At 32.0% G+C, this 57671-nt stretch carries 49 protein-coding genes and 1 riboswitch (1 of these 50 running past the window's edge); of the genes, 41 read left to right on the forward strand and 8 right to left on the reverse strand.

Annotated elements, in window-relative coordinates:
• The first annotated feature begins 675 nt into the window (after positions 1 to 675).
• The 6 genes from EP747_RS20910 to EP747_RS20935 all read left to right on the forward strand — a co-directional run bounded on the left by EP747_RS20910 (position 676) and on the right by EP747_RS20935 (position 6459).
• Positions 676 to 1854, forward strand: coding sequence for a GTP-binding protein (locus EP747_RS20910; RefSeq protein WP_129691998.1), 1179 nt, complete (start codon positions 676 to 678; stop codon positions 1852 to 1854).
• A 133-nt stretch (positions 1855 to 1987) separates the two neighbouring features.
• On the forward strand, positions 1988 to 2992 hold the full coding sequence (locus EP747_RS20915; RefSeq protein WP_129691999.1) for a permease: 1005 nt from the start codon (positions 1988 to 1990) through the stop codon (positions 2990 to 2992).
• 9 nt (positions 2993 to 3001) lie between these two features.
• Positions 3002 to 3751, forward strand: coding sequence for a TIGR03943 family putative permease subunit (locus tag EP747_RS20920; protein ID WP_129692000.1), 750 nt, complete (start codon positions 3002 to 3004; stop codon positions 3749 to 3751).
• Positions 3752 to 3962: 211 nt separating this feature from the next.
• Positions 3963 to 4919, forward strand: coding sequence for a metal ABC transporter substrate-binding protein (locus tag EP747_RS20925; RefSeq protein WP_129692001.1), 957 nt, complete (start codon positions 3963 to 3965; stop codon positions 4917 to 4919).
• Positions 4920 to 4987: 68 nt separating this feature from the next.
• Positions 4988 to 5692, forward strand: coding sequence for a metal ABC transporter ATP-binding protein (locus EP747_RS20930; RefSeq protein WP_129692002.1), 705 nt, complete (start codon positions 4988 to 4990; stop codon positions 5690 to 5692).
• Positions 5638 to 6459: a metal ABC transporter permease gene (locus tag EP747_RS20935; RefSeq protein ID WP_129692003.1), complete on the forward strand. Its 822-nt coding sequence runs from the start codon at positions 5638 to 5640 to the stop codon at positions 6457 to 6459. Before EP747_RS20930 ends, EP747_RS20935 begins: the two co-directional genes overlap by 55 nt.
• A 238-nt stretch (positions 6460 to 6697) precedes the next feature.
• Here the strand turns inward: EP747_RS20935 and EP747_RS20940 are convergent, their stop codons facing one another.
• Positions 6698 to 8440: an ABC transporter ATP-binding protein gene (locus tag EP747_RS20940; RefSeq protein WP_129692004.1), complete on the reverse strand. Its 1743-nt coding sequence runs from the start codon at positions 8438 to 8440 to the stop codon at positions 6698 to 6700.
• A gap of 343 nt (positions 8441 to 8783) precedes the next feature.
• Positions 8784 to 9155, reverse strand: a complete 372-nt coding sequence (locus tag EP747_RS20945) for a hypothetical protein (RefSeq protein WP_129692005.1) — start codon at positions 9153 to 9155, stop codon at positions 8784 to 8786.
• Between the two features lie 265 nt (positions 9156 to 9420).
• Between EP747_RS20945 and EP747_RS20950 the strand changes: the two genes are divergently transcribed.
• The 6 genes from EP747_RS20950 to EP747_RS20975 all read left to right on the forward strand — a co-directional run bounded on the left by EP747_RS20950 (position 9421) and on the right by EP747_RS20975 (position 14596).
• Complete coding sequence (locus EP747_RS20950; RefSeq protein ID WP_165347193.1) at positions 9421 to 10398, forward strand: phosphotransferase enzyme family protein; 978 nt, start codon at positions 9421 to 9423, stop codon at positions 10396 to 10398.
• Between the two features lie 181 nt (positions 10399 to 10579).
• Positions 10580 to 10921: a hypothetical protein gene (locus EP747_RS20955; RefSeq protein ID WP_129692007.1), complete on the forward strand. Its 342-nt coding sequence runs from the start codon at positions 10580 to 10582 to the stop codon at positions 10919 to 10921.
• 97 nt (positions 10922 to 11018) lie between these two features.
• Complete coding sequence (locus EP747_RS20960) at positions 11019 to 11477, forward strand: hypothetical protein (RefSeq protein ID WP_129692008.1); 459 nt, start codon at positions 11019 to 11021, stop codon at positions 11475 to 11477.
• A 397-nt stretch (positions 11478 to 11874) separates the two neighbouring features.
• A complete protein-coding gene (locus EP747_RS20965) occupies positions 11875 to 12579 on the forward strand; it encodes an HAD family hydrolase (RefSeq protein WP_129692009.1) in 705 nt (234 codons plus the stop codon).
• Between the two features lie 422 nt (positions 12580 to 13001).
• Positions 13002 to 13904 (forward strand): LysR family transcriptional regulator, encoded by a 903-nt coding sequence (locus EP747_RS20970; protein ID WP_129692010.1) that lies wholly within the window; start codon positions 13002 to 13004, stop codon positions 13902 to 13904.
• A 443-nt stretch (positions 13905 to 14347) separates the two neighbouring features.
• Entirely contained in the window at positions 14348 to 14596 is a 249-nt protein-coding gene (locus EP747_RS20975; protein ID WP_419179333.1) for a DUF3892 domain-containing protein, read from the forward strand.
• Positions 14597 to 14794: 198 nt separating this feature from the next.
• Here EP747_RS20975 and EP747_RS24990 read toward each other — a convergent pair whose 3' ends face one another.
• A complete protein-coding gene (locus tag EP747_RS24990; protein WP_235832960.1) occupies positions 14795 to 15250 on the reverse strand; it encodes a hypothetical protein in 456 nt (151 codons plus the stop codon).
• Positions 15251 to 15541: 291 nt separating this feature from the next.
• Between EP747_RS24990 and EP747_RS20985 the strand changes: the two genes are divergently transcribed.
• The 8 genes from EP747_RS20985 (at position 15542) to thrB (ending at position 27643) form a co-directional block, all read left to right on the forward strand.
• The gene (locus EP747_RS20985) at positions 15542 to 15829 is read left to right on the forward strand and encodes a hypothetical protein (protein WP_129692012.1); all 288 of its coding nucleotides are present in this window, start codon (positions 15542 to 15544) and stop codon (positions 15827 to 15829) included.
• Positions 15830 to 15852: 23 nt separating this feature from the next.
• A complete protein-coding gene (gene shc / locus EP747_RS20990; RefSeq protein ID WP_129692013.1) occupies positions 15853 to 17718 on the forward strand; it encodes a squalene--hopene cyclase in 1866 nt (621 codons plus the stop codon).
• A gap of 112 nt (positions 17719 to 17830) precedes the next feature.
• A riboswitch (SAM riboswitch) is annotated at positions 17831 to 17934 on the forward strand.
• Between the two features lie 80 nt (positions 17935 to 18014).
• Positions 18015 to 19841 carry a bifunctional homocysteine S-methyltransferase/methylenetetrahydrofolate reductase gene (locus tag EP747_RS20995; RefSeq protein WP_129692014.1) on the forward strand — a complete coding sequence of 609 codons (1827 nt, stop codon included), beginning with the start codon at positions 18015 to 18017 and terminating at the stop codon, positions 19839 to 19841.
• The gene (metH, locus tag EP747_RS21000) at positions 19838 to 23215 is read left to right on the forward strand and encodes a methionine synthase (protein ID WP_129692015.1); all 3378 of its coding nucleotides are present in this window, start codon (positions 19838 to 19840) and stop codon (positions 23213 to 23215) included. Before EP747_RS20995 ends, metH begins: the two co-directional genes overlap by 4 nt.
• A 129-nt stretch (positions 23216 to 23344) precedes the next feature.
• On the forward strand, positions 23345 to 24250 hold the full coding sequence (metA, locus tag EP747_RS21005; protein ID WP_129692016.1) for a homoserine O-acetyltransferase MetA: 906 nt from the start codon (positions 23345 to 23347) through the stop codon (positions 24248 to 24250).
• 132 nt (positions 24251 to 24382) lie between these two features.
• Positions 24383 to 25687 carry a homoserine dehydrogenase gene (locus EP747_RS21010; protein ID WP_129692017.1) on the forward strand — a complete coding sequence of 435 codons (1305 nt, stop codon included), beginning with the start codon at positions 24383 to 24385 and terminating at the stop codon, positions 25685 to 25687.
• Positions 25680 to 26738, forward strand: coding sequence for a threonine synthase (gene thrC, locus EP747_RS21015; RefSeq protein WP_205753860.1), 1059 nt, complete (start codon positions 25680 to 25682; stop codon positions 26736 to 26738). The genes EP747_RS21010 and thrC overlap by 8 nt, the downstream gene beginning before the upstream one ends.
• Entirely contained in the window at positions 26735 to 27643 is a 909-nt protein-coding gene (gene thrB / locus EP747_RS21020) for a homoserine kinase (protein ID WP_129692018.1), read from the forward strand. Before thrC ends, thrB begins: the two co-directional genes overlap by 4 nt.
• A gap of 291 nt (positions 27644 to 27934) precedes the next feature.
• Here the strand turns inward: thrB and EP747_RS25145 are convergent, their stop codons facing one another.
• A complete protein-coding gene (locus EP747_RS25145; protein ID WP_268895679.1) occupies positions 27935 to 28069 on the reverse strand; it encodes a hypothetical protein in 135 nt (44 codons plus the stop codon).
• A 147-nt stretch (positions 28070 to 28216) separates the two neighbouring features.
• Here EP747_RS25145 and EP747_RS21025 point away from each other — a divergent pair, with 147 nt between their 5' ends.
• Positions 28217 to 28591: a hypothetical protein gene (locus EP747_RS21025; protein WP_129692019.1), complete on the forward strand. Its 375-nt coding sequence runs from the start codon at positions 28217 to 28219 to the stop codon at positions 28589 to 28591.
• Positions 28592 to 28603: 12 nt separating this feature from the next.
• On the opposite strand, the gene EP747_RS21030 is transcribed toward EP747_RS21025, so the two are convergent.
• Positions 28604 to 29158 (reverse strand): 3D domain-containing protein, encoded by a 555-nt coding sequence (locus EP747_RS21030; protein WP_129692020.1) that lies wholly within the window; start codon positions 29156 to 29158, stop codon positions 28604 to 28606.
• A gap of 608 nt (positions 29159 to 29766) precedes the next feature.
• Between EP747_RS21030 and EP747_RS21035 the strand changes: the two genes are divergently transcribed.
• The 5 genes from EP747_RS21035 to EP747_RS21055 all read left to right on the forward strand — a co-directional run bounded on the left by EP747_RS21035 (position 29767) and on the right by EP747_RS21055 (position 37554).
• Complete coding sequence (locus tag EP747_RS21035; RefSeq protein ID WP_129692021.1) at positions 29767 to 31548, forward strand: M3 family oligoendopeptidase; 1782 nt, start codon at positions 29767 to 29769, stop codon at positions 31546 to 31548.
• 148 nt (positions 31549 to 31696) lie between these two features.
• Positions 31697 to 33436, forward strand: coding sequence for an ABC transporter ATP-binding protein (locus EP747_RS21040; protein ID WP_235832961.1), 1740 nt, complete (start codon positions 31697 to 31699; stop codon positions 33434 to 33436).
• The gene (locus tag EP747_RS21045) at positions 33417 to 35252 is read left to right on the forward strand and encodes an ABC transporter ATP-binding protein (RefSeq protein WP_129692023.1); all 1836 of its coding nucleotides are present in this window, start codon (positions 33417 to 33419) and stop codon (positions 35250 to 35252) included. The genes EP747_RS21040 and EP747_RS21045 overlap by 20 nt, the downstream gene beginning before the upstream one ends.
• An 11-nt stretch (positions 35253 to 35263) precedes the next feature.
• Positions 35264 to 35911: a nitroreductase family protein gene (locus EP747_RS21050; RefSeq protein ID WP_069032559.1), complete on the forward strand. Its 648-nt coding sequence runs from the start codon at positions 35264 to 35266 to the stop codon at positions 35909 to 35911.
• Between the two features lie 266 nt (positions 35912 to 36177).
• Complete coding sequence (locus tag EP747_RS21055; protein ID WP_129692024.1) at positions 36178 to 37554, forward strand: APC family permease; 1377 nt, start codon at positions 36178 to 36180, stop codon at positions 37552 to 37554.
• Positions 37555 to 37619: 65 nt separating this feature from the next.
• Here EP747_RS21055 and pepF read toward each other — a convergent pair whose 3' ends face one another.
• Positions 37620 to 39431, reverse strand: a complete 1812-nt coding sequence (pepF, locus tag EP747_RS21060; RefSeq protein ID WP_129692025.1) for an oligoendopeptidase F — start codon at positions 39429 to 39431, stop codon at positions 37620 to 37622.
• Between the two features lie 219 nt (positions 39432 to 39650).
• Here pepF and EP747_RS21065 point away from each other — a divergent pair, with 219 nt between their 5' ends.
• Genes EP747_RS21065 through EP747_RS21075 form a run of 3 tightly spaced genes read left to right on the forward strand, consistent with a single transcriptional unit; the run spans position 39651 to position 42137 of the window.
• Positions 39651 to 40172: a hypothetical protein gene (locus EP747_RS21065; protein WP_129692026.1), complete on the forward strand. Its 522-nt coding sequence runs from the start codon at positions 39651 to 39653 to the stop codon at positions 40170 to 40172.
• Between the two features lie 34 nt (positions 40173 to 40206).
• On the forward strand, positions 40207 to 41085 hold the full coding sequence (locus EP747_RS21070) for an ABC transporter permease subunit (RefSeq protein ID WP_129692027.1): 879 nt from the start codon (positions 40207 to 40209) through the stop codon (positions 41083 to 41085).
• Positions 41082 to 42137, forward strand: a complete 1056-nt coding sequence (locus EP747_RS21075; RefSeq protein WP_129692028.1) for a peptide ABC transporter permease — start codon at positions 41082 to 41084, stop codon at positions 42135 to 42137. Before EP747_RS21070 ends, EP747_RS21075 begins: the two co-directional genes overlap by 4 nt.
• Before the next feature lie 307 nt (positions 42138 to 42444).
• Here EP747_RS21075 and EP747_RS21080 read toward each other — a convergent pair whose 3' ends face one another.
• Positions 42445 to 42909 (reverse strand): NUDIX hydrolase, encoded by a 465-nt coding sequence (locus EP747_RS21080; RefSeq protein WP_129692029.1) that lies wholly within the window; start codon positions 42907 to 42909, stop codon positions 42445 to 42447.
• A 576-nt stretch (positions 42910 to 43485) separates the two neighbouring features.
• Here EP747_RS21080 and EP747_RS21085 point away from each other — a divergent pair.
• The 10 genes from EP747_RS21085 to EP747_RS21130 all read left to right on the forward strand — a co-directional run bounded on the left by EP747_RS21085 (position 43486) and on the right by EP747_RS21130 (position 52141).
• The gene (locus tag EP747_RS21085; protein ID WP_129692030.1) at positions 43486 to 43959 is read left to right on the forward strand and encodes a DinB family protein; all 474 of its coding nucleotides are present in this window, start codon (positions 43486 to 43488) and stop codon (positions 43957 to 43959) included.
• Between the two features lie 208 nt (positions 43960 to 44167).
• Entirely contained in the window at positions 44168 to 44656 is a 489-nt protein-coding gene (locus tag EP747_RS21090; RefSeq protein ID WP_129692031.1) for an AraC family transcriptional regulator, read from the forward strand.
• A gap of 424 nt (positions 44657 to 45080) precedes the next feature.
• Positions 45081 to 45764, forward strand: a complete 684-nt coding sequence (locus EP747_RS21095; protein WP_129692032.1) for a hypothetical protein — start codon at positions 45081 to 45083, stop codon at positions 45762 to 45764.
• Positions 45765 to 45991: 227 nt separating this feature from the next.
• Positions 45992 to 46366 (forward strand): DnaJ family domain-containing protein, encoded by a 375-nt coding sequence (locus tag EP747_RS21100; protein WP_129692033.1) that lies wholly within the window; start codon positions 45992 to 45994, stop codon positions 46364 to 46366.
• Positions 46367 to 46535: 169 nt separating this feature from the next.
• Complete coding sequence (locus tag EP747_RS21105; RefSeq protein ID WP_165347195.1) at positions 46536 to 47399, forward strand: AraC family transcriptional regulator; 864 nt, start codon at positions 46536 to 46538, stop codon at positions 47397 to 47399.
• Positions 47400 to 47475: 76 nt separating this feature from the next.
• Entirely contained in the window at positions 47476 to 48552 is a 1077-nt protein-coding gene (locus EP747_RS21110; protein WP_129692035.1) for a Gfo/Idh/MocA family protein, read from the forward strand.
• 21 nt (positions 48553 to 48573) lie between these two features.
• Positions 48574 to 49320 carry a sugar phosphate isomerase/epimerase family protein gene (locus EP747_RS21115; protein ID WP_129692036.1) on the forward strand — a complete coding sequence of 249 codons (747 nt, stop codon included), beginning with the start codon at positions 48574 to 48576 and terminating at the stop codon, positions 49318 to 49320.
• A 43-nt stretch (positions 49321 to 49363) separates the two neighbouring features.
• Positions 49364 to 50083: a ThuA domain-containing protein gene (locus EP747_RS21120; RefSeq protein ID WP_129692037.1), complete on the forward strand. Its 720-nt coding sequence runs from the start codon at positions 49364 to 49366 to the stop codon at positions 50081 to 50083.
• A 20-nt stretch (positions 50084 to 50103) separates the two neighbouring features.
• Positions 50104 to 51072, forward strand: coding sequence for a sugar phosphate isomerase/epimerase family protein (locus EP747_RS21125; protein ID WP_129692038.1), 969 nt, complete (start codon positions 50104 to 50106; stop codon positions 51070 to 51072).
• A 40-nt stretch (positions 51073 to 51112) separates the two neighbouring features.
• Positions 51113 to 52141, forward strand: coding sequence for a Gfo/Idh/MocA family protein (locus EP747_RS21130; RefSeq protein WP_129692039.1), 1029 nt, complete (start codon positions 51113 to 51115; stop codon positions 52139 to 52141).
• Positions 52142 to 52340: 199 nt separating this feature from the next.
• Here the strand turns inward: EP747_RS21130 and EP747_RS21135 are convergent, their stop codons facing one another.
• Positions 52341 to 52826 carry an SMI1/KNR4 family protein gene (locus tag EP747_RS21135; protein WP_129692040.1) on the reverse strand — a complete coding sequence of 162 codons (486 nt, stop codon included), beginning with the start codon at positions 52824 to 52826 and terminating at the stop codon, positions 52341 to 52343.
• 359 nt (positions 52827 to 53185) lie between these two features.
• Between EP747_RS21135 and bglX the strand changes: the two genes are divergently transcribed.
• Both bglX and EP747_RS21145 read left to right on the forward strand, forming a co-directional pair.
• A complete protein-coding gene (gene bglX, locus EP747_RS21140; RefSeq protein WP_129692041.1) occupies positions 53186 to 55336 on the forward strand; it encodes a beta-glucosidase BglX in 2151 nt (716 codons plus the stop codon).
• Positions 55337 to 55369: 33 nt separating this feature from the next.
• Positions 55370 to 57671, forward strand: the 5' portion of a protein-coding gene (locus tag EP747_RS21145; protein WP_129692042.1) for a GH36-type glycosyl hydrolase domain-containing protein. It continues 1040 nt past the right edge of the window; the window shows 2302 of its 3342 coding nt (coding positions 1-2302); the start codon lies at positions 55370 to 55372; its stop codon lies beyond the right edge, outside the window.

A 57671-nucleotide genomic window follows, 5' to 3' on the forward strand; every position in this document is an offset into this window, starting at 1 on the left:
AACTAACGCATGCATTAGTTGAACAACAAGATCGGCTGTATAGTCGATTTTTTTTATTCAACAAAATGGCAGTTTAGTTCAATAAGGATAATTTGAAATTCTAATGAAAAAAGGCGAAATTCCCCCAAATTACAGTAGTGGATATATTCAGTATAATTACCATTAATGTTATATTAAAAAAGGTTGCAAAAGGGAGAATTTTCAAGATGAGCTTAACTACATTTTTAAATTTTTTAACTTATACCATTACTGATTTTTTAAAAGATAGTATATTGGTAGTTATATTTTTTTTCTTTTTAATGAAAATCTTTGTGAAACCCATTATAAAAATGATTTTCAAAGTAATACTTGCTGTTATTTTACTTTATTTATTGTTTTATTTTATAAATGACAACTTTAACTTAATAAACTAACGTATGCGATAGTTGAAGATCACAAGCTGCTTAATTGCAGTTTTTTTATTGAAGTAAATAGCAGTTTAGTTGAATAAGAAATAATAAAAATATAATATTGATTAGTAAATATACTGATCAATATAATATTTACGGTAGAAGCAAAGGCTTCTATTTTTTTACTTGCAAAACGTAATTAATACGGTTTATAATGATTACCGATCGTTATAATTCGTAATAATTACGTTTTATTCCGTTTAGTTTATAATTAGGAGAGTTATTAATGAAGGTACCAATTACTGTATTAAGTGGATTTTTAGGATCAGGAAAAACAACACTATTAAATCATATTTTGACGAATCGAGAAGGGTTAAAAGTTGCTGTTATTGTAAATGACATGAGTGAAATCAATGTAGATGCTCAGCTTGTAAAAAATGGAGGATTTTCACGTACAGAAGAAAAGTTAGTGGAAATGCAAAATGGGTGCATTTGTTGTACGTTAAGGGATGACTTGATGAAAGAAGTTGAAATATTAGTAGATAATGGAGGAATTGATTACATAGTAATTGAGTCTTCGGGTATAAGCGAACCAATTCCAGTCGCACAAACGTTCACTTATGTGGATGATGAGCTAGGTATTGATTTAACTAAAAAAACTCGATTAGATACAATGGTAACAGTTGTAGATGCAAACCGTTTTTGGGAGGACTATTCCTCAGGGGAAACATTATTAGATCGCAATCAAGGGACTGATGAGACAGATATTCGTGAAATTGCAGATTTGCTTCTTGAACAAGTTGAATTTGCAGATGTTATTATTTTAAATAAAATTGACCTTTTAGAAGAACACGATGTAAAAGAATTAAATGCATTTCTTAAGAAAATTAATGCACAAGCAAAAATTATACCTGCTACATTTTCGATTGTCGATTTGAAATCTGTATTAAATACTCATCTATTTGACTTTGATAAAGCTAGCCAAGCAGCAGGGTGGATTAAGGAATTAAATGAAGAACACATTCCAGAATCAGAAGAGTATGGTATTAGTTCTTTTGTTTATCGTCGTAAGAAACCATTTCATCCAGAACGATTATTCTCATGGTTAGAAAATTGGTCAGTGGACATTGTAAGAGCAAAAGGATTCTTTTGGTTAGCAACTAGAAATGATTTGGTAGGAATGCTATCACAAGCTGGTTCCACGATTACAATCCTAGGAGCTGGAGAATGGATTGCTACATTACCAAAAGCAGAACAAGAAGAGATGAGAAGAGAAGATCCATTGTTAGACAATAAATGGGATGATAATTTTGGTGATCGAATGACAGAACTTGTCCTAATTGGAATCGATATGAAACAATTAGAGATTGAAGTGTCACTTGATAAATGTTTGTTAACAGAAGAAGAAATGAAATCAAATTGGAATGAATTTAATGATCCAGTGCCAGCGTTTGTCCAAGCTTAAAAATATAAACCTACTATTTTAATCTAAAATAAGTTCACGTTAGATAAAACTTATTGATTTTTAATGGTTGGACGAGCATATGTCTGTTTCGTATAGAATATATTTCACTATAAAAAATTATTTGAGGTGATTTATGGTACGGAAAGTTGGACAAGAAGTATTAATTTTATTTGTTCTATTTTGTTATTTATTTTGTTATGTATTTATTGATTTTACGCATTTATCGTCTTTATTTCATAAGGTTCCTAAAGAACTATTAAATATGAATACGATATTCATAAGTTTGTTTTTAGAAGCACTTCCATTTGTATTAATAGGAATTATTGTTTCTTCAATTATTCATGTTTTTGTAAAACCAGAGACGATCAGTAAAATTCTTCCTAAAAATGCATTATTGGCTTTTATTCCTGTTGCTTTAATTGGAATGATCATGCCTGTATGTGAATGCGGTATTGTACCGATTGTCAGATCTTTGTTAAAAAAAGGAATGCCTGCGTATATTGGGATTGTTTTTCTTAGTAGTGTACCAATCATAAATCCAATTGTATTTACTTCAACTTACTATGCTTTTCAATCGAATTCTCAAATGGCATTTTTAAGGCTAGGCTTAGCATTTATAGTGGTTCTACTCATCGGTTTTTTCACTTTATTATTTTATCGAAATAAAAATGTACTATTAGAAACTTTGGAAACGAATGGGAACCATAAACATGTTCACCATATTCATTCAAAAACAAGTCGAATAAGCGAAGTCATTTCCCACATTAGTAGTGAATTTTTCTCAACGTGTAAATTTTTAATCATTGGTGGATTAATCACAAGTGTTTTTCAAACATTTCTTGATCGTAGTGTGTTAATACATCTTGCAAATCATACGAATCTCTCAAGCATTGTTATGATGGGTTTAGGATATTTTTTATCTTTATGTTCAGGATCTGATGCATTTATAGCTGCATCTTTTTCAAGCACATTTCATTTAAAATCTATCCTAGCGTTCTTAATATTTGGAGCTATGATTGATTTGAAAAATACATTTATGATGTTTGCATATTTCAAGAAAAGATTTGTATTTTTTTATATTTTCTTAACTGCAAGTGTCGTATTTGTAGTGACGTCGATTTGGAATTTATATTGGTGAGGTGAATAAATGTCTTCTTTTCAAAATCGATTACGCTCTGTATTTTTCTTCGGGATTGTTCTAATGCTTTTGAAGCTTCTAGTTTCAGGAGATATTCAATATTTCATTGCACCAAAGATGGTGAAATTCACAATCATTACTTTAGTTGCTTGTATAATTATTGGATTAATTCACTTCTTTGAATTGCTTAAAGAACATCATCCTTCATGTAATTGTTGCTCGAATCAAAAAAATAGGACTTTAAGTTTAGTAATTTTAATAAGTATTCCAGTTATAACAAGTAGCTTGTTTTCAACAAATGTTCTTGGAGCAAGTATTGCTTCAAAAAGAAGTATTTCTTATAGCGAAAATATAGTAAAAAAACAAGCTAAAAAAATAAAGGTAAAAAATGACAATTCGAAATTTATAAAAGTTGATGATTCGATGTATGGACATATTATTTCAGATGTACAGGATAGTGTAGATCAATATGTAGGTAAAAAAATATCTTTTAATGGTTTTGTATATCGTGATAAGCAAACAAGAAAAAATCAGATTTATGTATCGCGTTTCGCTATTACCTGTTGTGTAGCTGATGCTCAAGTGTTTGGGCTGATAGTTGAAGGAAAAGAGGTTTCAGCATATAAAAATGATCAGTGGGTAAACGTAACTGGTACAATTCATAAAGCAAAGATCGGAAAGTTTTATAAACCGATTATTCAATTAGATAAAATAGCAGAAATAAAACCACTAAAAGATCCATATGTTTATTTTGATTAGGAAAGTTTAATACATTTTTAACTAAAAAAACATTGAAAACGTAATTGTTTCGTTTTAATATTAAGCGTACTATACTTGCTTAGTTTTGGGTAAGTATCTATTTTTACATGGTAAATCGTAATTATTACGTTTAAAGATATAAAATTCATCTTATAATTAGCTAGAAGGGCGGTGCAAAAATAGTAAAATATAAATTTTACTATTTAGTGATATGAAAATTATAAAATTAAGATCGTTGTTATCTATTAGTATTTCTCTAGTTTTATTAGCAGGATGCTCATCTAAATCGATTTCTACCTCTAATAAATCAAAAGAAAGCGGATCTAAAAAAATTAAAATAGTCACTACTTTTTATCCTGTTTATGAATTTACAAAAAATGTTGCAAAAGAAAATGCTGATATTAAACTATTAATTCCATCATCAATTGAACCTCATGAATGGGAACCAACACCAAAAGATGTTGGATCTATGCAGAATGCTGATTTATTTATCTATAATAGTCCATATATGGAAACTTGGGTTCCAAACATTGAAAAAAGTTTAGGTAACAAAAAATCATCATTTATTGAAGCAAGTAGCGGAATTTCTCTGATTAAAGGACAAGAAGATGAAGAACAAGGTAATAATAACCATTCGGAGCAAATGGATCCACATGTATGGTTAAGTCCAGTTTTAGCTCAGAAGGAAGTTCAAAATATAACAAAAGCTCTAATTAACATTGATCCAGCTCATAAAGAAGAATATAAAAAAAATAGCAATGACTATATTACAAGACTGAAAGAACTTGATCATCAATATCGAACAACATTAATGAACATGAAAAATAAAGAAATTATTACGCAGCATGCTGCATTTGGATATTTAACAAATCAATACGGCTTAGTACAAGTTCCAATTGCTGGTTTATCACCATCGAATGAACCAAGTCCATCAAGAATGGCGGAGCTTAAACAATTTGCAAAAAGTCATGATATTAATACGATTTTCTACGAGGAAATTGCTTCCCCTAAAGTAGCGAATACACTAGCAAATGAAATTGGTGCAAAAACAGCTGTCTTAAATACTCTTGAGGGTTTAAGTGATGAAGAACAAAAACAAGGAATTGACTATATAAGCGTTATGGAGAACAACTTGAAGATACTAAAAAAAGTATTAGAAAATAAATAGCATTGTAAGTAAAAGCGTGTTCCTTCTTAGTGTCACGCTTTTACTTAATTAAGAAAGGAAATGAAAAGATGAGTGTAGTCCAATTAAAAAATGTGAAATTTGGTTATCATCATACTTCCGTAATAGATAATGTAAGTTTTGAAGTAAATAAAGGAGAATTTATTGGAATTACAGGTCAAAATGGTGCATCTAAATCGACTCTTTTAAAACTAATGCTCGGTTTATTAAAACCATGGAGTGGTGAAGTTCAAATTAATAAAGATGCAAATAATGAGCCGATAAAAATTGGATACGTGCCACAACAGATCGCTTCATTTAATGTAGGGTTTCCAAGTACTGTAATTGAACTTGTGAAATCAGGTAGATTTAATCAAAAAAAATGGTTCGAAAAAATGAATAAAACAGATCACTACACAATTAAGAATGCACTAGTAATGGTAGGGATGTGGGATTTTCGACATCATAAAATTGGTTCATTATCTGGAGGGCAGAAACAAAAAATTTGTATTGCTCGTGTATTAGCCTCTGAACCGCATTTATTAGTTTTAGATGAACCTACTACTGGAATGGATAAAGAAAGTAGAGAAAGCTTTTATCAATTTTTGGATCATCAAGTTAGAAGGCATAATCGAACAGTCGTTATGGTGACTCATGAAAAAGGGGAAGTTGAAAAATATCTTGATAAAATCATACATCTAGAGAAAGGAGAACATGGCGTATGGAGATGCTTAACCTTGAATTCATGCAACGGGCATTTTGCGTTGGTGGATTAATCGCTTTAATTGCACCAATATTAGGTGTATTTTTAGTATTAAGAAGACAAGCCTTAATGGCAGATACACTGTCTCATATTTCACTTGCTGGTGTAGCAATTGGCTTTTTTATTCATGCTGATTTAACATTATCCAGTATGTTAGTGGTAATCATTGGAGCAATTGCAATTGAATATATGAGAAGAGCCTATCTTTCATACTCAGAAGTATCGATTGCAATCCTAATGGCAGCAGGATTGTCACTTGCTCTGTTTTTAATGAGCATTAGTGCTGGAGGGATGACAACAAATGTAGAACAATACTTATTTGGATCAATTGTTACGGTTACTCAGAAACAAGTCTATTTGATGATTGGAGTGACTATCGGCGTATTATTCTATTTCATTTTGTTAAAAAGACCTCTATTTTTAATGACTTTTGACGAAGATACTGCTTTTACAAGCGGGGTAAATACAAAATTATTATCCTTATCTTTTAGTGTATTAACGGGAGTTGTCATTTCAGCTATTATTCCCACAATTGGAGTATTGCTTGTATCCGCACTACTAGTTCTCCCAGCTGCATTTGCGATTCGTATTGCGAAAGGATTTAAATGGGTTCTTTTATTAGCGGTATTCACAGCAATTTGTAGTATGTTTGTAGGTTTATCATCTTCCTATACATTGGGAACACCACCAGGTGCAACAATCACTTTGGTATTAGTGATCATACTAATAGTGGGTTTTATTATTCAAAATACGGTTGTTCAAATTAGAAGAGAAAAATAGTTAATTAAAATTTTAACTGATGCAGAGAATCTAAAAAGGATACTCTGTTTTTGTTTTTGGCTCTGTTGAAGTAAAATGTTGATATTTTATATTTGAATATAGGACTGTCAATATTTAGACAGTCCTTTTACGAGTTTGTACAACTAAAGCATGCGATAGTTGAACAAGAAAAAGCATCGATTATTTAAAACAAAAATCGTCCATCCCTTTAAGAGATAGACGATTTTTGTTTTACCTACTATACTTGAACTTCAAACTGTCTTGAATACAATTTTCTATAAGCTCCACCATTTTTGAGAAGTTCATTATGATTACCTTGTTCAACAATCCCTTCTCCAGTTATGACAATAATTCGTTCGGCATTTCGGATTGTGGAAAGACGGTGGGCAATGACGATTGTAGTACGTCCTTTCGCTAATATCTCTAGCGCTTCCTTAACAATACTTTCACTTTCATTATCTAATGAACTTGTTGCTTCGTCTAATATAAGGATAGGTGGGTTCTTTAGGAATACTCGTGCAATACTTAATCGCTGTTTTTGACCACCTGACAGTTTAACTCCTCTTTGCCCAATCTCAGTGTGGTAGCCATTTGGGAGCTTCATAATAAAGTCATGTGCATTTGCATGCTTAGCTGCTTCAATAATTTCTTCTTCATTAGCACTTTGATTTCCGTAGCGAATATTTTCATAAACTGTACCGGTAAATAGATAAACATCTTGTTGTACAATTCCAATGTTATTTCGTAATGAATTCAGGTCAATATCTCGAACATTAATTCCATCTACTAATAACTCACCATCTGTCACATCATAAAAACGAGGAATAAGTGAACATAACGTTGTCTTACCTACACCAGACGGACCAACTACTGCAATATACTCACCTGGTTGTATTTGAAGTGATGTATTCACCAATACATTCTCCAGATACTCTTCATAACGGAATGAAACTTGTTTAAACTCAATTTTCCCAGTTACTTTTGAGAGTGTAATTGCACCCTGTTTATTTTCAATTTCAGGCATCAAATTCATGATTTCCATGAACCGTTGGAATCCTGTGATTCCTTCATGAAACTGTGTACTCATATGTGTTAATTTTTGAATAGGTTCAATCATAAAGCCTATATATAATAAAAACGTAATTAAATCCGCTAAGTCTAAAGAGTTGTTAATAATATTAGCACTACCTACAATGATCACCGTGATTGTAATCAGTTGTAGAAATATTTCAACACCATTGTAAAAATAAGCTTCTGCCTTATAAGTTTTCTTTCGACTATCTAGGAAACGACTATTTGCACGGTTAAAATTTTCAACCTCAACCTGTTCATTAGCAAATGATTTTACGACACGAATTCCAGATAAACTATCCTCTACTTGTGCATTAACGTCAGCAATTCGCTCTTTGTTTTTTCTTATGGTCCTGTTTAAAACCTTATTGAAATACAATGCAAACGAACTTAGAAATGGTAAGAAACAAAAAACGGCTATCGTTAATTGTGCATTTATATAAAATAATATGAAAAATGCACCTATAAATCTTACAAAATATTTAACGTAGTCTTCAGGACCATGATGATACAACTCAGAAATAAGTAGTAAGTCGTTCGTTACTCGAGACATAAGCTGTCCTGTCTTTTCTTTATCATAAAAGCTAAATGAAAGTTTTTGCATATGTGAAAATAGCTCACTACGCATATCATTTTCCATACGTGCACCAATTTCGTGTCCTTTGTAGTCTACAAAGAAATTCCCGATATTTTGTATGACTACTAAAACTAGCATTAATCCACCGATCCAATACACTTCATTAAGTGCTTCAGACAAATCTCCTTCAAGAACATTCTTCGTAATGTAACGAACGAGTAGTGGAAATACTAAATTTGTAGAGGAAACGATAAAAGCACATGCTAATATTGATAAAAATAACCTTAAATAAGGTTTATAATATGAGAAAAATTTTTTTACAGGAAAATTCATAATTAACCCCTTTTTGTGTTATTTGACTAACACATACAAGGGGGTACACCGTATGCAAATTAAAAAAGTGTTCCACCCTTATATGTTTTTATGGTTTGATTCATTAATTTTTTCATGTAATTGCCTCCTTCAACATTTAATACTTTTATTTTATACATATTTAAAAAAGAGAGAACTGTTTATTTCCAGTAAACTACGAAAAAATAACTGATAGAACAGTTGTTTTATCAAAATGGACTTCTCTAATATATTTTATAAAATTTATAGAAAGAAAAATAAAATTGAATTCCTTATTCAACTAACGCATGCGTTAGTTGAATAAGGTTTAATTATTTGAAAACAATCAGACTATTTTAATTACCTCAACTACGCCCACTCTTCTTGACCCTTCCATAAAATAACCTTTGGTCCCTAACTCGATCTTATGTTTATGAATTTCTTCTCTAATTTTAGGCGATACAATCCACATCCTTGCGGTTCCAGTTCGGTTAATTGAAATTTTGTCATCTAATATTACATTTCCATCATTATCCTCAAATTCAGGATGTATCATATATATACCCGTTTCTTTTATATCGTCTTCTTGATATGCAAAATCACACCTATAACCTTGTGCAGGTAAGCTCTGTCTTCCACCTTCTTCATGTGAAAAAAATCTATATTGAACATTAAAGTCTTGAGGGCATCCTCTTCTTTCTTCGTATGGTGTCCACATATTTTCACCTCATTAATAAAGAATTAATATTTCTACAATAAATATAGAGTTACCGATACTCCTTCTTCAACTTTAGTGCCATATAGTTCAAAAAAAAATCGTCTATACAGCCGATCATCTTATTCAACTAATGCATGCGTTAGTTGAACAGAACTGAGGAGCTGAATGATCAGCTCCTATTTAACTATTTGGCAGTTTAGTTGAACAAGGATTTCTCATTTTAACTACCGAATTTATATAGTTAGAAATGGGGGCAAATACGAAAATGAATGGAAAAATAAAGGAAAGTGTGTTAAAAACAACAACAAATGCATATGGACTTAGCTTGGGTCTGCTTACTCATATTAGTGGCGTTGTAAATAATGTTTATCGATACCCAGCACAAAATGGTCATCCTTCACGAATAGTACGTTTAACACATGAGAATTGGCGTAATAAAAAAGAGTCATTTGCAGAACTACATTTCATGAACTATCTGTTTGAAAACGGTGTTTCTGTGCCACAGATACTCCCATCAAAAGCGGGAAAATGGATAGAAAATGTAAGAGGTGGTTATCACGCCTCGATGTTTACAGAAGCACTTGGTCGAATTCCTACTGAAGAAGATTGGAACCAGAAAATGTTTAGAAATTGGGGAAGTATCGTTGGGCAGATGCACTTGCTAACCCAATCCTATATCCCTCCACATGATGTGAAACGCCGTGAATGGAAACAGGAAAATTGGATGGATATGATGAAACACCTACCATCGGAAGAAATAATTGTTCGTAAAAAAGCGAATGAGTTGTTAAGTTGGCTAGAGACATTACCAAAAGATAAGAAAAACTATGGTCTTATCCACTGTGACCTTCATGCACACAATATGTTCGTCACAAAAGACGGAGAGATTACGGCATTTGATTTCGATGATAGTTGTTATCATTGGTTCGCTTTCGACATCGCTATTATCATTTATTCGGTGATTGTTAGATGCAACCGACAAACCCAAAAGAATGACACACTCGAAAATCATTTGGCATGGTTCCTCGAATCGTTTCTAAAAGGTTATCAAGAGATGAATACCATCGATCCTTGGTGGTTAAAAGTCATGCCGAAATTTTTAAAGTATATACGGGTATTATACTACAACGTATTTCACCAACGTCATAACTGGAAAGTTTTAGATGGCGAACAGAATTTGAGATGGATAAGAATGAAAGCAGAGATAGAAGCAGATGAACCTTTGACAAATTATTCATTCTGAACATTATGCAACTAACGCATGCTTTAATTGAACAACATGATCGGCTGAGTAGCCGATTTTTTTTGTGAAACTTAATGGCAGTTTAGTTGAATAAGAAACAAGGTATTTAAACCAGATTTATAGAAACAAGATATTAGGAAGGAAGTTTAATGGAAATCAAATATTAGGGAGTAAAATGATAATGAAATTACGAGGTATTCTTTTAACTGTAATAGTTTTGATTTTATTATTTACAGGATATAGAGTTTATTCTTCTAGAAATAAACCAGTAAATAATAGTTCAACTTTCTCTGCGAAAGTGATAGATAAAATACGTTCAAAAGATAAATATATCATTGAGGTTGTAGATGTTAATGACAGTAACAGAACTGGAAAAATAATTGTAAATGATGAAAATACCTGGAATTTAATTGAAAAAAAACGAGAATATTTTATGGTAGCGACCTTTAAATCAAATGAAATAGGTGCTCCTATATTCAGTGAAGGAAAAGCAACATTACAACAGATTGATATTGTAAAATAAACTGGAATTGTATTTCAAATCTAATGCAACTAACGCATGCGATAGTTGTATAAACTCAATTAGAGAAACAGATGAGATTTTACGAGGAAGGTACTATATGATTAATAATATTGAAGAAGTTTTAATCAATGTTTTTTATGATGACGGAAGTTTAAGGGATATATATATTAAAGAAACCAACATAACAGATTGGGATATTATTTGGGACTTTATTAAAAAACTACCTAATGTAACTTTAAAAATCGATGGAGAAAGTACGAACAAATTACCGCCCTCTGTAAATGAGTTATTTGAAACAAAATATAAAAAATCAGTTTTATTATCAATTAATTACAATTCTATTATTATTAATTGTTATTTCTTTTGTGTAGAAGAAATAGAATTTGATATAAGTCCAAGAGACATAACTCAATCGAAAGATGTAATTACTGTCTTTGAATTTATAGAAAAAGTTATGAAGTTACTTAAAATGGATGTATCAATTTCAACTGAAGACGAGAGAGAATACCCTTTAATAACTCTAAAATCGAGTGGAGAATTTTTATATAATTACTAAAATCTTATACAACTATCCTGAAAATTACTTTTTTCATTCATTTGATGGTGCTACATTATTGTGGCATGAAGGTCTACTATGAAAGTGCGTTTTAAACTTCCATTCACTGTGGTGAATTTTTGATTCATGGTTGGCTAACGAGAGCATTCATAGAACAACAAAAAGAGGATGATCTTAGGATCTTCCTCTTTTTTGCTAAAAGAATATTAGCTAAACGAAAGTAAATAAAACTTTACAGTAAATTGGCAATATAAACTTTCGGTTTTCATTTTTAGTATTTTAAGAATAAAGTAGGGACACTTAGCAAAATAGCATATATAATTAGAAAAGCCGAATCAATAGGCGTATGTGAAAATTAAAACAATATGGTTCAGTTGGAAAGTGAGATAAATTAGTTATGAAATATGATTTAATTTTTGATTTAGACGATACATTAATTCAAACCCAAGCCGCATTTCGGCATAATGTAGATTTATGTGCGAATTTAGTATATCAAGCGCTAGGTGAAAAAGTAATAATAAATGACATTAAAGAAGTTTTCAATAAAATCGATCTGGAACTAATAAAAGATATGGGTTTCAGCAAAGCCCGATATCCTTATGCATGGGAATCAACTTTAGATTTATTGGCAACACGATTTAATATAGAGATATCAAGTATTGTCAATGATCAATTACAATCATTAGCAAAAACGATATTTAAAGTAAATATTCCACTGCAAAATGACACATTTATAATAGAAGAATTATCAAATCATAAAGATGTAGCAAGTATGACTATATTGACTTTAGGTGAAAAAGACGTTCAAACAAAGCGAGTGATAGATACTGGTTTAGTACAACATTTTGATAACGTATTTATTACAAGTAAAAAAGATATAAATACCTATGTTGAGTTAAATGAAAAATTAAGTAATCCAGTAATGATCGGGAACTCTCTAAGAAGTGATATTGTACCTGCTTTAGATGCAGGGATGAAAGCAATCCATATTATTAGAGATTCATGGTCTTATGACGAAATTGAACATAATCATAGAATAGAGGGTATTAAGTCATTAGTTGAAATAAAATTACTTTTATTTGGTAATTTGGTAAACCTTTAAAGAGTGTTTTTTAGTCCATTTTATTTATCGATAGTTCTGATATATTTTGAGATTATTTATATAGATCAGATTTCACCATAATATAATGATAGCTAGAGTGGAACTTCAATGTAACTAACGCATTGAGTTAGTATAAATCGGCTAATTAGTCGATTTTTTTTGTTAAGCTAACTGGCAGGTTAGTTGCATAAGGAATGATAGAATAAGGAATTCAATTATTGTTACAGATTAACAAGTACTATAAAATTGTATTAGTAGATATCTAGGAGAGCTTTTAAATGAATATATAAGTTCTAATATTATGTACATTGTTTTTACTTTTTTTGAGTGATATCTTTTTACGTTACTTTAAAGAAGTTTGAAGATGATGACGATTATTTTTGGGGCATAGCTACAGAAAAATTTATTTGCGGAGGATAAATATGAATTTTGAACAAATGGAGCATATCGTCACTGTCGAAATTGAAAAGTCGATTACAAAAGCAGCAGAAAAACTATTTATATCTACTCCAGGTTTGAGTCAGTCTATTACCCAACTTGAAAACGAGCTTGGAATAAAAATTTTTAATCGATCCAAAAAAAGTATTACGCCAACTTTTGAAGGTGAAATAGTGATTTCAGCAGCAAATTCAGTTCTAAATACTATAAATGAAATGAATAAAAAACTGAGCATATATAAAAACAGTTATCAAAGGCATTTAAAAGTAAAAATTGCACCTGCTTTTTTTTATATACTTCAAGAATTTTTGGTAAAGCTTAATCTAGAAAATGAAGATTTAACATTTGAATTAATCGAACAAAATCCTACTAAGATTATTGAGAATTTTAATAAGGAAGATTATGATTTTGCGCTTATCTCTGCATCCGTTGATGAGTTAAAAAAAGCTAAAAATATTTCTTATAAACACATTTACAAAGGACATATATGTATAGCAGTTGGAAAAAACTCACCCTTTTATACATTAGATTTTGTAACTCCAAGTGATCTAAAAAATACTAAATTAGTATTTTATGATACATCTGATTATAACCAGATTTTAAAATTTACGAAAATAAATCCAGAGCAAGTGATAATAAGTTCAAATAGGACTAGCATGCTTTTTAAGCTAGTAAAAGAAAGTGATGCAATTATATATCTTCACGACTTTGCACTAAAGAATTTTCCAATGGTATTAAATGGAGATTTGAAAATAATCCCACTGAAGGATAAACAGATGCAATTATTTGAACTTGATTTTTGGCTAATCTATTTAGAAACAAAAGGTTTATCGAATTTGTATAATGAGTTTCTTGAAGATTTTATAGAACATTTTAAAAGAGTATAATAAATAAAAGATAGTAATCAGTAAATAATCAAATAGTGAGTAAAGTAGTCGTTTATTATGACTAACTCATGCGTTAGCCATCCATGAAGCACAAAAATCGGCGCTTCTATCATTCCCTGAATTTACCAGACATCTTTTATTGAACTAAAATTCAAATTAGCACAAAAAATGACCGCAGTAGCATGCTTCACGTTGTTCAACTAACACAATGTGTTAGTTGAACAAGAAGTATAGACACTTCCAATATATTTTAATTCACTGTTGTCTGTAAATTCAGTCTTTTTTTATGTAAGAATAACATTCTCCCCTTCATTTAGGACTAATTAGTTTTACATCCTCCATCAATGGCAAAACTAATGATAAAAAAGGAGGATACAAAAGTGACTCAAGATCGATTTGAAGAAGCATATGAAATGTATAGAAATCAAAGTGATGACGAACAAATGATGGTAGAGGAATCAGTAAATCAAGATAAAGAACATATTGTTGCAGTTCGTAAAAATGAAGATGGTGATTTAATTGGTTTCAGAACAAGTTTAAATCGTGAACTAGATTATCTTCAAGCTTTGCAGGAAGCAAAGAGTGGAAACTTAGCACATGTAGATGTAATCCATAAATATGGTCGTGACATCCTCAGAAGTGAACCGGATGGTATTGCTGAAAACAATTTGAGTAATTTACCGGAATTTTAAAATATAGATAAAAAAGAGAGCTCAGTACAAATTACTGAGCTTTTTACAATGTCAATTTTGAAAACAAGAAGATAATTTAAATAATTTTACTAAAAAATATTAGGAGCGATAGAAAACAAAAATAACTTGTCCACATTTTTGCTTTTTAAAATTGATGACGATACTTAAACATTAATCTTAACCAACAATAATCTTAGATTAAGTGCCAAGAGTTCTTATTCTTGGTAATTCGAATTGTTCTGTACTCGCTGCTTCCATTCCTCCTCCTTCGTTATGCTCGGAATTAGTTCTAATTCTGCTTCTATTAAGTCTACTGTCTCTAATTTTTATTCCTTGCTGTCCTCCTAATTCATCATTATTCTGACCTGCAATGCCACTTCTTCCATTACCATCTGCAAATTGAGAATTAGTATTCGAAGTTTGACTATTATTTCTAGCGTTTTGTCCGCCTTGATTTGCGTTCATTCCAACATTTCTATTGATCTGACCTCCACCTTCTGCTCTTTGCTCAACTTGGAAACGGACATCTTTAAGTTCAATGTTAAAAAAATTAAAATTGATTGAATCATTCGGGTTCGCTGCTGCAAGTACCTCTTGAATTTCTTCTTTTATTTCTTTGAAATCTTCAAATTGTGCTGCCATAGTGATAAACACTCCTTTCCTCCTATTATTACTAGCACTATATTCAAATTTAATAGTTTCTGATTAGACATTTAATAGTAAATCTTCAACTTTTAAAAGATTTAGTATTAAAAGTTCATTGCAAACATTTGAAAGAGTTGTACAGTCTTTGAAATAAATTTTCATTTTGCATTCCTTTTACTTGAATATGCCACTATTTATTGATGTTTTTTCCTTACATTTGGAAAGAATCAGGTATTAATAACATGGAATAATTCATTATTTCACATTTAAATCATAGATTAATAATGGAGTGTGATCTAATTGAATCCTTTTTTAATAAAAATAATAAAATCATTTTGCGGTGTAATTGTTATCGACCTGCTATTACTTACTTATTGCTTGTTGCTAGGTAGCTATTTTCATATTTTACATTCATTTACGTGGTTCGGATTTAAAATAATTGTTTTACCGTTTAGCCTTTTAGCATTTATTATTTCAATTGTTTATTTTAGTAAAAAAATAGAAATCGAGGCATTGGAAGATATTGATGAAATTGAAGAAATTGAAATTGAGCATTCAACTCGAATGGAAAAACACCATCAGCCTTAAAAAAAATGAACTGAGGTGGTAAAATGGACCTCGAAAATATTGTTTTACGAAATATTGAAGAGCGGATTAAATGTCTAAGAACGAAACAAGATGAAGAAGGTTCATGGGAATATTGTTTTGAAGGTTCATTATTAACAGATAGTTTTATGATTATATTAATGAATGATCTCGAATACAAAAATCAAAAGGTAATAGATGGGATTATTGATCGTATCATCAATCTTCAACATCCGAATGGAGCTTGGAAATTATACGAAGATGAAAAAGATGGAAACTTAAATGCAACAGTACAAGCTTACATAGCTTTATTAATCTCGAAAAAGTATACAAAAGAACATTCAAGTATGAAAAAAGCTGAAAAATTTATTCGTGAAAACGGTGGTATAAAAAAAACACATTTTATGTTAAAAATGATTCTGGCTACTCATGGTTTAATTGAATATCCTAAATTATTTTACTTTCCAATGAGCTATTTTTTGCTGCCGGATAAAATGCCGTTAAGTTTATTTGATTTAAGTAATTATGCTAGAGTTCATTTAGTTCCAATGATTCTTTGTATAAATAAGCGATTTAAAGTGAAATTGGATGACGATATAAATATTGATCATCTTCTTGAAACTAGTGAGGTAGAATGGTTTTACGAAGAGCGCGGGAGTTTTTATCAATTTTTACTTGAGGAAGGTAAGAAGCTAGCTTCATATCCTCTCTATTTTCATCAGAAAGGATATGAAAAGGCCGAAAGATTTATTCTAGATCGTATTGAAACAAATGGAACTTTTTATAGCTATGCCAGTTCTACATTTTATATGATTTATGCTTTAATGGCTTTAGGTTATGAAGCAACTTCATCCGTTATTCAAAATGCGCTACAAGGACTACTTTCATATGCAGTCGAAACAGTAGCGGGACTTCATATTCAAAATTCACCGTCTAAAGTTTGGGATACTGCATTATTGTCATATGCAATTCAAGAAGCTGGTTACGAGTTAAGTGATCCGATTGTTTCGAAATCGATTAACTACTTAATTAAGAAACAACAAAATATGAATGGTGACTGGAAGGTTCATGCTAAAAATTTAAGTCCAGGCGGTTGGGGCTTTTCTGATGTTAATTCTTTTATTCCAGATAATGATGATACAGGAGCAGTTTTAAGGGCACTATCAAGGAGTGCCTTGGATCAACCCACAATTCATGAAAGTTGGTTGAGGGGAGTTCATTTTTTACTTGGTCTTCAAAATGACGATGGTGGTTGGGGAGCTTTCGAAAAAAATGTAACGAATAAATGGTTAACATTTTTACCAATTGAAAATGCAAAAGATGCAATCATCGATCCTTCAACTGCAGATTTAACTGGACGCATTTTAGAATTTATTGGACACTATACGACGATTTCAAATGATGATCCGATTGTGAAAAAGACGGTTAATTGGCTTTTAAAAAACCAAAAATCAAATGGTAGTTGGTATGGTAGATGGGGAATTTGTTATATTTATGGAACTTGGGCAGCGATTACTGGTCTTAGAGCCGTAGGGATTCCTAAAAATCATGAAGCAATTAAAAAAGCTGAGAAATGGTTAGTTAGTATTCAAAATGAAGATGGTGGTTGGGGAGAATCAGGTCTTTCACCTGTTAAAAATAAATATTTTCCTTTAAAATATAGTACACCTAGTCAAACAGCGTGGGCTGTTGATACTTTACTTTCAATTCGTAATAAAGAAGATGAAGTAATTAGAAAAGGGATTAAATTTTTAACTACTCAAAGTGAATTGACTAATAAAGCATTAACTTATCCAACTGGATTAGGATTACCTGGTCAGTTTTATATTCACTATCATAGCTATAATGAAATTTATCCGCTATTAGCACTAGCACACTATAAAAATAGTTAAATAATACTATTATGTAAACAAAATAAATTTATTTTTGGAAATCTTTCCATAAATGTCTTTTCTTTATCATATAAATATAGTAAACTGATTTATATTGAATATAACTAAATAATCCTTATCGAGAGTGGTGGAGGGACTGGCCCTTTGAAACCCGGCAACTTTAGCGAAAGCTAAAAAGTGCTAAATCCAGCATGTTTAAAACATGAGAGATAAGGCGTGATCTGTACTTTAACGTCATTCTCTCATTTTTTTGAGAGAATGGCGTTTTTTATTTTATATAAACGGGAAGTGATTGAATGGGCTTATTGGAAAAGTTAAAAGATGGAATTGTTTTAGGTGATGGCGCAATGGGAACGCTTTTGTATTCTGGTGGACTTCACAGTTGTTTTGAAGAACTTAATATTACTGAGCGAGATCGAATCATTCATATACATGAACAATATATAGATGCTGGCGCAGAAGTGATTCAAACAAATTCGTACGGTGCTAATGCTGGAAAACTGAGACAATATGGTTTGGAAAAGCTGGTTAAGCAAATCAATCAAATGGCTGTTAGAAATGCTAGAGCTGCTTCAAAAGGAAGAGCTTTAGTAATTGGTGGTATAGGTGGAATGAAATATGTAGGTTCTACTTTTACTACACCTTTAGAACGTGAGATGATGCTGCTTGAGCAAGCCTCAGCGTTACTTGAAGAAGGCGTAGATGGGATCATGCTTGAAACATTTTATGATGAAAATGAATTATATGATGCTGTTAATCTATTAAGAGGAAGAACGGATTTACCGATCATTGCACAAGTAACATTACAAGAAATTGGTGTCATGCAAAGTGGTCAATATATTGAAAAAATTCTTCCTAATTTAATTGATTTGGGTGCAGATGTAGTCGGAATCAATTGTCATCTTGGGCCACTTCATATGCTGGAGTCATTAAATACAGTTTCATTACCAACGAATGGCTACTTATCGGCATTTCCAAATTCAGGATTACCACTATACAATGAAGGGAAATACGTATACAAATCGAATCCAGAATATTTTGAAGATATGGCAAAACCATTTATTGAACAAGGTGTAAGACTAATCGGTGGATGCTGTGGCACAACACCAGCACATATCGCTGCTTTACGAAGTAAGATTGATACTTTACAACCTGTTACAAAAAAAGAAGTGAAAAACAGAACAATTAAAATTACAATCCCTAAGCAAGAAGAACAAAAGAATGAAACTCTATCAGAAAAGGCAAAAAAGAGAACGACGATCATTGCAGAGCTAGATCCACCAAAAACATTACAAACTAGAAAGTTTTTTGAAGGAGCGAAAGCATTACATAGCGCAGGGGCTGATGCAATTACGCTAGCAGATAATCCATTAGCTTCACCTAGAATTTCGAATGTGGCGATGGCATCACTGCTTCAAAGATTGGATGTACCAGTCTTGACGCATTTGACTTGTAGAGATCGCAATATGATTGGACTTCAATCTCATTTAATGGGACTATCAACATTAGGATTAAATGAAGTTCTTGCTATAACAGGTGATCCAGCAAGGGTAGGAGATTTTCCAGGTGCAACTTCAGTATATGATGTAGCATCACTTGAACTGATTCGAATGATTAAAGAAATGAATGAAGGTAGACTTTATTCCGGTAAAAGTTTAGGAAATGGAACGAGATTTTCTGTCGCTGCTGCTTTTAACCCAAATGTTCGAAAATTTGATGCAGCAATTAAAAGACTTGAGAAAAAGGTCGAGGCGGGAGCGGATTATTTTTTAACTCAGCCAATTTATGATTTTGAAACGATTGATAAATTATATGAGGCAACACGTCATATTAAACAGCCAATTTTTATTGGGATTATGCCACTAGTTAGTAAGAAGAATGCTGATTTTATCCATTATGAAGTTCCTGGAATTACTTTATCCGAAGAGGTAAGAAACAGAATCTCATCAGTTGAACCTGAGAGAGCAGTTGATGAAGGTAAAAAAATTGCAAAAGAGCTTATTGATTATGTTAAGGATAAATTTAACGGCATTTATTTTATCACTCCATTTTTGAAGTATGAAATAACAGAGGACTTAATTCAATTTACTAAAAGCAGCAATAAAGAGGAGATTCAACTATGAAAACTTTAGATATAGCATTAAAAGAAAAAATATTACTTCTTGATGGAGCAATGGGAACGATGATCCAGCAAAGAAACTTAACAGCAGAAGACTTCGGTGGAGAAGAATACGAAGGTTGTAATGAATATTTAGTTGTTACAAGACCGGATGTTATACAAGAAATTCATGAGGAATATATAATTGCTGGTTCCGACATTATCGAAACGAACACATTTGGAGCAACAAATATTGTTTTATCCGATTATAATTTACAGCATTTAGATATTGAACTAAATGAAATTGCAGCAAGGATTGCAAAGCAAGCAGTTGTGGCATCGGGTAAAGAAGTATATGTAGCAGGTGCGATGGGACCAACAACAAAAGCAATCAGTGTTACAGGTGGTGTGACTTTTGATGAATTAATTACCGCATATAATCGACAAGCAACTGGATTAATAAATGGTGGCGTAGATGTTTTATTAGTTGAAACTTGTCAAGATATGAGAAATGTTAAAGCTGCCTGTATTGGGATTAGTAATGCATTTAACGAGTTAAATAAAAAATTACCAGTTATGATTTCCGGAACGATTGAACCAATGGGGACAACATTAGCAGGTCAAACAATTGATGCTTTTTATTTAGCCATTGAACATATTTCTCCAATATCAGTTGGATTAAACTGTGCAACAGGACCTGAGTTTATGAGAGATCATGTTCGTTCATTGTCAGAGCTATCTGAGACTTTTGTTTCGTGTTATCCGAATGCTGGCTTACCAGATGAAGATGGACATTATCATGAATCACCTGAATCATTAGCGCACAAAGTACGCGATTTTGCTGAACAAGGATGGATCAATATTATAGGTGGTTGTTGTGGAACAACTCCTGAACATATTAGGGCAATGAAAGAAGCAATCAGTGGAATAACACCTCGTCAACCTAAAAAAAGAGAGGATCATGCGGTTAGTGGTTTAGAATCACTTCGTTATGACGATAGTATGAGACCACTTTTCGTCGGTGAAAGAACAAATGTTATTGGATCTCGTAAATTTAAAAATTTAATAGCTGACGGAAAATTTGAAGAAGCTTCAGAGATTGCGAGAGCTCAAGTGAAAAAAGGTGCCCATGTCATCGACGTATGTATGGCAGATCCTGATCGTGATGAAGTTGAAGATATGGAAAATTTCATAAAGCAATTAGTTAATAAAGTAAAAGTACCCATCATGATTGATTCAACTGATGAAAAAGTAATTGAATTAGCACTTACTTATATTCAAGGTAAAGCGATTATTAATTCGATTAATCTTGAAGATGGGGAGGAGCGATTTGAGAAGATTTTACCTTTCATTCATAAATATGGTGCTGCAGTTGTAGTTGGTACGATTGATGAAGATGGGATGGCTGTATCGGCAGAAAGAAAATTGGAAATTGCAAAAAGAAGTTATCAACTATTAACTGAAAAATATAAAATTCGTGCGACGGACATCATCTTTGATCCGCTTGTTTTCCCTGTTGGAACAGGTGATACGCAATATATCGGTTCTGCAAAAGCGACAATTGATGGCATTAAATTAATTAAAGATGAATTTCCGGAGTGTTTAACGATTTTAGGTTTAAGTAATATTTCATTCGGCTTACCAAATGCAGGTCGAGAAGTGTTAAATGCAGTTTTCTTATATCATTCTACAAAAGCTGGTCTTGATTACGCGATAGTAAATACTGAGAAACTAGAACGATTCGCTTCAATTCCTGCTGAAGAACGTGAGCTTGCTGAGAATTTATTATTCCATACGTCTCAAGAAACATTAGATAAATTTGTTGAGCATTTTAGAAATTCAGTAAAGAAAGAAGAAAAACCAAAAGAACAGCTACCGATTGAAGAAAGATTAGCCTCGTGTGTAATTGAAGGTTCAAAGCAAGGATTAATAGAAGATCTACAAGCTTGCCTTGACCGTGGTGACATACCGTTAAATATTATAAATGGTCCACTAATGACTGGGATGGATGAAGTTGGAAGACTTTTCAATAATAATGAACTAATCGTAGCTGAAGTATTACAAAGTGCAGAAGTAATGAAGGCATCTGTAAACTTCTTAGAGCAATTTATGGAGAAAACTGAAAGCTCTAGAAAAGGGAAAGTCATTTTAGCAACAGTTAAAGGTGATGTTCATGATATCGGAAAGAACTTAGTTGATATTATTTTGACGAATAACGGATTTGATGTTGTCAATTTAGGTATTAATATTCGACCAGATGATTTAATTACAAAGATTCGTGAAAACAAACCAGACATTATTGGTTTATCAGGCTTATTAGTAAAGTCTGCTCAACAAATGGTTATTACAGCTGGTGACTTAAAAAGTGCAGGAATTAACACACCAATATTAGTTGGTGGCGCTGCATTAACTAGAAAATTTACTGAAAACCGTATTCAGCCCATTTATGATGGATTAGTAGTTTACTCAAATGACGCGATGACTGGATTAGACTTAGCAAATAAGATTGTTAATCCAGATGAATTAAAAGCATTAGAAGAAAAGAAAAAGGCAATTAAAAAAATAGACAATATAATTGAATTGCATGTTCCTGAAGTTAGTACAACGAGATCAGCTATACAAAAGTCAGATTGCCTAGTTCCTTCATCACTAAGTAAAACGGTCATAAAAAATATTCCAGTAGCTCAAGTGGCACCTTTTATTAATTATCAAATGCTAATAGGACATCATTTGGGGGTAAAAGGTAAATGGGAAAATCAAGAACGTGGCCAAGAGTTATATGAGTTAGTTCAAGAATTCTTAAAAGATGGAAATGAATATTTTGACTGCCAAGTAATCTATCAATTTTTCCCTGCTCAAAGTGATGGCAATGATGTCATTATCTATGACTCTGAAACTAAAAAACCGATTGAACGTTTTCAATTTCCGAGACAAAGAAAAGAACCAAACCTTTGTATAAGCGACTTTTTAAATCCTGTTGGTGAAGAGATGGATTATGTTGGATTCTTCTCTGTAACATCGGGACCACGAGTAAGAAATATTGCCGAAAGATTGAAACAAGAAGGGGAGTATTTAAAGAGTCACGTTTTATTCTCATTAGCTTTAGAATTAGCAGAAGGTTTAGCTGAAAAAACTCATATGCTGATGAGAGAAAAATGGGGATTCCCAGATCGTCCAGATTTCACGATGTCTGAGCGTTTTAAAGCAAGATATCAAGGAATCAGGGTTTCATTTGGTTACCCTGCGTGTCCAAACCTTGAGGATCAAGAAAAGCTATTTAAGTTAATTAACCCAAATGAAATTGGGATTAATCTGACAGAAGGATTTATGATGCTACCAGAAGCATCTGTAACTGCAATGGTATTCTCGCATAAAGACGGAAGATATTTTTCAGTTTAAAAAGAGAGAATAATTATTCATTTGATTCAATAAAACTAAAATTTAGTTTAGATATTTTAAATAGGTAGTAGAAATAGTTCATGCATCATTCTACTGCCTTTTTCCTAAGAAAAAAGAGGAGTGGAAAAAATGCCTGTAATTATAAACAAAGATCTACCTGCAACGGAAATACTAACGAAAGAAAATGTTTTCTATATGACCAAAGAGCGAGCGGAGTCGCAAGATATAAGACCGCTTCAAATAGGCATTTTAAACTTAATGCCAACTAAAATTGAAACCGAAACGCAATTATTACGTTTAATTGCAAATTCACCTTTACAAGTAGATATCGATTTAATCGGTACTGAATCATACAAGCCAAAAAACATCTCAGAAGAGCATGTTTCAAGCTTTTATAAAACAATTTCACAAATTCAAAATACAAAATATGATGGCTTTATTATTACTGGTGCTCCAGTAGAGACATTGGAGTTTGAAGAAGTTGAATATTGGTCGGAGCTTAAAGAAATAATGGATTTCACAAAAGAAAATGTAACATCTACATTGCATATATGTTGGGGTGCACAAGCAGGTCTTTATCATCACTACGGAGTTCCTAAATACACATTAGATAGAAAAATGTTTGGTGTTTTCCCACACTCAGTAGAGGATCGCTTTGTGAAACTAGTATGTGGTTTTGATGACGAGTATTATGTACCACATTCAAGACACACTGAAGTTAAGAAGAAAGACATCGATCAAATAGGAGAATTGAAGATTTTAAGTCTATCGGATGATGCAGGTGTCCATCTTGTTACTAGTGAGGATGGAAAGCAAATTTTCGCAACTGGACATCATGAATATTGTATTAATACTTTGAAATCAGAATATGAAAGAGATGTACAAAGAGGAACGGAAATTGCTATTCCAAAAAACTATTTCCAAAATGATAATCCAGAAAAACCACCGATTGTACGTTGGAGAAGCCATGCTAATCTACTTTTCTCAAATTGGTTAAATTATTACGTTTACCAAGAAACCCCTTACAATTTATAAATTTATATTTTTAGTTTCATATTTTCGTCAAATACTAAATAAAAATAATTGGAAAATTTAAAAAAAGGTTTGCTATTTTCATAAAACATTCCCATAATGGAAATAATATCAAATTTTAACGGAGGAGATTATATGAAGGACTGTATATCTATCGGCCTATTAGGACTTGGAACTGTTGGAAGTGGTGTTGTAAAAATTGTTGAAGATCATCAGGACAGATTGGCTCATCAAATCGGTTGTTCTGTTCAAGTAAAAAAGGTTCTTGTTAAGGACCTTGAAAAGGAACGTTCAATTTCAATTCAAAAGGATTTATTAACGACAGATGCATATGAAATTTTAGATGATGCAGAAATTGATGTTGTTGTAGAGGTAATGGGTGGAATTGAAGAAGCTAGACAATACATACTCCATGCTCTTCGTAATAAAAAGCATGTAGTCACAGCTAATAAAGATTTAATGGCTTTATATGGTACTGAATTACTCCGTGTAGCAAATGAGAATAAATGCGATTTATTCTATGAAGCTAGTGTTGCTGGTGGTATCCCTATTATTCGTAGTTTAGTAGATGGTTTAGCTTCAGACCGTGTAACTAAATTAATGGGGATTGTAAATGGAACGACAAATTTTATTCTTACAAAGATGAGCAATGAAGGAAAAGCATATGAGGATGTGTTAAAAGAAGCTCAGGAACTCGGCTTTGCAGAAGCAGATCCAACATCAGATGTTGAGGGATTAGATGCTGCGAGAAAAATGACAATTTTAGCTAAATTAGGTTTTTCAATGGATGTTGAACTTGAAGATGTGCAAGTACGTGGAATTAGTTCAGTATCTTCAGAAGACATCGATTTTGCTAAATACTTTGGTTATACAATGAAATTAATCGGTTATGCGAAGAGAAACGATAATCGAATTGAAGTTAGTGTTGGACCAACTTTAATTGCACATAATCATCCATTAGCATCTGTAAGTAATGAATTTAATGCAGTTTATGTGTATGGTGAAGCTGTAGGAGAAACGATGTTCTATGGACCAGGTGCGGGTAGTTTACCAACTGCAACTGCAATCGTATCAGACTTAGTTGCAGTAATGAAAAATATGCGACTAGGTGTAAACGGTACAAGTGCTGTTTTACCACAATATCCAAAAGAATTAAAAGAAGATAATGAGATTTATTTTAAATCTTTCTTCCGCTTTACAGTAAAAGATCAATTAGGTTCATTCGCTGAAATTACTTCTATTTTTACAGAATCTGATATAAGCTTTGAGAAAATTATTCAAGTTCCATTAAAACATAAGGGGCTAGCTGAAATCATCTTAGTAACACACCATGCTTCATATTCAGCATACAAAAAAGTAATTGGAAGTTTAGAAACATCTGAGGTAGTCGATGAAGTACGTAGCTATTATCGAATTGCAGGTGAAGATCGTGATGTATAAAGGGTTAATCGAAAAATATTCAAAATTCTTACCTATAAATGAAGAAACACCAAAATTAACTTTAAATGAAGGAAATACGCCATTACTATTTTTACCTCGCTTATCAGAGGAGTGGGGAATTGAATTATTTGTAAAATTAGAAGGACTAAATCCAACAGGTTCATTTAAAGATCGTGGGATGGTAATGGCAGTTGCTAAGGCAAAGGAAGCAGGAAGTTCAGCAATTATTTGTGCATCGACAGGTAACACATCTGCTGCCGCTGCTGCTTATGCCGCAAGAGCTGGTATGAAATGTTTTGTTATTATTCCTAATGGCAAAATTGCATATGGTAAACTTGCGCAGGCTGTCATGTATGGAGCACATATTATTAGTATCGATGGAAATTTTGATCACGCATTACAAATGGTAAGAAAAATTAGTGAGTCTGAACCAATTACACTAGTAAATTCCGTAAACCCATATCGAATCGAGGGCCAGAAAACAGCTGCCTTCGAAATTTGTGAGCAATTAGAAGAAGCTCCTGATATATTAGCAATTCCAGTTGGAAATGCAGGGAATATTACAGCTTACTGGAAAGGATTTAATGAATACAATTTATCAAAAGGTTATCAATTACCTAAAATGCACGGTTTTCAAGCAGAAGGTGCAGCACCAATTGTACAAAATAAAAAGATTGAAAATCCCGAAACAATCGCAACAGCTATTCGAATTGGTAACCCAGCAAGCTGGGAGCACGCAGTAAATGCAATTGGGCAATCAAACGGAGCAATCGATAGTGTATCAGATGAAGAAATCTTACAAGCGTATAAATGGATTGCATCAAAAGAAGGCGTTTTTGCAGAACCAGGTTCATGTGCAAGTATTGCTGGTGTATTTAAACAAGTACAATCAGGTGTGATCAAAAAAGGCTCAAAGGTAGTAGCCATCTTAACAGGTAATGGATTAAAGGATCCAGATATCGCAATTCAATCAAGTAAAATTGAACCAATATTGTTACCGAATGAAGAAAAAATTGTATTAGAACATTTACAAGGTGTGGTTTCGATATGAAAAAACTTTTCCAAATAACAGTTCCTGCAAGCACTGCAAATGTAGGACCTGGTTTTGATTCGATTGGTATCGCTTTAGATAGATACTTAACAATTGAAGTATATGATAACGATCAATATAGCTGTGAGGGATTTAGTGAATATTTGAAAGATATTCCACTTGATCAGACAAATTTAATCTTAAAAACAGCAATTGATGTTGCAAAAGCAAATCATAAATCTTTGCCAACATGTCATTTAAAGCTTGAAAGTAATATTCCGTTAACAAGAGGTTTAGGAAGTAGTGCCTCAGCAATAGTAGGTGGTATTATTCTAGCAAATGAACTTTGTAATCTTCAATTATCTATAGAAGAACAGCTTAGAATCGCAACATCAATTGAAGGTCATATGGATAATGTCGGTGCTTCACTTTATGGCGGTTTAGTAATTGGGACTTTTATAGATGGAAAAGCTTATATCCAACACTCGACATTAAATAAGGTGTCAGTAGTAGCAATTATACCAAAATACGAATTAGAAACTGTTCATGCAAGAAATATATTACCTTCAACGATTCCATATAAGAATGCTATACAATCTAGCAGCTTTAGTAATATATTAGTTTTAGCACTTACAACGGAAAATTGGCCATTAGCAGGAGATATGATGAAACGAGATCTGTTTCACGAACCATATCGATGCAAAATTGTAAAAGAGCTAGACACCTTAAAACAAATCGAATTACCTGAATATGTGCATGGATTTGTTTTAAGCGGTGCCGGACCGACAGTACTAGCCTTTGTCTCGATCGAAGGTTGTCCTGAAGCAATTGACTATTTTACACGTTTATTTCCAAATTGTGATGTTAGTGAAATAAAAATAGAAAACAAAGGTGCAACAGTAAAACATTCAATCCATTCGAATTAAAAGAAACCACTCAACCAGGGATAGTTGAGTGGTTTCTTATTTTTTGAGTTATATATGAAGTGTAAATAAAAATTGTGACACTGAAATTAAAATCTGTGAAAGTGTAAAAAAGGGTGGAACTGCAATTAAAATCTGTGAAAGTGCAAATAAAAAAGGTAAATCCGCAATTAAAAAAGTCGAATCTGCAAATAAATTCACTAAAACAGCAAATAAGATCATGATCTGTGAATAATTTAAGCGAAAATCATGAGAAATAACAATAAATTAGAATAAGGAATCATTAATAATTTTTTATTTTTCTCGTTCTTTCATATATTTTTCTGCAAGTAATTGTTTAACTTGATTATAAGTTAAACCAGAATTTGAATTTTTTCTTTTTACTTCGTTAATGTCGGTTCCAGTTATCGTAAAACGTTTATCTTTCATTTGGTTTCATCTCCAAAATAAAATTATATAATCTTATTATTTATTAGTTGAATGGAAAATATCCAATAATGGATTGATTAAAAGAAGCAATTAAATTAATTGGTAAGATATGTTAAAATAATAATTAAAAGAGTGGGAGATAAAACCATGCATGAGATTGTTTTTGGGATATTAGGTTTTATTTTTCGTATTATATCTTGGTTTGTTATGGAAATAATCGTTCAATTTTTCTTTGACTATTTACCCAAAAAATTTTTTGGCTATTCGTTTTATGAGAAAGATGATGGAATAATTCAAAAGAGAATTGCTTTGTTGAAAAAAGAAGAGTGGTTTAAGCCATACGAAACTTATTTACTAGAAATATCACAAAGAAAAAGTATTCAAAAGTTAATATTAAAAGCAAAAATGAATGAAATTTTATCAAATGAAAAAAAGAGAAATGAATTCTTATTTGAATTAGATCGTCGATTATTTGACTTAAATTCGAATGGAATTAGAAATAGAAAAACGAGCCCGAATTAACGGCTCGTTTTCTTATTTTTTATAAACTTTTACAGTAACTGTTTTAACTCCCCATTTTTGGGCATTTTTCTGACTTGGGATAAATACATCAATTTTATTTCCTTTTAGTGAACCGCCTGTATCTCCAGCAATTGCATAGCCATAGCCTTCTACATATACTTTAGAACCTAGTGGGATAACTTTTGGATCCACAGAAATAACTTTTGCTTTTGGATTCTTTTTTAAATCTATGCCAGTAGCTGTTTTACCACTACATCCCTTACAGCTACCAGTGTAAGCTGTAGCTTTCATCTTAATTACTTTATAAGGTGTAGCAGCTTTAGCTGTTGTTTTTTTAGTCGTTGTTTTCTTAGTTGCAGGTTTAATTTGCAATACTTGATTTACTTTAATAAGGTCTGATTTTAAATGGTTCCAAGATTTAATTTGAGAGACTGTTACCTTTTGCTTTTTTGCGATAGCAGATAATGTATCTCCAGATTTAACTTTGTAAGTTGCTGCGTATGTATTTGTCGTAAATCCCATTGTTAGAATAACAGTAGTAACAAAACATGTCATTAATTTTTTCATATTTCTCGCTCCTGTCCATCTTCTATGAATAATACTTTACCATGGAAATGTGACAGTAAGATTTCAGTAGTTTTATTTTATATTACAAATATATTACCTTTTTTTATAATTTTCTATAAATTCTGCATAATAGTTACAGGTTAATTCGACATAGTTCCATTTTAAGAATGTTCACCGCTTAATTTTGAACCAAGATGCTTGATTTTAAAGGACTTAAGGGGTGGAATGAAAGGGGAATAAGGAAAAATTTAAACAATAAAAACTTTTCAATAAGGTATAAAATAGTCTAGAAAAACAGACTTTTTTAGCACAAATAAGATGGGTTTTATTAATTTAGTATTAAAAACTATGTAACAATTAGAGAGATTTTGTAATATTTGCTTTAAATTTGAGGTTTACAGATTCTGAATTTAAGTCCTAAAAACTACCTTCAGCATGAAACGTGTTAAATATTTCATACTTATATAAATAGAGAAAATGTACGATTAAACCAAAATTCAACGAGCTTGTGTAGGATTTAAAATTGGTATGAAGTAGTATGATTAGACTAAATATTTTGAATAATGTATAATAACAAATGTACTTATAAAACCAAAAGGTGGGGTCGTATGTCAACCAATACATATTCACTTACATGGGATTTAGATGTTTTCTTTAAAGGAGGCAGTGAATCTCCTGCATTTGCATCATACATAAAAGAAATTACTAATTTAGTAGAAGGGATAGAGAGACAGGTTTCTTTGTTTTCTGCTCCTAAAAGTAGTGATGAGATCGAGGAATTAGCTGATATCATAGGTAATATTGAAGTAATAGGCAAAAAATTATCGCAAGCTGGTGGATTTGTTAGCTGTTTACAAGCTCAAAATATGGCTGATCAAAAGGCTAATCTATTAAGAGGAACTTTAACGCAGCTTTATGCAACATTTTCTACGTCTTTAACAAAATTCCATAGTCAATTAACTAAAATTGAAGATTCTGTTTGGAAAGATATTTTAGAAACTGATGAGTTTAAGGAAATTTCTTTCGCATTAAATGAGCGTCGTCAAAAGGCTAGTGAATTATTATCAGTTGACCAAGAGGCGTTAATTACTGCTCTTTCAGTGGACGGATATCATGGTTGGGGCCAAATGTACGATACTGTTGTTGGAAAAATGCAAATCGAACATGATGATAAACTTTTATCTGTTGGTCAAGCATCAAATCTATTTTCTTCTAAAGAACGCAATGTGCGTAAAGAGATTTTTGAAAAATGGGAAGAAACATGGGGAGAAGAGTCAGATTATTTCGCTAAAATATTAAACCATCTTGCAGGTTTCCGTTTAAGTGTATATGGACAACGTGGATGGAATAATGTATTAAAAGAACCATTATCAATCAATCGTATGAGTCAAGAAACACTTGATTCAATGTGGGGCGCGATAATCGACAATAAAGCTCCATTTGTTGAATATTTAGAAAGAAAAGCTAAATTACTAGGCGTAGAGAAATTAAGTTGGTATGATTTAGATGCGCCTGTGGCTGATATTGATTCTTCCGTTTCATATTCTGAAGGTGCAGAATTTATATTAGATCAATTTGGTAAATTTGGTGATGAATTAACTAGTTTTACAAAGATGGCGTTCGAAGACTCTTGGATTGAAGCAGAGGATCGTGCAGGTAAACGACCAGGAGGTTTCTGTACAGGATTTCCTGAAAGTGGCCAATCTCGTATTTTCATGACATATTCAGGTACACCTTCGAATGTTTCAACATTAGCACATGAATTAGGTCATGCTTTCCATTCATTTGCGATGAAAGATGTTCATACACTTAATAAATATTATGCAATGAATGTTGCTGAAACAGCTTCTACATTTGCAGAAATGATCGTAGCTGATGCAGCTGTTAAAAATGCGAGTTCTGATCAGGAGCGTTTAGCTCTACTAGAAGACAAAATTCAACGTAGTGTAGCATTTTATATGAATATTCATGCTCGCTTCTTGTTTGAAACGCGTTTTTACGAAGAGCGTAAAAATGGAGTTGTAAGTAAAAATAAAATAAATGAACTGATGGAAGAAGCTCAAAAAGAAGCGTATTGCGGGGCTTTAGAAGAGTATCATCCACATTTCTGGGCATCAAAACTACACTTTTATATTACAGGTGTGCCGTTCTATAACTTCCCTTACACTTTTGGATATTTATTCTCTTTAGGAATTTATGCAAAAGCATTGGAAGAAGGAAAGAGCTATGAACAGAAATATATTGCTCTATTAAAAGATACAGCTTCTATGACAGTTGAAGAATTAGCTCAAAAACATTTAGGTGTAGATTTAACTAAACGTGATTTCTGGGAGAAGGCAGTAAAACTATCTCTTAAAGACGTTGAAGAATTTTTATCGATCACCGAATGATAACTTTTTATGAGGAGGACTCGTTTAATTACGAGTTCTTTTCCTGTTTTAAATGATTTTATTAAGAATTTTGTTGATTTATTAAAAAGAGATAAGAAAATACGGAGGGGTTTTTAATCATTACCTCTTTAGTAGGGGAGTGACTAAAGTGAATAGTTTTAAATTTTTAAAACCATATAAAATAACAATTTTCGCAGCAATCTTCTTTTTACTTTTAGAGTTAGTAGTTGAATTATTTCAACCATATATTTTATCTAATATCATTAATAATGGAATAGTTCACAAAGACATGGCTTATGTTACAAAATGGGGAATCGTCATGATCGTGTTATCGATCGTAGCGTTTATTGGAGGAGTATTAAATACTTTTTATGCAACTCATATTGCTCAAAGCTATTCATTTACGTTAAGGAAAACATTATTTGAGAAAGTACAAACTTTTTCATTTACGACGTTTAGTTATTTACCAACTTCATCAATCATTACTAGATTGACAAATGACGTATCACAATTACAAAGTGCAGTATTTATGAGTTTAAGAATTATTTTGAGAGCGCCATTAATCGTAACTGGTAGTGTCGTAATGGCATTAATTTTGAATTGGAAGCTTTCATTTATTCTATTTTTAATTTTACCTTTCTTATTTTTGTTCCTAAATTGGATGGTTAAAAAAGGTAGAAGGCTATTTAAGAATGTTCAAGATAATGTGGATATTGTAAATAGTGTGCTTAGAGAAAATTTAGTTGGAATGAAATTAATTAAAGCCTTTGTACGAAATGACCATGAAAATAATCGATTTCAACATATAAATCAAAATTTAAAACAAAAAACTTCTGTTGCATTACGAACAATGGAAATTACGATGCCAGTCATGCTTCTATTTATGAATGCTTCCATTTTGATTGTATTGTGGTTTGGAAATAGTAAAGTACATTCACACGAAACAAATATAGGAGATATTGTTGCAATCGTAAATTATATTTCTCGTATTACTTCATCTTTTACTGTTTTTTCATTTATTATTAGTGCGTTTTCAAGAATGAGAGCTTCTTCTGAACGAATCGATGAAATATTAACGATTGAAGAAGACTTTGTTGAAAAGAATGAAGGAAACCAACTAGCAAATCGATTGGAAGGAAAAATTCAATTTCATCAAGTTTCTTTCAGTTATCCTAATTCTGAAAAAGAAGTGCTAAAAAATATTTCATTTGTTGCATACCCAGAACAAACAATTGCAATATTGGGATCAACAGGTTCTGGGAAAACATCTTTATTCCAATTAATCCCTCGATTATACGATGTTAATTCTGGAACAATTTTAATTGATGATCAAGATATACGTAAAATAAACAGTAAGCAACTAAGAGGACAAATTGGATATGTACCACAAGAAGCTCTACTATTTACAGGAACAATAAAAGAAAATTTACTTATGGGTAGAGAAAGTGCATCAGATGAAGAAGTTTATTTAGCTGCTAAACATGCACAAATTCACGATTCAATTTTGACTTTTCCAAATGGATATGAAAGTTTAATTGGTCAAAAAGGTGTTAACCTTTCAGGTGGTCAAAAGCAAAGACTTTCTATTGCAAGGGCAATTCTTAGAAAACCTAGTATCTTATTACTTGATGATAGTACAAGTGCATTAGATTTAAAAACCGAAGCTAGCTTGATTGAAGCCTTAAAAAATTACGAGTGTACCACATTAATCATCACTCAAAAAATTAGCACTGCTAAAAATGCAGATAAAATATTAATTATAGATGAAGGTGAACTTGTAGAAGAGGGTACACACGAATCTTTATTAAAGAGTTCAAAACTATATAAAGCAATCTACTATTCACAATATGGAAAGGAGGAAATTCATAATGTTAAAGGAGCTAACTAAACCTTTCCAATATAAACACTTACAATTATCAAAGGACAAGAAGAAAAAGGAAGCTTCTCGTGCAGATAACGTTTCCTCAACATTGAAAAGAATATGGTCTTACTTAGCATTAATGAAAGGTAAACTAGCAGTCGTACTTTTAATGGTTTTAGCAAGCTCTGTACTCGGTTTATTAGGACCTGTTTTAGTGGGCTATTCAATCGACCATTATATTCTAAAAAATAATTTAAGTGGTTTAAGTTGGTTAATCCTTGCTTTAGTGTTTATTTACTTAGGTTATTCAGCAACATTGTTTTTACAAAATTTTTGGATGATCGATATTGCTCAAAACACTGTAACAAAAATGAGAACAGAATTATTTAATATGTTTCATAAATTACCAATGTCATTTTTTGAAAAAAGACAACACGGAGAGTTAATGAGCCGTGTAACGAATGACTTGGAAAATGTAAGTTCGACTTTAAATACTTCAGTAATCCAAGTATTTTCAAGTGTATTAACTTTAGTTGGTACTGTCTCAGTTATGCTTTGGTATAGTCCAATCTTAACTTTATTGACTTTATCAATTGTTCCAATTTTAATAATTGGTATAAAATGGATTACGCACCGAACTGGCCAACTTTATAAAATTCAGCAACGTAACTTAGGTGAGCTAAATGGATTTATTGAAGAAACAGTTTCTGGCCAAAGAATCATCAAGACTTTTTCACAAGAAGATAAAATGATTCGAGATTTTTTAAATAAAAATGAAAAATTGAAAAACTCAGGATTTTGGGCATTTATCTTTGCCGGATTTATTCCTAAATTCATGAACGTATTAAACAATGTAAGCTTTGCAATAATTGCAGGTATTGGTGGCTACTTTGCCTATAAAGGTCATATCTCGATAGGTACAATCGTTGTATTTACTGAGTATTCAAGACAATTTACTCGTCCCCTAAACGATTTATCAAATCAGTTTAATACATTACTTTCTGCGATCGCTGGAGCTGAAAGAGTATTTTCAATCATTGATGAAGATATTGAAGCGATTGATGAATCCCACATTATTAACGATCAAAAAGTTATTCAAGGTCAAGTTGAATATAAAAATGTTAATTTTTCATATGGGAAGGATTCAAATACATTAACAGATGTTTCATTCAAAGTATCACAAGGTGAGACAATCGCTTTAATCGGACCAACTGGTGCAGGTAAAACTACAGTAGTAAATTTACTTTCACGCTTTTATCAAATCAATAGTGGTGATATACTCATAGATGGTGTAAGTATTGGTCAATATTCTAGAAAAAACTTGAGACAACAAATGGCATTTGTTTTACAAGATTCATTTTTATTTAAAGGAACAATTCGAGAAAATATTCGATATGGTCGTTTAGATGCAACGGATGAAGAAGTAGAAGAGGCTGCAAAGCTAGCCAACGCACATAGTTTTATTATGAAATCTTCAAAAGGATATGATACAATCTTACAACAAGATGATCAGCAAATTAGTCAAGGTCAAAAGCAACTTCTCTCAATTGCTCGAGCTATTCTAGCAAATCCTTCAATTTTAATTTTAGATGAAGCAACAAGTAGTATTGATACCATTACTGAAATTAAAATTCAAGAAGCTTTACAAAGACTAATGCAAGGCCGAACAAGCTTTGTCATTGCTCATCGACTTAATACAATTAAAAATGCTAATCAAATACTTGTTTTGAAAAATGGAATGTGTATAGAGAGAGGTTCACATGAAGAATTAATTGATAAACAAGGTTTTTACTATGAATTAGTAAAACATCAGGGGATGAATGAAGATCAGCATATACAATAAAGGGTGGAAGCATGGATTACAATTCGTTTAAAGAAATTATTCACGGAAGAAGAAGTATTCGAAAATTTACTGATCAAGCAGTTTCAAATGAAATAATTGAAGAAATTATTGACTGTGCACGTTATGCTCCAAGTGATACAAACTCACAAACTTGGGAGTTTATCATTATTAAAAACACTGACAAAATTAAAAAAATTGAAGAGATGACATGGGATTCTCTACATGAAGTAGCTGAAAAAGCAAAAGAAAAAGGATTAGAAAAAGAAGGTAAACTATTAGTTCGTTCTTTTGGTCCTTATGCAACAGCATTTAGAGAAGCACCAGTTTTAATTATTTGTTTAGCAACACCTTATGAATCAAAATTCAGAACAAAAATATTTGATCCAATTGGCTTTGTTGAAAATGAAGTTTGGAAAGAAGAAGGAATTAAAAGTAGCTGCTTAGCATCGCAAAACTTAATGTTAGCTGCACATGCATTAGGCTTAGGAACATGTCCAATGACAGGTCCGGTCCTATTAGCGCAAGATAAACTTAGAACGTATTTAGAGATCGAGGAAAACCGTGAAATTAACATGGTCATTTCACTTGGATATCCATCTGAACCAGCGAAAAAACTAGCACGTAAAGAAGTTGCAGAAATTATTCGTTACGTTGATTAATCAATAAAGTAGCCCACGAGGAAATTACTCGTGGGTTTTTTGTGTTTTTGAAGAAGAATCAACTGGATTTTTAACTAGAATTTTTATTCAATTAACGAAGTTCAAAACTTTATAAATAACCCATCATTTAAAGGTGAAATTTTACATCAATTCAAAATATTATACTAGTATAAAATAACGATTGAATTTATATTAATATATCTGTATAATTACTCAAGTGATTAATAAGAAGAAGATTTTTTTATATTGAAAGGTGCAGTATCATCATGGATTCGACTAAAAAATTAGGTGTAATGGGTTTATCATTTTTAAGTATAAATGCAATATTAGGATTACGTAATATAGCTTTTGCTTCAACAATTGGTCCTTCAGCTTTATTTTATTGGATTGTTGCAGCGTTAATTTATTTTATTCCAATTGGGTTGATTGTAGCTGAGTTATCTACAACCTATCCAAATCAAGGCGGTATGGGTGTTTGGGTTCGAAAAGCTTTTGGAGAAAAAGCTTCATTTTTATGTTCGTGGTTTTTTTGGATTGCTAATTTTACGTACTATCCGTCACTTTTATTAACAACTACAATTGCGATTGCATATGGAATTAACCAGCCACAAATGGCTAGTCATCCTATGAAAACAGCTATTATATCTAGTGTTATATTTTGGATCGTTACTTTACTTACATTAAAAGGTACTAAAATGAGCGGAAGGCTTGCGTCGATCGGTGCACCACTTGGAGTTCTAGTTCCGGCAATTTTAATATTTGGTTTCGGATTTTATAGTATGTTTAGCGGTGAACCAAGCGCTACTCACTTTACACAAAGTACAATCATGCCAAATAATTTATCTTTTGGAACGATTATGTTTTTATCCACATTAATGTTTGGTTTTTCAGGGGCAGAAATGCTAGGAACGATTGCGGGGAATGTAAGAAACCCACAAAAAACATTTCCGAGAGCAATTTTTATCACATCTATTATTATTGCAATAGTCTATATACTTGCAACAGTTGCATTTCAATTTGTCATTACAATTTCATCTGACCAAACTGCGACAGCACTATACCTATTTGCAGATAAAATAACATCTCAATTTGGACTAAATTTTTCACTTTCTCAAATTTTAGGAATCTGTTTTGTGCTAGCATTTGTAGGTTCTCTTTCATTTTTAATTTTAAATCCTAGTGTGATGATTGCTGAAAGTGCAAAAGAGGTGCTTCCTAAAAATTTATTAAAAGAAAATAAGGATGGTATGCCATCAATTTTAGTATTAGGTCAAGCAGTTGCAGTTACATTCATATTAATTCTTTCTGCTTTTGTACCAAGTGTTTCAAAGGCATTAAATATGCTAATTTTAATGTCGACATTGGCATTTTTTATCCCTTATGTATTTTTAATTAGTGCTTATATTAAACTTCGTATGACTGATAAAAAAATAAACAGACCGTTTAAAATTAAAAGGAATTCACTAGCTATATTCGTTGCACTAATTGGAATGATTTCAGTTGTGGGAACCATCGGATTAACACTTATTCCAACTCCAGATACTACATTATTAGAATATTTACCTATCGTACTTGGACCGATTTTATTCGGATGTATTGGATTTATTCTTTATAGTAATGGAACAAAAGGGAAGAAGAAATAAATGAAAAACTAATAAAAACACCTAAATTATTCATATTAAAATAATTTAGGTGTTTTTTGATTTTTTTAGAAAAGTGACTCTAATTCAGTTACTAATGAACCAACATACTCAACAGCTTCTTTAATCGGTGCACTTGTCGTGAGATCAACACCAGCCATTTTTAAAAGCTCAACAGGTTTTTTCGATCCACCTGTTTTCAGTACTTCAATCCAAGCATCAATAACAGGTTTGCCCTCTGTAGCAATTCTTCGTGAAATAGCAGTAGATGCAGTCAATCCAGCAGAATAAGTATATGGATAAAGTCCCATATAATAATGCGGCTGGCGCATCCAAGTTAAACTTGCACCTTCATCTATTTCAACAGAATCTCCCCAAAATTCTTTCAGAACATCGCCTTTAACTTCACAGAATGTTTTCGCAGTAAGAGGCGTACCTTTTTCAGCAAGTTCATAAACTCTTCTTTGGAACTCACCTTCAAGTAAATGAGTTACAAAATTATGATAGTAAGTACCCAGTAATTGAAGGATGACCCAACGCTTCATTTTTGGATCATTCGTTTGTTTTAATAAATATTGGCCTAATAACATCTCGTTAAATGTCGAAGGTGCTTCAACGAAATACATAGAAGGACGAGTATTTACAACACGTTGATATTTGTTTGCATAATAGAAATGACCAGCATGTCCAAGCTCATGAGCAAGTACAAATGCATTTCTCATCGTATCCTGCCAGCTAATTAAAATGTATGGATGCACTCCATATGGACTAGAGCAAAATGCACCTGTTGATTTTCCAACATTATCGGAATAATCAATCCAGCGCTCATCAAATGCTTTTTCCATAATCGAAACATAATCGGGTCCCATAATTTCTAGTGATTTTAAAATCGTTTCTTTTGCTTCTTCATATGTAGTACTTGGATTGAAATCTGGATCTAGCGGAGCTTTTAAATCATAGAAATGAATCGTTTCAAGTCCTAGTTGTTTTTTCTTTAAGTTAGCTAGTCTACGCATATGTGGCGCAAGTTCCTTAAAGATGATATTTAATTGATTATGATACATTTCTAATGATACTTTGTGGTCTTGTAGTAGCATATGAGTAACTGATTCATATTTACGCAATTTACTTAAAGCGACTTCCTTTTTTACTTGAGTAGCATAAATCGAAGCATATGTATTTTTGTATTGGGTAAGAGTTTTAGTAAAAGATTCATACGCTTGTTTACGTACTGTATGATTTGGAGAGAATTCATATAAATTTTCAAACATGGCAAACGAATTTTCTAATTCTTTTCCATTTTCATCTTCAAAGGAATCGAATTTTAAATCAGCGGCCTTACTTGTTTGGTAAATTCGATATGGGGCAGAAGTAACTTCACCAATTGCAGCTAAAGCCTCTTCAGTTTCAGGGAGTAATATATGTTCCTTAGATGCAATAATTTCTTCTAATAATAATTTAAAAACCTCAATTTCATTTTCTTCCTTAATAAATGCTTCTAACATTTCATTATTTAAATGTAAAAGCTCTGACTGAATAAACGTTAATGTTGTATTTGCTTTCGTACTTAAGCTAGAAAATTGTAAACTATCAGATTGATTTTGAGAATCTGAACCATCTCCAGACTGACGTAAGCTTACATATGCACCACAACGAATTAATTGAAGCATAATAGATTCATAAGTTAATAATGCCTTTTTTAAACTTTCAGCAGACTTGAGGACAGAACCTTTTAACGATTTTGCTTCTACTAGATCATTTTCAATAAGTTCTAAAGCAACTAGCCAGTCAGCACGAGTCGGATATAAATCCTCTAATTTCCATGTCATTTCTGTTGGAACCTCAGCACGAGTTAAACGTTTTACTAACATTTTTTCCATCAAATTGCCTCCTTTAGTAGTAGTTGGTACGAGTCTATTATACTGTATAAAAACATTTTAATGGTCAAATTATTCGATAAAATTGAAAATTATAACAATTTTACTGCACAAGCCGTCATTATTTTGATAAAATTAATTGAATTTGGTTAAAAATTTTAACTTTTTGAAATAATTTTGGAAATAAATTTTATTCCTTAGAAAGGAGTTTTTTAAGAACGAATGAAAAAATTTAAAATGGTCTGTTTACTAACTTTGGCAACTGTTGCACTTTCAGCATGTACAATTAAAAAACCTCCACAAAATTTGGACATCCAGGCAGATGGAAGTTTTGATCCTAAAAGTATTGGAATTAAAGTAGAATCATCACTTCCTAAAAATGCAAAATTAAATATTTTGTTTAAGGATGACGATACTAAGAAGATAATCTACAAAACTACTATTAAAACGGATGAAGAAGGCACTGCAAATAAGAAAATTCCAATAGACTTAGGAGATAAAAATTTAACAGGATTCTTATTTTTTAAACCTGATGAGCAACCAAAAAACATTCAAGACAAATTTGGTAAATACGGTGAAAATATTAGATCAAATACAATGGGATATACAGTTGGGAAAAAGAATAACCAAAAGTATATGTACATTAAACAATACGGGACATTTTGGAAATTCGGTAAGTTAAGTAATCAAGGTAATCTATATTTCAGCCAAACAAAGATAAAGCAAGAAAAGGAGGGGAAATAATACACAATTAGACGAACAAAATTGTGTATAAAACATGATACAAACTAGTAGAATTATTTCTAAATATCTTCTTCAGTTTTTTTTAACTGTATTCGGAATTGGTTTAATTACGGCTACTTCTTTTACTTTATTTTTACCAAAAGGAGAGCGACTGGTTGAGTTTTGGAATCAACTACAAATCTTTTTTTGGAGTTTTTTTTACTTCGATAATTTGGAAGTTTATTTAAAAGATTTTCAATACGTTCCTTTTTCTTCGGTATTTTTAGAGCCATACGTATATTCTTTTACGATCCTTTTTTCAGCCTTTATACTATCAATCATCGTCGCATTAATTATTTCTTATCTAGTAAATTTAGGCCCAAAGTCATTTAGGAAAATTATAAATAGTATCCTATTTTTCCTACAATCTATACCAGACGTAGTAATGATTTGCGCTTTTCAAATTTTCTTTTTATGGATTTTTAATAAAACCGGCGTTAAAATTGTGGATCCAGTAAATGGCTTTGAATCTAAAGCTTACGCATTACCGATCTTCCTTGTATCGATCATTCCTACGATCCAACTTTTCCAGATGTTATTTCTAGCAATACAGGAAGAAAAAATTAGAGACTATGTAGAGTATGCAAAAGCAAAAGGACTTTCTAATTCTTGGATTATTATCCGTCATATAATGCGGAATGTTACGATTACTTTATTAAGTAATAGTAAGCTAATGTTTTGGATGATGATTTCAAATCTATTAATAGTAGAAAAGTTCTTTAATATGAAGGGCTATTTTTCATTTTTATTTAATAACAGCAGGTCGCCTGAAATCTTTTTTATGGCGCTAGTTTTACTATTTATCCCATTCTTTTTGCTAGAAATTCTGTTTAAACAAATTGTAAATAGAATGAAAGGGGGACAAGCTATATGATAAAAAATAGAAAGTATTTACCAATCATAATAGGAAGCTTTATCATACTTGGCTTAATCACCTTTAGTTTTATTTATACTTACTTTATTAAGGATACTTTAAAACCACCCCCTGCCTTGTTATACAACGCTGAAGGTAAATTAATAGATTCATATGGTTATCCGCCAAGTTGGAAATATCTTTTTGGTGTAGACCGATATGGAAGAGATGTATTTTGGATGGTAATTGATGGTGCTAAATACACTTTATCCATTGCCATTGTTGTAGGACTAATCAGAGTCATATTCGGCGGTTTACTAGGGACATTTTTCGGGTTCATGAATCAAAGAGTATTAAAAATTATTGAACCAATTGTGAATGCATTTCGATTTGTGCCAGCTGTCATCATTATATTTCCATTTTTTGAGAGATTAAATGACGTTCCAGAAGCTGCAAAAGAAAAAACGATTGCAATTCAAATATCATTACTAATCATTATTTCGATACCAGTATTGATGAATTCAATCGGTGAAGAAGTTAGAGCTTTTTTAAAAAATGATTTCATTACTAGCTCTAGAATCATTGGTGCACGAAATGGCTGGATCCGTCGTAAACATGTCATACCATATTTACGAAGCCGTATTCTTTTATTATTTGTACAACAGACTATTCAAACTTTATTTTTACTAACCCAATTAGGAGTTTTTAAATTATTTATTGGTGGTGTTAAAGTTCTTTACTTAGATCTTGGAGTCGATCGACAGATGTCACAAGCTAATGAATGGTCTGCAATGATTGGTGCAAATTACATCGAGTTATCTATTGATTCATGGGTAATCATTGGACCAAGTATAGCTTTTATTGTTTCGATATTTGCTTTTAATCTTATTAAATTGGGCATTGAGCGTTTAATGGAAAACCAAACTGGGTATAAAAAGAAGCAACCTTTGAAAAATGAAAGTTTATATCCTGGATTAAATGATTTTGATTTTGTGAATAGGGAAAAATTAAATGAAGTTAGTAGGATCGTAGAGGACGACCCTAAATCGAGTGGACACCTTGTAAGTAGATAATAAAGTAATAGAAAACCTTTGTTCTAAATAGAGAATAGAGGTTTTTATTTTTGTATCTAGAGGAAAACTCGAGTACCGCATAGAAGATAATTTTATCCATTTCATTGGAGAGTTCGGGCAGTACAAAACGTTATCTTAAGCATAGAGAATAAAATTATATTCATTGCAGCTTATGGTAAATTTACAAAAACTTTTTACTGAATATAGCATTATATTAAAAGAGTGAAAAAGCCAGATCCTAATTGTTCTGGTTTTTTCACTCTTTATGAATTTCTTATTCCATTAAAGCCTCTATTAAGTTATGAAATTATTTAATAATTGGATGTCTTCTTTCTTCTGCCCAATCAATTATAAATGGTTTTTGGCGTGGATTTAAGTTAGCAGGAAGGTCTGTCTTACTGAAAAAACGATGCTCTCTGCTTTCAATATCTTTTTGTTTTAATTCCCCTGTAAATTGTTTGGATATAAAAATTATTTGAACACTGAATGCTTTATCTCCATTAGGGTACTGAACAAAACATTTTTCACCTGAATAAATTCCAAACAACTCTAAACCCGTTACCCTAAGTCCCGTTTCTTCAAGAGATTCCCTTTTTGCTGTCTCCTCAAAAGTTTCTCCAATTTCCATCATTCCACCTGGAATACACCAATTGTCTTCGTCTGTTCGGTGTTGCAACAATATTTGTTCATTATCCTCTATAATGATCCCACAACCTACAGTTAATAGTGTTTCGTTACCAATATATTTCCTCATATTTTTAATATAATCCATGTGAAAAGCTCCTTCATCGTATTTATCCTACGAAATTCGACAGAAAGGATAAATTTACCTTCTTTTTCAGTTGAACTGCCCTTTAATGGCATAATTGATATTTTCATCTTTAGACATCTAATTACTAAAAAAAGATGCACAATTTGAGTGAAAAACTGAACTTCTTTATACAACTAAACCATGAACAACACGACGGCTGAAAAGTCGTTTTATTATGGAGCTAAATGGCAGTTAAGTTTAAAATGGAGAAACATGTTTTTTTGTTTTCCATGAGGAAACAAATCAATATTACCTAATTGGTGATGATGAAATAATTTCAATCTTAAATATTTAAATTCTTATGCAACTAAATCATGGTTTTGTTGAACTAAAGCTGCTTCTTTGGCAGTATTTTTATTTGAGAGTTCAATGTAATTTAGTTGATTAAGGATAATATGATACAGCCAAAAGAAGGGAATATCATTTAAGAGTAAGAATTAACATATTATGGTAATAAATGAGAGGTTTATAAGAATAAATCTTCTTGTCGATCCGTTGTTTCATATGAATAGTTTAAACTATTAGGAGTTGAGGGAAATGGAGCAATTTTTATTCAATCAGTTAGCTTTTGTAAGAAATCAAACTTTAAATCTACTAGAGGGAGTAACAGAAGAAATGGCTGACCGGATTCCGGATGGGTTCCGAAATTCGATTCGTTGGAATTTAGGACATATCTATGTCGTTGAGGAACGATTCGCTTTTCAATACTTGGGACTTCCTCAAAATTTACCGGAAGGTTTTAAGGAACAATTTGAATACGGTACAACACCATTAAATGCCCACAAATTTCGTGTACCTTCTTTAAAGGAGTTAGAAGATCTTCTAAAAGAACAACAAGTTCGGATTCAAGAAACACTTGTAGACTTATTAGAGGTAAAAGTTGATCCATCTTATACCACATCTGCAGGAATGACATTAGAGACACCAAAACAATTTCTGACTTTTATTTTATACCATGAAGGTATGCATTTTAGCGTTATTAAACTTTATAAATCGTTATTATCACGTTGATAAATAAGAATGTTAGCTTAAATGTAGAAAGAATATATTAATTGAAAGTCCTTTAATAATTATTTCTTCAACTATTGCATGCTTAGTTGTAAAAGGTGTTGGAGCCGATTTATAGGCTCCTATTTTACTTTTTAACATATTAGTTAGAAAAAGAGTTTTAATAATAGATAGAGAAGTAAGGACTTTATTACTATTTGGAGTTGAGAAAATGAATATTTTGATTAAAGAACTACCTGAATATGAAATTGCGTTTTTCAGACGTGTTGGATCTTATTTTGAACCAAATGGGGAACATTGGGGAAAGTTATTAAATTGGGCAATAAATAATGGACTTTTTCCACCTCAACAATCTTTCATAGGAATTTCTTTAGATAATCCAGATTTAGTTGAAAGTCATAATTGTCGTCACGATGCCTGTGTAACCATACCTGATGATTTTGATAAAGAAAAACATGAAAATATACAATTTAGAAAGTTAGATGGTGGGCAATATGCTTTGTATCAATATTATGATTCTCCTAGTATGTTAAATAGTGCATTTAAATTTATGTATGAAGAATGGTTACCATATAGTGATTTTGAACCTGATTACGCCCGCTATAACCTAGAATTTAGTATGAATAATCCAGCTGAAGACCCAGATGGAAAAGCTAAAGTTCATTTATTTGTACCAGTTAAAAGGCGGACTTCTAACTAACTAGGTTTTTATAGAATATTACTAGACAAAATTAGTAATAAATTAATATGATTTTCTATTAAACTAAACATCTTCTTTCATATATGATGTAAGTATTGTTATTTCTTGGAAATAATAATATAATTAAACAGAATTTAAATTAAAATTATATCCTTTGTGAAAGGGTGTTAGACAATGAATTTCACTATTTACTTTGGAAATCATGAAGATAAAGAAGTACATACAATGGATTGTTATGTAGACATTGAGGAAGAAACTGTTTCTTAAGCTACCGATCTTAATAAGAATTATTTCAAGGATGCGAAAAATTTTCGTATCCTTTTTTCATTTTTTAGATTTACATTTTAAAATTTATTGTGTATGATTAAAATATAAAAAGCGAACTAATGTTCTATATCGTGATTTTAGAAGGAAAGGAACTTGCATGATGAAAAGAAATGGAGCTACTAAAAGGAATTCAAAAACACCTATTATATCCAATACAGGTTTTATTGGAGCAAGTTTCATTGATATGGAAGAATTGCAAGAAAATCAATATTATTTCACAAGGAAGCATCCTTTAATTATACATGAAGTATTAAATGGTCTATTACAAGCTGCATGTGCATTATTTCAGAAACAAAACATACCAGCATATATTGCATGTGAATATTTACGTGATGAAAAGAAAATAGGCCTAATTTTATCAAAAAAGCCATTCGAAAAAGAAGAAGGAATTCGTTATTTTATAGAATATCTTCGTGAGATTGGTCACTTAAATAATGAGAAAACAATAAGAGCTGAAATTTCAAATACTGGATTTATTGGCGTAATTTTTGTGGATTTATCCTATATTACAAGGTTTACATTCGATACGGAAATTAAGTTACTTTCTGCTTTCGCTATTAATTTTATGGAACCTTTAAAAGAAATTTATCATCAAAATAAAATTCATTTATATATGTCAGGTGTTGAACTTCAAAAGGAAGATAAGTTAGGGTTTGTACTTTCTAAGAATCCTTATGATGAGCGAAAAGAAGCGAACCTGTATTTTAAGGAATATTTGAGAGAAAGAGGCTTGTTAAAAAATTATAAAGAGAATGTCTTTATTCAAAGACATCGAGCGTAAATTTTTTCTTCATACCTAATTTAGGACGAATTTTGTTTTAAATATACATATTAAAGCTAAGAGGAACTGGGCATGATCAGTTTCTCTTTTTATTTATTCAAAAAGTTCATAATTTGGATAAAGTTAGAAACTTACTTAAAACATTCGTTTGCATAATATATAGAAAGGAAATAGTTAAAAAGGAACGAATACTAACAATATAAGACTAACCAAAAAGGGGCAAAACGATGACGAATAATGGAAAATATGTAGATTGGCTAAGTGAAATTGTTAAGCGTCATGAAAAAGAAGGTGGATTCGATGATCTACCTGGATTAGGTAAACCATTACCTAAAGAACTTCTAAAAGATGATCTATTAACAACTGTTATTAAGAAGTCGGGCTTTAAACCAGATTGGGTATTACAACAAAAGAAAATATTTCAGAAGCTTGAAACGATTTTGATGAAGTTAAATTCTGATGAAAATAGTAAAGAAATAGCTAAAATGATCTCGGAAGTAAATGATGAAATTAAGAAATATAACTTAGGATGTCCTTTTTCAATGCAAAGAAATTATGTAAATAAGGAAAACCTTGAGAATCAATTGATTTATTGGAAATAAGTTTGTGAAAAAACGAACGATTTCACTGTATTGATGTTTATACTATTTTATATGGTATAAGCATCTTTTTATTTTCCAGCTTTAAAATGGTAATACTATGAAAAAATCTATATTTAATGTTAATGTAAAATTAATAATAGAAAGAATAGTTGTACAGGGGGGAATAGGAATGGGCGCCACTCTTGAAGTAAGGAGATTAGATCGGAATTTTCCATTTTGTTTATTTTCAAATGATGGATTGACGTTAGTTGGTCATCATTGGCATAAACTCGTAGAAATCATTTATGTACAAAAAGGCATTTTAAAGATTGGTGTAAATGATGAGTTACTTCATTTAGAAGAAGGAGAATTTTATATCATTAATAGTGGTGATATTCATTATTTTTTATCTTCTCCAAATAGTATGAGATTGGTCGTGCAATTTGATTTTACTATTTTCGAAGATGTACAGTTTTTGAAAAAAAACAATATGGAACTAATCGAATTGTTTAATTGTATTCAAAAATCTAGTGTTTTTTGGAATGTAGAAGTTAAACAGAAAATGATTACGTATTTAAAAGAACTTGAAAGTGAATATATCGATAAAAAAGAAGGATACGAATTGGCGATTAGAGCTAGATTATATGATATTTTACTACTAATCTATCGAGATCTACCACATACAGAAAATAATAAGCTTAACTACCCTAATAGGAAGGCGAGTCTTTTAAAGTTAGAAAAAATATTTCATTATATAGAAGAAAATTATATGAATGATATGACATTAAATGATGTTGCGAATTATATCGGCTTTACGAATTCATATTTTGCAAAGTTTTTTAAAAAATACACTGGTTCTACATTTTGTCATTTTGTAAATCAATACAGAATAACGAAGGCTCAATGGTATTTATTTAATGAAGATTTACCAATTACAGAAATTGCTTATAATGTTGGATTCATCAATGTGAAAACGTTTAATAGATTATTTAAAAGCGAGGTTGGCTTATCTCCAACTCAATATAAAAAAAAGACAATATTTGAGAAGTTTTAGGCAAGGTGTAAGGAAGACTCGAGTGAATTATTTCTATAAACTGGAAATGTAAATAACATTTCCGGAGGTTATCATAATGAAATTAAAAGTAGGAATAATCGGTTGTGGCGGAATAGCTAATGGTAAGCATATGCCAAGCTTAGCAGCATTAGATAATGTAGAAATGGTAGCTTTTTGTGACATTATTGAAGAACGCGCAATTAAAGCGAAGGAACAATTTGGTGTTGAGGAAGCAAAGACATATACAGATTACAAGGAATTATTAGTAGACGAATCAATTGATGTAATTCACGTTTGTACTCCAAATAAATCACATTCATTTATTACAATTGATTCTTTAGAAGCAGGTAAACACGTTATGTGTGAAAAGCCTATGGCAAAAACTTCAGCAGAAGCAAAAGCGATGGTAGAAGCGTCTAAACGTACAGGAAAAAAATTAACGATTGGATATCAAAATCGTTTTCGAAACGATTCACAATATTTAAGCGAAGTTTGTAAAAATAATGAACTAGGTGAAATTTATTTTGCAAAAGCTCATGCGATTAGAAGAAGAGCGGTACCTACCTGGGGCGTATTTTTAAATGAAGAAGAGCAAGGTGGCGGACCATTAATTGATATTGGTACTCATGCTTTGGATTTAACGTTATGGCTAATGGATAATTATAAACCTAAATTTGTAGTTGGAAACGTATACCACGAATTATCACATAAAGAAAACGCGGCAAATGCTTTTGGACCATGGGATCCAATGGAATTTAAAGTAGAAGATTCTGCATTTGGTTTTATTACGATGGAAAATGGTGCAACCGTTATCCTAGAATCGAGTTGGGCTTTAAACACTCTTGAAGTGGGTGAAGCTCAAACTACACTTTGTGGTACTGAAGGTGGAGCTGATATGAGAGATGGTCTTCGAATAAATGGGGAAGCATACGGGCGACTTTACGATAAAAAAATTGATATTCACACTGGCGGGGTAGCTTTTTATGAAGGTGCATCTGATTCTGCTGAAGTGCTAGAAGCTAGACAGTGGATTGAAAGTATAATTAATGATACAGAGCCAACAGTTAAACCTGAGCAAGCATTGGTTGTAACTCAAATTTTAGAGGCAATCTACGAATCTTCAAAATCAAAGAAACCGGTATATTTTAACTAATTAGTATAGGAGATGGAATAAATGACACTACCAATTGCCCTACAATTATGGAGTGTAAAAGAGGACGCAGCAATCGACTTTTTCGGTACATTAGAAAAAGTAGCGCAAATGGGTTATGACGGTGTTGAATTCGCAGGATACTATGGTAAAAATGCTTCGGAAATAAAAGCTGTTTTAAACAAACTAGGATTAAAGGTAGCAGGAACCCATGTAAGTGCAGATCAAATTATTCATCATATTGATGATGTAATTGCTTTCGAAAAAGAATTAGGAAACAAATACGTTGTATGCCCTTGGGCTAATTTTACTAGTTTAGAAGAATGGGAAGAATTCGCAGAACATTTACAACAGTCAGGAAAAAAGCTAGCTGAAGCAGGAATATCTTTAGTTTATCACAATCATGCTCATGAATTAGTTGCATTAGAAAATGAATATATTCTCGATATTTTATTCAACTCAGTTCCAACTAATCTCTTAAAAGCAGAGTTGGATACTTATTGGTTAGAGTATGCTGGTGTAGATGCGGTTGAATTTATGAGTAAGTATAAAGGAAGAACTCCATTAATTCATGTGAAGGATATGGCTCCGTCCAAAGAGGAAAGTACCGAAGTAGGAAATGGAATTATGAATATTAAAGGAATTGTACAACTAGCAAAACTAAATTCAGCCGAATGGTTAATTGTTGAGCAAGAAGCGTTTACTAAACCACACTTAGAAAGTGTTGAAATTGGATTGAAAAACTTAAAAATGATTATGGCTGAAGCTTAAGACGCAATTAAACTATGTAAAAAAATAGAGATGGGTGAGTCATATGGTAAAAGTAACAATTTGGAATGAAAATCGACATGAACAAATGAATCCAGATGTAAAAAGCATCTATCCAAGTGGTATACACACAACCATTGCTACTTTCTTAAATGAAGCAGGGTACGATACTACGACGGCTACATTAGAGCAACCTGAACATGGATTGACGGATGAATTGCTAGAAAATACTGACGTATTAATTTGGTGGGGACATATTGCTCATAATGATGTGGAAGATCAAATTGTTCAAAAAGTATATGAGAAAGTATTGCAAGGTATGGGGTTAATTGTCCTACATTCTGGACATTTTTCTAAGATTTTTAAAAAATTAATGGGGACTAGCTGCGATTTAAAATGGCGTGAAGCAGCGGAAACGGAAAGAATTTGGGTTGTCGATCCATCTCATCCAATAGTAGATGGTATTGGCGAATATATTGAGATTGACCAAGAAGAAATGTATGGCGAACATTTTGATATTCCTACTCCCGATGAGCTAGTTTTAGTTAGCTGGTTTAAAGGTGGAGAGGTATTTAGAAGTGGTTGTACATTTAAAAGAGGGAATGGGAAAATCTTTTATTTCAGACCAGGTCATGAAACTTATCCAACTTATCATCATAAAGAAGTTCAAAAAATTATTATTAATGCAGTAAATTGGGCGAATAAATCAAAAAGAAATTATCCTTCATATGGACATAACGAAGCCATAGAGGCATTAATAGAATAATTGATTGGAGCGAGAAAACGATGAAATTAGGAGTATTCACAGTATTATTTGCGGATCATTCATTTGAAGAAATGCTTGATAAAGTTGCCGAATCCGGTTTAAAGGCTGTTGAAATAGGAACTGGTTGTTACCCTGGGAATGCTCATTGTCCTTTAGATCATTTATTAGATAGTGAGCAACTACGAAGAGAATATATTGAAAAAGTTGAGAAACGAGGATTAACGATTAGCGCTTTTAGTTGTCATGGTAATCCATTATCACCTGATAAAGAGTTTGCGAAGGAATCCCATGATGTACTTGCTAAAACGATTAAACTGGCTTCACAATTAGGTGTACCAGTTGTAAATTGTTTTTCTGGAACAAGTGGTGACCATGAAGAAGCAAAGTTCCCTAGTTGGCCTGTAACTGCTTGGCCAAATGAGTATAGAGATGTACTAAATTGGCAATGGGTAGAAAAGCTAATTCCCTATTGGAAGGAAATGGGCAAATTTGCGGAAAATCATCAAGTAAAAATTGGGCTAGAACTACATGGTGGATTTTTAGTTCATACTCCATATACATTATTAAAGTTGCGCAAAGAAACTAGTGATGCAATTGGTGCTAATTTGGATCCAAGTCATCTTTGGTGGCAAGGGATTGATCCTGTAGCAGCGATTAAAATACTTGGAAAAGAAAATGCGATTCACCATTTCCATGCAAAAGATACTTATATCGATCAAGATAATGTCAATATGTATGGTTTAACAGATATGCAACCATATGGTGAAGTGCAAACTAGAGCTTGGACATTCCGATCAGTAGGCTGTGGACATAGTTTGAAAGATTGGTCCGATATGATGAGTGCACTACGTACTTTTGGATATGACTATGTAGTTAGTATTGAACACGAGGACCCGATCATGTCGATTGAAGAAGGTTTTTCACGTGCCGTTAAAAACTTACAGTCCGTATTAATAAATGAAGAGCCATCACAAATGTGGTGGACTTGATAAAAGATAGGTAACCATTCCAAAAAAAGTTGGTGGAAAAATGGAAAAATTAAGAGTTGCGATTATTGGTTGTGGAAATATTTTTTTAATGCATGCACAACCTGCTTTCATAAGAGAAAATGTAGAATTAGTAGCTGTTTGTGATATTAAGGAAGAGCGAGCAAAAGAGAAAGCTGAACAATTCAAATGTACTTATTATACAAACTATCTGGAGCTTTTTGAGAAAGAAAATTTAGATGTGATCCATATTTGTTTACCGCATTATTTACATGCGCCGGTTGCAATTGAAGCCGCAAAGCGAAAAATCCATGTCCTTACTGAAAAGCCAATGTCTATTCATTATTCTGATGCACAAGAAATGGTAGAAACAGCAAAAGATAATGGAGTAACATTAGGTGTCATTTTTCAAAATAGGTATAATCCAGGATCAGTTCTGATTAAAGAAATGTTACAAAATGGTACTTTAGGTAAAATAAAATCTGGAAAACTATCAGTAACATGGGATCGTTCTGACGAGTACTATTTGACTAGTGATTGGAAAGGGACTTGGGGAAAAGAAGGTGGCGGGGTAGTCATTGACCAAGCTATTCATACAATGGATTTAATGCGATGGTTCGTAGATGAAGAGATTGAATATGTTGACGCTACAATAAGTAATCGAGCACATGAAATGATTGAAGTTGAGGATTGTGCAGAAGGTGTTATTAAGTATAGAAGTGGTGTAGTTACAGCCTTTCATACAATAAACTATTATTCTTATGATGCACCAGTTACGATTGAGCTGCATTGTGAAAATGGGCTTGCTAAAATGATTGCTGACCGTGGAGTTATCTCTTTAAAAGATGGAAGAGAGTTCGTTGCTGATAACAATCCTAATGAAACCTTTGATTACGGCAATGGTGCGAAAGGATATTGGGGCGTTAGTCATGTAAAACAGATTAATAATTTCTATGAATCATTAAATGATCATTCTCAGTTACATATTACTGGTGAAGAAGCGATGAAAACTCAAAAAATGATTTGTGCAATCTATGAATCAGGTAAGAAAAAAGAGAGGATTTATTTATAATCTATTAAAATCCCCCAAAATTTAATCGTTAGACCGAGAAAAAGCAAATGATGTGGACTGTTTCGTTCACGTTGTTTGCTTTTTTTGGGGCTGTTTTGGTAAGTACTGTTGCTATTAAACTATTTGAAAAGACACTCCTTGAGTGACTTTAATTATTAATAAAATAATTTAACGCTAACGTTTGCATATCATTAAAGGATTAATCTTCATCTATAATTGCTATTGAAAACAAGTCCGATAATCTCTCTACGATAATTTCCTTATTTTTTATAATCTGCTCTGTATCTTCTCCATACTCGTGGTCTAATAAATAAACAGGTGGGTTATTTCCTTCACTAATATTTATCGCATAAGGATTACCTATACCACTCTCTACACCAATACAGAGATAACCTCTATTGAAAACAGCACATCCAGGTACAAGAGATTTATTTTCCTCAATTAATTCTTTTGGGTCCAGAAAATCGATTAATAACTCAAATTCTTCGTCTTCTACTGCAAATGGAACAACAAGGTTGCTACTACATATTGGTAATTGAGACATTAAATTAATTAACCAGTCTGGTAGGTTTCCACCGAGTTCATCCCTAAGTAAGTTAATTTCTGTAACTGAAGCAACTCTAGCTGAAATTTTTGAACGTTTAATCATTTCTAATGCAGACTCATATAATTCATTTTTAACCATTTTTCCCTCCGTTATATTTGCTTATTTTGCCATATATTTTGGTGTTAAAGTTAATTACCCCAGATAATTTCGCAATGTCTCTTAAGATGTCATTCATGTAAAAAGCTCCTTCGAACAGATTCTATTTATCTATTATACATTTTGTTCAAAATAGCAACAATTAATACGAAAACAGCCTTTTTTTTTAAGGCATCACGTTATATTAAAAGTTTTTAATTTTACTATTTTTTATTAGTTAAAATTGGTTGACCCTACTCATGAAAACGCATATAATTTTAAATATAATCAGGTGAAACGTTTCGATAGATTTTTTAATAGCAGTTTAATGGACCAATTCGATTTAAGAGGAGGAACTAATAATGGATATTGAACAGATGAAGTCCATCATTGAGGAAATGACTTTAGATGAAAAAATATCACAATTAATGCAGTTAGCTGGAAATTTTTATTATGGATTAGCAGGTGAAATTACAGGTCCATTCGCAGAGATGGGGATTAGTGATGACGTTATTAACAATAGTGGCTCTGTTTTAGGTGTATCTGGTGCAGAAGATGTAATCAAAATTCAAGAAGAGTATTTAAAAAACAATCCCCACGGAATTCCTTTAGTTTTTATGGCAGATGTAGTACATGGTTATAAAACTATTTTTCCAATTCCTTTAGCAATTGGTTGCTCTTGGGACACAGAGATGGCAGAAAAAAGTGCAGCAGTTGCAGCACGAGAAGCTTCGGTATCAGGTGTTCACGTTACCTTTGCTCCAATGGTTGATCTAGTACGTGACCCGAGATGGGGTCGCGTGTTAGAAACGACAGGTGAAGACCCTTATTTGAATAGTTTGTTTGCGAAAGCTTTTGTACGTGGCTTCCAAGGTAATGATTTACAGAATGATATAGAGAGAGTTGCAGCTTGCGTTAAGCATTTTGCAGCTTATGGCGCTCCTGAAGGTGGACGTGATTATAACACAGTAAATATGTCTGAACGTCAACTTAGAGAATCTTATCTTCCAGCCTATAAAGCAGCATTAGATGAAGGCTGTGAGATGGTTATGACGTCCTTCAATACAATTGACGGTATTCCAGCTACAGGAAATAAATGGTTAATGAGAGATGTCCTTCGCAACGAATGGGGATTTGAAGGTGTTCTAATCTCTGACTGGGGTTCTGTGAAAGAAATGATTCCTCATGGAATTGCTGAAGATGAAGCAGAAGCAGCCTTTAAAGCAATTAATGCTGGAGTAGATTTAGAAATGATGACCCCTTGTTATGTCCATGAATTAAAAAAATTAGTTGAAAATGGAGAAGTTAATGAAGCTTTAATTGATGAAGCAGTACTTCGAATAATAAAACTAAAATCTAAGCTAGGATTATTTGAAAACCCTTACCGTGGTGCAAACGTTGAGAAAGAAAAAGAAATCGTCCTTTGTGAAGAGCATAGAACAGTCTCTAGAAAACTAGCAGAAAAATCCTGTGTTTTATTAAAAAATGAAAATGTTCTTCCTCTTAAAGCTAGTCAAAAAATTGCATTAATTGGTCCATTAGCTCAAAGTAGTGACTTATTGGGTGCTTGGTCTTGGAAAGGTCAAGTAGACAATACAATGCATTTATATGATGCAATGAAGCTGAAATCACCTATACTTACAGTTGCTAAGGGGAGTGATATAGAAAAAATTACTCCAGATCAAGTTGAAGAGGCAATAAAAGTTGCAGAAAACTCAGATATTGTTGTATTAGCAGTTGGTGAGTACGCTTCGATGAGCGGAGAAGCTTGTTGCCGCTCAAGTATTCAATTACCAAAAGCCCAGTTAGAATTAATATCACATATTAAGAAATTAAATAAACCTCTAGTAATTGTTTTATTTAATGGCCGTCCACTAGATTTACATGGCGTGTTAGATGAAGCGGATGCTGTATTAGAAGCATGGTTTCCCGGAACTGAAGGAGCTACTGCAGTTTCAAATATTCTTTTCGGAGAAGTCAATCCTTCTGGAAAATTGACGATGTCATTCCCATTTTCAGTTGGTCAGATCCCGGTATATTACAATTCATTTAATACTGGAAGACCTTTAAATGAGTTTAGCCCTGATCATTATGTTTCTAAGTATTTGGATATTCCTAATGAACCGCTTTTACCATTTGGTTTTGGTTTAAGTTATACAACCTTCGCTTATAGCGATTTGAATTTATCAACTGATCTCATGAGTCTTGAGAATCCATTAGAAATTTCCATAAATATAAAGAATACTGGAAATTATGCAGGTGATGAAATTGTACAACTTTATGTTCGAGATCTTTCTGGGGATGTTGTACGACCAGTAAAAGAATTAAAAGACTTCCAGAAAGTAAGATTACAACCAGGTGAAACAAGTAAAATTACTTTTACATTAAAAGAAGAACAACTACGGTACTATCATTCTAATTTAGAATTTGAAAGTGATAACGGTATATTTGAACTGTTTGTTGGTACAAATAGTGAAAACGTATTAATCGAGAGGTTTAAACTGATTAAATAAGTACTACATAAATCAAAATAGGGGAGGATTAGCATGATTAACTTGAAAAATAAAGATAAATATCATTTAAAAGCAGGTAATACGACAGTTTCATTTTTAAATAGTGGAGATTTATATGAAATAACAAATGGTATGACAATGATTAATCAATTGCGTTCAAATCCAATTGATGGTGCAGTTAGTAATCTATATTTACGACTTTATTTACAGGAAGGTTTACAAGTTTATCCACTATTAGGAATTCAATCAGATAGTAAAGTTAAATTTTCTAAAACGCAAGTTATTTGGGAAGGAAAAGTATCTAACATAGAATACACAGTAACTTTTACGTTAACAGACCAATCGATCTGGTTTTGGGATGTAGAAATTCAAGGATCCGAAGTAGAATTCGATATCATTTATGGTCAAGATGTCGGCCTTGCAAATCGAGGTATGATTCAATCAAATGAAGCATATGTAAGTCAGTACGTTGGTTATTCAGTATTTGAAACAGAAGATAAAGGATACATTGTATGCTCAAGACAAAATCAGCCTCAAGATGGGAAGTTTCCATACTTGCAAATAGGTTCTCTATCTAAAGTGAAAGGATTTTCTACTGATGGATACCAGTTTTTTGGACTATCATATAAAGAGACTAATCTACCTGAGGCACTATACAAAGAATCACTTGCAAATGAAATTTATCAATATGAATTCGCATATATTGCGCTACAATCTGAAAAGATCCTTTTAAATAAAAAAGCAAATATAGTATTTTATGGATTAACAAAGGAAAATCATGAATCAGCTATTACAGAGTTAGAATACGAGCAGGAAATTCAAGAAGTTTGGAATCAAATTGAAAGTTCGAATGAATTCGAAGTGATTGATCAATTAACGATGAATCCAAAACTTGGTACCCCACTACAAACATTATCGATGGAAAAAGAAGAGATTTCGCAATACTTTCCATACCGCTCTCATGAAGAATTTGATGGAGAGACACTATTGTCGTTCTTTACAGAAACACATGAACATGTCGTTTTAAAAGAAAAAGAAAGATTAGTTGAAAGATCTCATGGTCATATCATTTTGAGCGGTGAAAACTTAGCGATTAATGAAGAAATTATTACGTCAACTTCGTATATGTATGGTGTATTTAATGCCCAAATTGTTGTTGGTAATACATCAATGAATAAAATGATGTCGAATGCTAGAAATAGTTTAAATGTAATGAAAACTTCTGGACAACGCATTTATGTTGAAATTGATGGGTGCTATCATCTGCTAACAATGCCCTCGTTGTATGAAATTGGATTGAATTATGCGCGTTGGTATTATAAAACAGAAAACGAACTCTTTATTGTTACAAACTACTCTACAACTGAAATGCCTGAAATTCGTCTACAAGTACATGCAACAAGTGGGAAAAAATATCGTTTTATTGTTACAAATCAAATTACAATGAACGGAAATGAATATGAAGTCCCATTTGGAATGAAGCAGGATGAACAATTAATATCGTTCTATGTAGATGAATCTTGTTTTATAGCGAATACTTATCCAGATCTTTGCTACCATATGTATCTTGAAGGAGTAAAAATGGTTGTTACAGATGAAAGGAAGTTAATTACAGGCGCAGCACCTTTATCAGCTTCTTTAGTTGTTCTAGATTTAGAGGAAACGAATGAATTTACAATAACAATTCAAGGTCAAATAAATGGTGGCGAATTCATTCAAGCAGATCGGAAAATTGAAGAGGAAATTGTAAAGTACCGTAATTTCTATCAAAACGTAATGAATGGATTTAAACTATCATTAAATAAAAATATTCCTTCTGAACTAGGGAAATTAAATACATTAACTTGGTGGTACACACATAATATGTTAATTCACTATCTGGTACCACATGGACTAGAACAATATGGCGGTGCTGCTTGGGGTACTCGAGATGTTTGCCAAGGTCCAGTTGAATACTTTATGGCTACAGGTAAATTTGATATTGTAAGGGAAATTTTACTTACTGTTTTCTCTCATCAATATGAAGACGATGGTAATTGGCCACAATGGTTTATGTTCGATAAATATTTTAGTATCCAAGCTGGTGAAAGCCACGGAGATGTAATTGTTTGGCCATTAAAAGCTTTAAGTGAGTATCTTTTAGCAACAAAGGATTTTAGTATATTAGCAGAAGAAATTTCATTTACCGAACGTAGTACATTTAAATTAACTACAATAAAATCAAGCTTACTAGAACATGCAAAGAAAGAAATTAATTATATAAAAGATAATTTTTTACATGATACCTATCTTTCTTCGTATGGAGATGGTGATTGGGATGATACGCTTCAACCTG

This window comes from Gottfriedia acidiceleris (genome assembly GCF_004138285.1).
Lineage (GTDB): Bacteria > Bacillota > Bacilli > Bacillales > Bacillaceae_G > Gottfriedia > Gottfriedia acidiceleris_A.

Excerpts from the sequence above, each read along its gene's own strand:
- metA (WP_129692016.1), top strand. The coding sequence starts at position 23,345 with ATGCCTGTAATTATAAACAAAGATCTACCTGCAACGGAAATACTAACG.
- EP747_RS20950 (WP_165347193.1), top strand. The coding sequence starts at position 9,421 with ATGAATGGAAAAATAAAGGAAAGTGTGTTAAAAACAACAACAAATGCA.
- EP747_RS21055 (WP_129692024.1), top strand. The coding sequence starts at position 36,178 with ATGGATTCGACTAAAAAATTAGGTGTAATGGGTTTATCATTTTTAAGT.
- EP747_RS20925 (WP_129692001.1), top strand. The coding sequence starts at position 3,963 with ATGAAAATTATAAAATTAAGATCGTTGTTATCTATTAGTATTTCTCTA.
- EP747_RS20910 (WP_129691998.1), top strand. The coding sequence starts at position 676 with ATGAAGGTACCAATTACTGTATTAAGTGGATTTTTAGGATCAGGAAAA.
- thrC (WP_205753860.1), top strand. The coding sequence starts at position 25,680 with ATGTATAAAGGGTTAATCGAAAAATATTCAAAATTCTTACCTATAAAT.
- EP747_RS21035 (WP_129692021.1), top strand. The coding sequence starts at position 29,767 with ATGTCAACCAATACATATTCACTTACATGGGATTTAGATGTTTTCTTT.
- EP747_RS20930 (WP_129692002.1), top strand. The coding sequence starts at position 4,988 with ATGAGTGTAGTCCAATTAAAAAATGTGAAATTTGGTTATCATCATACT.
- EP747_RS20945 (WP_129692005.1), bottom strand. The coding sequence starts at position 9,155 with ATGTGGACACCATACGAAGAAAGAAGAGGATGCCCTCAAGACTTTAAT.
- EP747_RS21120 (WP_129692037.1), top strand. The coding sequence starts at position 49,364 with ATGGTAAAAGTAACAATTTGGAATGAAAATCGACATGAACAAATGAAT.
- EP747_RS21115 (WP_129692036.1), top strand. The coding sequence starts at position 48,574 with ATGACACTACCAATTGCCCTACAATTATGGAGTGTAAAAGAGGACGCA.
- shc (WP_129692013.1), top strand. The coding sequence starts at position 15,853 with ATGGACCTCGAAAATATTGTTTTACGAAATATTGAAGAGCGGATTAAA.
- EP747_RS21100 (WP_129692033.1), top strand. The coding sequence starts at position 45,992 with ATGACGAATAATGGAAAATATGTAGATTGGCTAAGTGAAATTGTTAAG.
- EP747_RS20995 (WP_129692014.1), top strand. The coding sequence starts at position 18,015 with ATGGGCTTATTGGAAAAGTTAAAAGATGGAATTGTTTTAGGTGATGGC.
- bglX (WP_129692041.1), top strand. The coding sequence starts at position 53,186 with ATGGATATTGAACAGATGAAGTCCATCATTGAGGAAATGACTTTAGAT.
- EP747_RS21045 (WP_129692023.1), top strand. The coding sequence starts at position 33,417 with ATGTTAAAGGAGCTAACTAAACCTTTCCAATATAAACACTTACAATTA.
- EP747_RS21135 (WP_129692040.1), bottom strand. The coding sequence starts at position 52,826 with ATGGTTAAAAATGAATTATATGAGTCTGCATTAGAAATGATTAAACGT.
- EP747_RS21090 (WP_129692031.1), top strand. The coding sequence starts at position 44,168 with ATGAATATTTTGATTAAAGAACTACCTGAATATGAAATTGCGTTTTTC.
- EP747_RS20970 (WP_129692010.1), top strand. The coding sequence starts at position 13,002 with ATGAATTTTGAACAAATGGAGCATATCGTCACTGTCGAAATTGAAAAG.
- EP747_RS21075 (WP_129692028.1), top strand. The coding sequence starts at position 41,082 with ATGATAAAAAATAGAAAGTATTTACCAATCATAATAGGAAGCTTTATC.
- EP747_RS20960 (WP_129692008.1), top strand. The coding sequence starts at position 11,019 with ATGATTAATAATATTGAAGAAGTTTTAATCAATGTTTTTTATGATGAC.
- EP747_RS21110 (WP_129692035.1), top strand. The coding sequence starts at position 47,476 with ATGAAATTAAAAGTAGGAATAATCGGTTGTGGCGGAATAGCTAATGGT.
- EP747_RS20920 (WP_129692000.1), top strand. The coding sequence starts at position 3,002 with ATGTCTTCTTTTCAAAATCGATTACGCTCTGTATTTTTCTTCGGGATT.
- EP747_RS25145 (WP_268895679.1), bottom strand. The coding sequence starts at position 28,069 with ATGAAAGATAAACGTTTTACGATAACTGGAACCGACATTAACGAAGTA.
- EP747_RS21125 (WP_129692038.1), top strand. The coding sequence starts at position 50,104 with ATGAAATTAGGAGTATTCACAGTATTATTTGCGGATCATTCATTTGAA.
- EP747_RS21010 (WP_129692017.1), top strand. The coding sequence starts at position 24,383 with ATGAAGGACTGTATATCTATCGGCCTATTAGGACTTGGAACTGTTGGA.
- EP747_RS21130 (WP_129692039.1), top strand. The coding sequence starts at position 51,113 with ATGGAAAAATTAAGAGTTGCGATTATTGGTTGTGGAAATATTTTTTTA.
- EP747_RS21050 (WP_069032559.1), top strand. The coding sequence starts at position 35,264 with ATGGATTACAATTCGTTTAAAGAAATTATTCACGGAAGAAGAAGTATT.
- thrB (WP_129692018.1), top strand. The coding sequence starts at position 26,735 with ATGAAAAAACTTTTCCAAATAACAGTTCCTGCAAGCACTGCAAATGTA.
- EP747_RS20915 (WP_129691999.1), top strand. The coding sequence starts at position 1,988 with ATGGTACGGAAAGTTGGACAAGAAGTATTAATTTTATTTGTTCTATTT.
- EP747_RS20940 (WP_129692004.1), bottom strand. The coding sequence starts at position 8,440 with ATGAATTTTCCTGTAAAAAAATTTTTCTCATATTATAAACCTTATTTA.
- EP747_RS21095 (WP_129692032.1), top strand. The coding sequence starts at position 45,081 with ATGATGAAAAGAAATGGAGCTACTAAAAGGAATTCAAAAACACCTATT.
- EP747_RS20935 (WP_129692003.1), top strand. The coding sequence starts at position 5,638 with ATGGAGATGCTTAACCTTGAATTCATGCAACGGGCATTTTGCGTTGGT.
- EP747_RS20975 (WP_419179333.1), top strand. The coding sequence starts at position 14,348 with ATGATGGTAGAGGAATCAGTAAATCAAGATAAAGAACATATTGTTGCA.
- EP747_RS21025 (WP_129692019.1), top strand. The coding sequence starts at position 28,217 with ATGCATGAGATTGTTTTTGGGATATTAGGTTTTATTTTTCGTATTATA.
- EP747_RS20955 (WP_129692007.1), top strand. The coding sequence starts at position 10,580 with ATGAAATTACGAGGTATTCTTTTAACTGTAATAGTTTTGATTTTATTA.
- EP747_RS21065 (WP_129692026.1), top strand. The coding sequence starts at position 39,651 with ATGAAAAAATTTAAAATGGTCTGTTTACTAACTTTGGCAACTGTTGCA.
- EP747_RS21030 (WP_129692020.1), bottom strand. The coding sequence starts at position 29,158 with ATGAAAAAATTAATGACATGTTTTGTTACTACTGTTATTCTAACAATG.
- EP747_RS21070 (WP_129692027.1), top strand. The coding sequence starts at position 40,207 with ATGATACAAACTAGTAGAATTATTTCTAAATATCTTCTTCAGTTTTTT.
- pepF (WP_129692025.1), bottom strand. The coding sequence starts at position 39,431 with ATGGAAAAAATGTTAGTAAAACGTTTAACTCGTGCTGAGGTTCCAACA.
- EP747_RS21105 (WP_165347195.1), top strand. The coding sequence starts at position 46,536 with ATGGGCGCCACTCTTGAAGTAAGGAGATTAGATCGGAATTTTCCATTT.
- metH (WP_129692015.1), top strand. The coding sequence starts at position 19,838 with ATGAAAACTTTAGATATAGCATTAAAAGAAAAAATATTACTTCTTGAT.
- EP747_RS21080 (WP_129692029.1), bottom strand. The coding sequence starts at position 42,909 with ATGGATTATATTAAAAATATGAGGAAATATATTGGTAACGAAACACTA.
- EP747_RS20965 (WP_129692009.1), top strand. The coding sequence starts at position 11,875 with ATGAAATATGATTTAATTTTTGATTTAGACGATACATTAATTCAAACC.
- EP747_RS21085 (WP_129692030.1), top strand. The coding sequence starts at position 43,486 with ATGGAGCAATTTTTATTCAATCAGTTAGCTTTTGTAAGAAATCAAACT.